The organism is Shigella sp. FJ200513, from assembly GCF_040495915.1.
Taxonomy (GTDB): domain Bacteria; phylum Pseudomonadota; class Gammaproteobacteria; order Enterobacterales; family Enterobacteriaceae; genus ECMA0423.
Genome location: NZ_JBDYCV010000001.1, coordinates 57,672 through 114,673 on the forward strand (window position 1 = coordinate 57,672; position 57,002 = coordinate 114,673).

The window sequence follows — 57,002 nt, forward strand, 5'->3', positions numbered from 1 at the left end:
AAATAAAATATACCATTTATTACTGGCAATTGATTCTGCCACCCCCATATCAACATCAATAAATGCAACCGAGACTGCACCAAATGTCAGTACTGTTGGAAAGTAGGGGATGACTTGTAGCCAGGTCATAAGCATTCCTACAAAACCCCAGCGAGCCCCAAATGCTTCTCCTATCCATCGAAATGCCCCCCCTTTTTGTGGATATGTTGTAGCTAGCTCAGCCGCAACAAAGGCAACAGGTACTAAAAACATAATTGCAGCAAAGGTATAGTAAAAAATGGCACCTAAGCCGTATTCTGCTTCAGAAGGTATAAATCGTAGACTTACTACAGCAGTTATATTCATGATAGCGAGTGTCCCCACTGTCATTTTCTTACTTTTGGGTGCGATATTAGCATTAGACATTTTTATACTCTCGAACATTTTTAAAATAGAAACATATAATTACGATGTAAATATAAAAACTAATATTAACTTTAACACTTATCTTAAAAACACTAACGCAATCTGCTTTACAAAAATAAGTAATACCTAAAGTCGTAACGACACCAATAGTGTTTTCATCGACATGCTTCAAAACCTCTTTAGCATTCATTATCAGGTGATGATCATCAAGTGGAATTTCACACAATTTCACATCACAGTAACGGCAGAATTTATGCCAGCATATTTGCACAGGATCGCAAATCAGGTTCGGTTGATTTACCTTGTACTTCGCGTTTTTTACACCACTGCCATTTTAACGCCAAGCGGCCGAGCATAGCAGCTTCAGATGAACCAATGGTTGAGCAACCTAAGGTGTGTCGCGAATCGGGGAAACTCCACGAATCGGAAAGCATACGCACACAGCGACCTTCAGGTTCCGCCATTTGTGGATATTCATCTTTATAAATCATGTTTTTATCAATAGCTAAATTAAGCAACTCACGGATTTCATCATCAAGCCATGTTTGACAGAAAGTAGCTAAGTTTTGTCGTGAATCCCCATCAAGGATGAGCTCATCACGTATGGCGCTGAATACATTTCGAGATTTCTTCTCATCTACACGCAAATGATATTTATGCAATATAAATGAAAGCTCAAGTGAGCTATGAATATCGACTGCTTCTCTATAACAAGAATTACCTGATTTATTTTTCATAATAAACGCCACTCAATACAATCAGATTAAACATTACAAACACAATCTGGATTTTGCAATTTTAAAACTATCAAATTTAGATATATTTTAATTAATATAAAACCATAAACATATCAAAAAATTACTTTATTATGGTCATGGTAGATGTGTTTCAATGCCAACCTGGTCTATTCCTACATATGTGAGAGCATATTTACAAAAAAATCGTTATTGTGATTTCAACGGTGATGCTGAAGTGGCACACTAAATTTGGCCACCTGAACAGAGGTGATATGCTCACCTCAGAACAACATGACGTGGTGTTATTCTGCTCAGTACTGTTCTGGCAATGAATCCAGCCAGTCCTCTGCATCTTCCTTGTAACACTCGTAGATGCAGTAATTGGTGAAACTGATGTATTTGGTTAGTAACTCTGCTTCGTTGTTCCTGTGCGCTCTTCTGGCCTGCTTACGTAGTTGTTTCGCTTCTGCCCGCTGGCCTTCGAGTATCTCCAGCCTGTCTGCAATATCTTGCTTCATGTTCAGCTCCTCGCGCGCGCATAGTACTTGTCCGAAAATTAATCGCCCGTCCCATCATTAATATCGATTCCCACGCTGTGTAACTGGCTATGAATGTCTCTGCGAATGAGAATTAAACGCCTGATGAACTCCATTTCCTCCGCGCTCTGGTTGCTCGGCCCCGATTTCATGTCGATGATTTTATTGATAGTTCCAAGCGAATATTCAGCCCACAGACGAAGCGTTTGGCGCTTCATGGCCTGTTTGCTCAGTGGCGAATGTTTCAGGTCTAAGACATGTTCTGCGAGGGTCTTAGCGATGCCCTGCATGATGCGTAGTGCCAACATGATGATTTTCTCCGGACTTGTGCTAATATAGTTCCCGAACATTGTTTCGAGACTGCTTATCCTGTTTGTCTTGTCCGATTTGTTCATTGGTCACATTGTTAAGTCAGCCGGGGTAATTCCCGGCTTTCTTTTATCCGATCAGTACCGAATCCCTATCGCATTGAATACGCGTTTCCGTTGCTCAGCTTCAGGATCGGTGGCCATTTCTGGTTCTGGCTCCGGCATAGACGGGGCGGCATCAAAATGCTCAATTTCACGACCGAAATACGAGTTCAGGTCAATACCTGCCGAACTATCCACTCCATCAAAATAGCGACGCTGTTCCTCGGTGAGACAGCTACCCAGACGTTCCTCAACCTGCGCCATAAACTCAACATCCGGTGAGAAGTACTCATCGGGATTCGGAGCACCGCTCTGTTTGTACATCTCCATTTTCTCTGCGTTCGTTTTTAGCCCGGCAATGCGTTTCTCCAGTCCGGCGGCTTTAATAGCGTCAGCAACGATTTGTGGGATCTGCGGTTTAATTGTTTCGATAACTTCATTACTGATTAATTTAAACTGGGCCATACGGATCGCTTTAATCTGTTTATTTAGCAGTGCGCGTTCCCCTTCGTTGGCGGTTTTATCACGCTGTGCTACCAGTTCAGCGCCTTTATTTGCCAGTACCTCAAATGCGTCCATTATCTTTCCCCCCTTTTTTCGATTATTTAAAAGCGCTTATTGACACGCCAAAACGACGACTTAATTCGCAAATGAGTCGCCGCTTTGCAGTGCCTTCCATATCTTCCGGCATTTCAGACTGAAGTTTATCAGCTACTTCATCAACAAGTGGACGAACCGTTTCCACGAACTTGTCCGCAATATAATCAGCAGAACGCATCACTTTCTCATGGAATTCCTCACGGCGTTCCTGGGCGGCTGATTTAGGGGCTGTCGTGCGCTGAAAATAACTGTCTAATGAATGCATGGTATTTACTCCTGTGTTTATAGTGATTGTTCAATTAATTGCGGTTGAAGCCATTGTGTGTGGCCCAGCCGAATAAGTTTGCGGACGTTTTTATGTATCCGGCGGTGCTTTTCTTTCGGCATCAGGCGAATATTCTTGATGCGGTTATCCTGTTTGTTCAAATTAACGTGGTGCACTTCATATAATGTCTCGTCATAAGCGCCGTATGTGTATACATAGCAGGCTTTCTGATAGGTGAGTGTCACTTTGAATTTACCTTCATGTACCGTTACAACCAAATGCCCTTTATTGGTCATGCTGCCTTTGATAACGTCTTTTGTTTCACGGCTAAACAATAAACCCGCTTCAGGGTCATAAATCCATCTGCGTCGCATAATATCGGCACAGCGTTCTAATCTTTCGATATTGGTCATGATGTTTACCTCAAAATGTGATGCGTGATTATTATCGTTCTGTTCTGTACAACCATTCTTTGCATTCGTGCTCCCAGAATAATTGGCGAGTACCGCGTGGGGTAAATGGCAAAGGGACTCCGGTTGATGGTTTTTTTAGCCAGCGCCTCAGCGTTCTGGTCGATACATTCGCCATTGCTGCGAACTGTTCTAATGTTATTGCTTTCATAAATACCTCGATACGAAAAAGAAGCCGCCCACGGAGGAAAGAAGAAGCAAATTTTGAATTTCCGTGAGGCGGTGGATTCCGATTCCCTGAACCCATTACCCATGTGATACTTAATATTATAAACCTTATTTTTTCTGTTGACATTTTTGGCCATATATTGACAGCGGTTTTTGTTAGCAAAAAGTGCTATTTATTAAATCATCAAAGCAATAAAAGATTATTTGCACCCGCAAGGTAATAGCGGGATAATATTAGCGAGGGTTAGCCGCCCTCGACCTCAAAGTGATCTGTTAATAACTACAACGATATGTCTCTATTTCCCGCTTCTCCGGCGGGTTTTTTTTGCCTGCAAATCACCACATCAGAATTAATTAAATTGATACCGTTTAAAACGCTCCCAATCGCAATATAACGGCCTTAACTTCTGGCTATGCATTTTCTCAGGTGTGATCAAATTGATTCGTCAGGCGTGGAATAAGGCAATAAAAACGGGCATTGCGCCCGCTTGTGTTCACTGCATCGAAAATAACTTATCCATAATTCTTTTCTCCTGTTCCCTGCACATCATTTCGGCACGGTCCCGATCTTCCTGTGTCGGATTAAAGTCCGGCGTTCTGTATCTGTTGCCTGAAATATACCGTGCATGATTGCGGCGACCTGAACGCGGCATTATCCAGTATTCGATGTTCTCACGCGTGGCAATGAGTAAACCATCTTCTACAAGCGTATTCAGGGCGTGCCATAGCTGCTTGTAAGTAACGCAACCTTCACCGACAAGATAATCCAGTGCGCACGACAATCCGCTTACTGTTAACTCTTTGGCGGCGAAATTTGGGTGTTCAGAAAGGAAATACTCCTGACCCTGTTTGCTGAATACCCAAAGGATCTGGCGGCGCAATTCTTCAACGTCCTGGCTATAAGCGTGATTGATATGTCTTTCAGCTACGAAAGCGCGGCCTTGTTTCCTGATTAGCCCATTACTAACCATCGTCATGAGTGAGCGGCGGGCGGCGTCAACCTGGACGCGGGTAACATTGCCACCATAAACGAGATCTGCGGCTTGTCGTGCGGTGATTGATTCGTTTTTTGCCAGATAGTCGAGGATCTGCCGTTGTTGTTCTGATATGCGCATGATATGTAACCCCCTGATTTTCACAATAAACTTATCTCTTTTCCGCTTAATGTATGTATCTATTATGCGCTCAATATCGAGGCGGGGCAATGTTGCGATCAGTCCTGATCGCCACCATTCAGGCGAGTGAGAAAAATTTAATGAAATCGCATCGATTTTAAGCGCTCTCAATCGCTCTGTGGCGACGTTAAGTAAGTGTAGCGCTTATGTGTGTTCATCGCGTTCTATGGGCCATTCCTTTCGAATTTGGCGCGGTCATGATAGTTCGCGGTGATCGGCGGCGGGGATAAAGTTTCCTGAGTGATCACTTAAGCCTGCTGTGCGTCGTGTGAGTGTGCTGTCTGCACCTGGCTATACGCTGCTTTGCTGCTGTTTCCTGTCTGGTCTGTATACGCGATAAAAACCATTGGTCTTGCAGTGTGGCGGTGTCGTTGGTTTTTATTGAGCGCGTAGCGCGATAGAAGGTGCGCTCTCAGATGTTTATGTGTCTACCTATGGTGAGCGCTCCGTGCCTTACGTCGTTTCATTGAGCATTGGCCCCAGGAGACGAGCGAAGCGAAGCTCTCCCCACTGCTAAGCTGGTTTTGTTTTTATCCTGCATGCTATTCCGCTTAAGCCAGCTAGTTAATTCGTCAAGGAATGATTTAAAGAGTCCTTTAACATTATGGTCACAATCCGAACAGCTTTATCGTGAGGATTTGACCTAGCCGAGCGGCAATGAGCGTAGTCCTGCTGCACAGAAGTTAAGGTCTGCTCTGGAGGTTATCAGGACGTAAGCACTAGTCTCATGATTCCGCCGAAAAGACGAAAAATCTTGGCGCTGATCTGTATTTATTATTTCTCTGTATTTATTACTTTGGGCCGCAAAAATGCGGCTAGTGAGTGGGCAAATTTGCGGCTAGTGAGTGGGCAAAAATGCCCACCTATTTTTTTTCAGCGTCAAAATCATGACCTTTCTGGATACTTCTTGAACAGTAATCACGCTTTTTCTTGCACTAACCAATTGAATAATAAAAGGTTCTGGCAAATAGGACCGCATTTTTGCGGCTAGTAAACATGGGGTCGCATTTTTGCGGCTTATTTTGCTTGCAGCCAGCGCCACGTCTGGGTTTGAGCTATCACTATCAAACTGGTTGTAACCGCGATGTGATTATTAGTTTATTGAGGTAATGATCTGATTATCTGACATGAAAAAAGGGGCATTTGCCCCCCTTTGCTGACCCGCTGCCTAGTGTACCAGGTAGCTGACTTTTGCTTCTCTTTCGTGCTGCTGTGCCGTCATTGTGGATTTGGCGAAACGTATGCTGGAGCAGAAAGCATCCGGCATCAACATGACCCGATAAGGAGGCATCATGCCAGCTTTAGATTTGATTCGACCGTCGGTAACCGCCATGCGGGTGATTGCCTCCGTTAACGCTGAATTTGCGCGTGAACTAAAATTGCCGCCGCATATTCGTAGCCTCGGGCTGATTTCTGCCGATTCTGACGACGTAACCTACATTGCGGCTGACGAAGCGACCAAACAAGCGATGGTCGAAGTGGTATATGGTCGCTCGCTGTATGCGGGAGCGGCACACGGCCCGTCACCGACTGCCGGTGAAGTGCTGATTATGCTTGGTGGGCCAAACCCGGCGGAAGTGCGTGCCGGTCTGGATGCGATGGTTGCACATATTGAAAATGGCGCAGCTTTCCAGTGGGCCAATGACGCAGAAAACACCGCCTTCCTGGCGCATGTGGTTTCGCGTACCGGTTCTTATCTTTCATCAACCGCCGGGATCACGCTTGGCGATCCGATGGCGTATCTGGTGGCACCGCCGCTGGAAGCGACCTACGGCATTGATGCCGCGTTGAAATCTGCCGACGTACAGCTGGTGACCTACGTCCCGCCACCGTCTGAAACCAACTACTCGGCAGCATTTTTAACCGGTAGCCAGGCCGCGTGTAAAGCAGCCTGTAACGCCTTTACCGATGCAGTGCTGGAAATCGCGCGTAATCCAATCCAGCGTGCGTAACGGAGGTTGCCGATGATCAATGCACTGGGATTGCTGGAAGTGGACGGCATGGTCGCCGCGATAGATGCAGCGGATGCCATGCTCAAAGCAGCTAACGTTCGTCTGCTCAGTCACGAAGTGCTTGACCCTGGTCGCTTAACGCTGGTGGTGGAAGGCGATCTGGCGGCGTGTCGTGCGGCGCTGGACGCAGGTTGTGCTGCCGCGATGCGTACCGGGCGTGTCATCAGCCGTAAGGAGATCGGTCGGCCAGACGATGACACCCAGTGGCTGGTTACTGGCTTTAACCGCCAGCCGAAGCAACCCGTAAAGGAACCCGACGCGCCAGTTATCGTCGCGGAATCTGCTGACGAGTTGTTGGCGCTGTTAACATCAGTATGTCAGGGAATGACGGCAGGAGAAGTGGCCGCCCACTTTGGCTGGCCGCTGGAAAAAGCCAGAAATGCGCTCGAACAGCTCTTTTCTGCCGGGACGTTACGTAAACGCAGTAGTCGTTATCGTCTCAAGCCCCATTAACCTGTCGGAGGTGCCGGGTGTCCTACAACACCCGGCATTAACATCATGAAAAAGACCCGTACAGCCAATTTGCACCATCTTTATCATGAACCCTTACCCGAAAACCTGAAGCTCACGCCGAAGGTCGAAGTGGATAATGTTCATCAACGACAGACAACGGATGTCTATGAACATGCTTTGACGATTACCGCCTAGCAGCAGATTTACGATCAGCTGCATCCGGGCAAGTTTCATGGTGAATTTACGGAAATTCTACTCGATGATATTCAGGTTTTTCGTGAATACACCGGTCTGGCGCTGCGTCAGTCGTGCCTGGTCTGGCCGAACTCGTTCTGGTTTGGCATTCCGGCGACGCGCGGTGAGCAGGGATTTATCGGTTCGCAATGTCTGGGAAGCGCAGAAATAGCGACGCGCCCCGGTGGAACCGAGTTTGAATTAAGTACGCCGGACGATTATACGATCCTGGGCGTAGTGCTGTCTGAAGATGTCATCACCTGTCAGGCTAACTTTTTGCACAATCCGGATCGGGTATTACATATGCTGCGTAGCCAGTCGGCGCTGGAAGTGAAAGAGCAGCATAAAGCCGCGCTGTGGGGCTTTGTCCAACAGGCGCTGGCGACGTTTTGCGAGAACCCGGAAAATCTCCATCAGCCTGCAGTGCGAAAAGTGCTGGGGGATAATTTGCTAATGGCGATGGGGGCGATGCTGGAAGAAGCGCAACCAATGGTGACGGCGGAAAGCATCAGTCATCAGAGTTACCGTCGGTTGCTTTCCCGCGCCCGTGAATATGTGCTGGAAAACATGTCCGAACCGGTGACGGTGCTGGATTTGTGTAATCAACTGCATGTCAGTCGCCGCACGCTACAAAACGCGTTTCACGCTATTTTAGGCATTGGCCCAAACGCGTGGCTGAAACGCATTCGCCTGAACGTCGTACGCCGCGAACTGATAAGCCCGTGGTCGCAAAGCACAACGGTAAAAGACGCCGCCATGCAGTGGGGATTCTGGCATCTGGGGCAATTTGCCACGGATTACCAGCAGCTGTTTGCCGAGAAGCCGTCGTTGACGTTGCATCAGCGGATGCGGGAATGGGGGTGAGGGAGTTACACCCAATCCCTGACCTTAATAAACTCACTTAACGCCGCTTCTGGGCTGCCATCTTTTGGCTGATAATCATACTCCCAGCGTACCAGTGGCGGCATTGACATCAGGATCGACTCGGTGCGCCCGCCAGTTTGCAGGCCAAACAGCGTGCCGCGATCCCAGACCAGATTGAACTCGACATAACGACCGCGACGGTAGAGCTGAAAATTGCGCTCGCGCTCGCCGTAGGCCATCGCTTTACGTCGCTCTACAATTGGTAAATAAGCGTCGGTGTAGCCTTTGCCTACCGCCTGCATAAAGGCAAAACAGTGGTCGAAATCTGGCGTGTTCAGATCATCAAAGAACAGCCCGCCAATGCCGCGCTGTTCGTTGCGATGTTTGAGGTAGAAGTAATCGTCGCACCACTTTTTGTAACGGGGATAAACGTCTTCACCAAATGGCTGGCACAGGTCACGGGCGGTGCGGTGCCAGTGAATGGCGTCTTCTTCAAAACCATAGAAAGGGGTTAAATCGAAGCCGCCGCCAAACCACCAAACGGGCTCTGCACCCGGTTTTTCGGCAATAAAAAAACGCACATTCGCGTGGCTGGTGGGAACATACGGGTTATGCGGATGCACTACCAGTGAAACGCCCATCGCCTCGAAACTGCGCCCGGCAAGTTCCGGGCGATGAGCGGTGGCGGAAGCAGGCATCGCCTCACCGTGGACGTGAGAAAAGTTGACGCCCGCCTGTTCGAAAACACCACCATTACGCAACACCCGACTGCGCCCGCCGCCGCCAGCTTCGCGCTGCCAACTATCTTCGACAAATTCTGCGCCATCGACGGCGGTCAGCTGCTGACAAATCGTATCCTGAAGGTTGAGCAGAAACTGTTTAACCTGGTGTGCGTCGGGTTTCATAACTTATCGCTTTTTCGAATGTGCTTTCTGGTTGTCGAACCAGTGGAAATAACTGATCACGCCTTCAGCAATCGCTGTGGCGATTTTCTGACGAAACGCCGCCGTGCCTAACAGCCGCTCTTCTTCCGGGTTGGTGATAAACGAGGTTTCCACCAGCACCGAAGGAACCGACGGCGATTTCAACACCACAAACGCGGCTTGTTCGGTGTTGCGGCTGTGCAGTTTATGCACCGGCTTAATCTTTTTCAGAATATGCGAGCCAAGCGTCAGGCTGTTTTTAATAGTATCGGTTTGCACCAGATCAAACAGTACTTGCTGCAATAGGTGATCCTTGTCAGTCGCCTTTTTACCGGCAACTTCATCGGCGCGGTTTTCGCGTTCAGACAGGTATTTCGCCATTGCGCTACTTGCCCCACGGTTAGAGAGGGCAAATACCGAAGCACCGGCAGCTTTCGGGTTGGTAAAGCCATCGGCATGAATTGACATAAACAGATCTGCGCCATGTTTATGGGCGATTTCAACGCGATCGTAAAGTGGGATAAACGTATCGCCAGAACGCGTTAAACGCGCATCAATCCCATGATTACGCAAAATGGAACGGACGTTTTTAGCAATCGCCAGCACCACATGTTTTTCTTTCGAACCGTTGCGTCCGATCGCTCCGGTATCAATTCCGCCGTGGCCTGGATCGAGAACAACGACACGTTTGCCGCCAGATTTTTTGGCTTTCGGCTTGCTGTGTCCGTTGCTGGTTTTTAAAGGTTCGTCTTTGGCAATGGCTTGCGACATTCCTGACAACGTCAGGGCAGCTAAACCGGCTTTCAGCACCTGGCGGCGCGAAGTGAGTGTTTTTAGTGGTTTAAAAGTGCTCATACGGCCTGAGTTGTAATAATAAAGTTCCAGATGTTATATCGTATCGCGTAATCCGTTACGACGGTTTGCTGTTGAGAATTGTTTTACTTTTCATTTCAATAGTTGACAACTCCCCATTATGCCACTTTTTCAACCGATTTTCGTCAGATATTGGCTAATTCGACCGTTCACGCCATAATCAGCCTTTTAACCCGCAAAAAGGTAACGAATACCATGGAGATACGCGTATTTCGCCAGGAAGATTTCGAAGAGGTCATCACCCTTTGGGAGCGTTGCGACTTGCTGCGTCCGTGGAACGATCCGGAAATGGACATCGAGCGTAAGATGAACCATGACGTCAGTTTGTTTTTGGTCGCTGAGGTAAACGGTGAAGTGGTCGGAACGGTGATGGGCGGTTATGACGGGCATCGCGGGTCTGCTTATTATCTTGGCGTGCATCCAGAGTTTCGTGGGCGTGGAATTGCCAATGCGTTGCTTAACCGGCTGGAGAAAAAGCTGATTGCTCGCGGCTGCCCGAAAATTCAGATCAACGTGCCGGAAGATAACGACATGGTGCTCGGAATGTATGAACGCCTGGGATATGAACACGCCGACGTGCTGAGTCTGGGTAAGCGTTTGATTGAAGATGAAGAGTACTGAGTTCCATCCTGTCCATTATGATGCGCACGGACGCCTGCGTTTACCCTTGCTCTTCTGGCTTGTGCTATTGCTTCAGGCGCGAACCTGGGTGCTGTTTGTCATTGCCGGTGCGTCGCGTGAGCAGGGTACTGCGCTGCTAAATCTGTTTTATCCCGATCACGATAATTTCTGGCTGGGGCTGATTCCCGGTATTCCGGCGGTGCTGGCGTTTTTGTTGAGCGGTCGGCGGGCTTCGTTTCCTCGCACCTGGCATGTGCTCTATTTTCTGTTGCTGTTGGCGCAGGTGGTTTTACTTTGCTGGCAACCGTGGCTGTGGCTGAACGGTGAATCCGTTAGCGGTATCGGTCTGGCGCTGGTAGTGGCGGATATTGTGGCGTTAATCTGGCTGCTGACCAATCGACGTTTACGCGCTTGTTTTAATGAAGAAAAAGAATAACGGCACTTTTTGGTGAATTTGCACTCCAAGCAACGTTATTGAATAACCAAAGGAAGTGACATGAAATCGCTGCGTTTAATGTTATGCGCTATGCCGTTGATGCTGACCGGCTGTTCCACGATGTCGTCAGTTAACTGGTCTGCCGCTAACCCGTGGAACTGGTTTGGATCGTCCACCAAAGTGAGCGAGCAGGGCGTGGGTGAATTAACGGCGTCCACACCACTGCAAGAACAAGCCATTGCTGATGCGCTTGATGGCGATTATCGCCTGCGCAGCGGAATGAAAACCACGAACGGCAACGTGGTGCGCTTTTTTGAAGTGATGAAAGGCGACAACGTGGCGATGGTGATTAACGGCGATCAAGGCACGATCAGTCGCATTGACGTGCTGGATAGCGATATTCCTGCTGACACCGGTGTTAAAATCGGTACACCGTTTAGCGACCTTTACAGCAAAGCATTTGGCAATTGCCAAAAAGCTGATGGTGATGATAATCGTGCCGTCGAATGTAAAGCCGAAGGCAGTCAACATATTAGCTACCAGTTCAGCGGGGAATGGCGTGGTCCTGAAGGGTTAATGCCTTCGGACGATACCCTGAAAAACTGGAAAGTCAGTAAAATTATCTGGCGGCGTTAATTTGCGTCTGAACAAACCGCCGTCGCGAAAAAACACGTAAAATAGCGCTCAACAATGCCACGGATTGCGTGGCATTCTTATTTTCAGGAGGAACAATGTCTCAGGTTCAGAGTGGCATTTTGCCAGAACATTGCCGCGCGGCGATTTGGATCGAAGCCAACGTGAAAGGGGAAGTTGACGCCCTGCGTGCGGCCAGTAAAACATTTGCCGACAAACTGGCAACTTTTGAAGCGAAATTCCCGGACGCGCATCTTGGTGCGGTGGTTGCCTTTGGTAACAACACCTGGCGCGCTCTGAGCGGCGGCGTTGGGGCAGAAGAGCTGAAAGATTTTCCGGGCTACGGTAAAGGCCTTGCGCCGACGACCCAGTTCGATGTGTTGATCCACATTCTTTCTCTGCGTCACGACGTAAACTTCTCTGTCGCTCAGGCGGCGATGGAAGCCTTTGGTGACTGCATTGAAGTGAAAGAAGAGATCCACGGCTTCCGTTGGGTGGAAGAGCGTGACCTGAGCGGCTTTGTTGACGGTACAGAAAACCCGGCGGGTGAAGAGACGCGCCGCGAAGTGGCGGTTATCAAAGACGGCGTGGATTCCGGCGGCAGCTATGTGTTTGTGCAGCGTTGGGAGCACAACCTGAAGCAGCTCAACCGGATGAGCGTTCACGATCAGGAGATGATGATCGGGCGCACCAAAGAGGCCAACGAAGAGATTGACGGCGACGAACGTCCGGAAACCTCTCACCTCACCCGCGTTGATCTGAAAGAAGATGGCAAAGGGCTGAAGATTGTTCGCCAGAGCCTGCCGTACGGCACCGCCAGTGGCACTCACGGTCTGTACTTCTGCGCCTACTGCGCGCGTCTGCATAACATTGAGCAGCAACTGCTGAGCATGTTTGGCGATACCGATGGCAAACGTGATGCGATGTTGCGTTTCACCAAACCGGTAACCGGCGGCTATTATTTCGCACCGTCGCTGGACAAGTTGATGGCGCTGTAAGCGTTTCTGATTCATTGATTAAAGGCCAGGCAGTAACATTACTGACTGGCCTTTTTATTACTGCTTTAACGCCGCATATACTTGATCAACTACCTTCTGTCAGAACAGGGTATTTTGCGGCGCTGACGCTACAACTAACAGCCAGCAGAGAAAGATAGAGCATTGTCCGTTTCATAATATCAGTCCAGATTGACGTTACGGCAGCCAAAGAGCGTGGTGAAAATAAACCCGCAAACCCATGCCACCAGAATCCCGCCAGCATAAACCGCCATTGCCGGAAGGATGCCTTGTGCGGAAGTCATCAGCGGCAGCGCCACCAGACCAGACGGCCCAAAGGCGCTGTTTAAGCCCATCGGCAGACCCCACCAGGCTATCAATCCGATAAACAAACCGCCCGCCGCGCCGCCTAAACAGGCGGTAACAAACGGCTTCATGCGGGGCAGGGTGACACCGTAAATCAGCGGTTCACCAACGCCCAGCAGGCCGGGAATAATCGCCCCGCGTACCTGACTGCGTAGCGCACTGTGCGGTTGCGCCCGCCAGTAGAGTGCCAGCGCCGCGCCCACCTGGCCCGCGCCTGCCATTGAAAGGATGGGAAATAAGCTGTTGAATCCCTGGCTGTCCATTAACGCGAGGTAAACAGGAATAAAGCCCTGATGCACGCCAAATACCACGGCGATCAGGAACAGCCCGGCTAAAACCGCACAACCGAACGGATTACTGTTCAGGTGCATAAACAGCCATGACATACCTTCGAATAACCAGCCACCCAGCGGCATAATGATCAGGTACGCAAGCGTAGCGGTGATCAGCAGGGTGATTAACGAGGTCAGCAGCATGTCGAGATCGTCCGGCATAAAGCGGCGCACCATGCCTTCAATGCGGGCGCAGGCCCACGCGGCAATCAGCACGCCGATAATATTGCCGCGCGGATCGATGGGCAGACCAAAGAAATCGTGAAAACCGGCGTAGTAACCGGTGGTTGCAGCGGGGTTATAACCGAGCAAAAAGAGTGCGGCAATAATTGCGCCATTGACGCCCGTGCCGCCAAATGCCTGGGCGGCGTTATAGCCCACCAGAATCACTAGGAAGGTGAACAAACCTTTGCTGAACACCTTCATAAAATTCAGCGCGTCGGGTAGCGTGCCCTGAGCATCTGCCGGAACGTGCATCACCGTGGCAATTAACGTCGCTATCCCCAGCAGCAGACCGGCGGCAATAAAACCGGGGATCAGCGGCGTGAAGATGGTGGCGAATTTGGCGAGAAATTGTTGCACGCCGGAGGTTTGTTTGGCTTTTAACTGACGTTTGTTCTGGGCGGCGATTTCTGCGGCATCCTGTACCGGTGCATCGCCCAGCAGCTCGCTCATCGCTTTTGCGGCACGATGCGCTTTACCAGGCCCAAAAACGACCTGCACCTGGTCGCTGGTCAAAATGACGCCCTTCACGCCTTCCAGCGTTTTGATATTGGGATCAACCAGTGAACTGTCATGTACACCCAGACGCAGGCGCGTCATACAGTTACCACAACTGGCGATATTTCCCGGTCCGCCGACACGGGTAAGAATGGTGTTCAGAAGTTCACTGCTGATCTCTTTGGCCATGGGTTATTCCTTGTCTAAAACCTGACGAATAAAGCCGCCGTGTTGATCCAGGCGTTTTTTAGCTTCTGCGGCATCGAGATTTTTCAGCACCATCACAATGGCCGTTTTACAGTTGCGCTCGCAGGCAATTAACGCCGCTTCCGCTTGTTCGGCATTACATCCGGTGGCGTTTTTAACGATATTGACCTGGCGCACATGCAGTTTTTCGTTGGTGGCGACCACATCGACCATCAGGTTGCCGAACACTTTGCCGGATTTAATCATCAGCCCGGTGGAAAGCATATTGAGCACCAGTTTCTGCGCTGTACCTGCTTTCATCCGCGAAGAACCGGTAACAACTTCGGCACCTACAATCGGTGTAATGGCAAACTCAGCGGTGGTTGAAACGGCGCTCCCCGGATTACAGGAAATTCCCACTGTGCGGCAGCCGAGCTGGCGTGCGTATTCCAGTCCGGCAATCACATACGGCGTGCGACCGCTGGCAGCAATGCCAACCACCACATCCTGTGCCGTTAAATTAATATTTTTCAGATCGTTAACACCACCTTCCCGGCTATCTTCAGCTCCTTCCACCGCGTGCTGAATGGCATATTCGCCTCCAGCAATCAAACCAACCACCAGACCCGGTTTCACGCCGTAGGTGGGCGGACATTCGCTGGCATCCAGAATCCCCAGACGACCGGATGTTCCCGCACCGAGATAAATCAGACGACCGCCGCCGCTGACCTGGGCGTGGATAACATCGATCGCCGCGGCGATATCCGGCAGGACGCGATCAACGGCAGGCGGTACGGTTTTATCTTCATCGTTGATAATCCGGCACATTTCCAGCGTCGATACGCGGTCAATTTCAGCCGAGGCGGTGTTCGAGCCTTCAGTAATCATCTTTTCTAGTTGCATCGGTGGTGACCTTACTATTTACGATCAAATAATTGCAGATGTATGGAATCATATATCCCGAATTGACAGACTTAAAGGAATCATTGAGTCTACACTCGCAGAGTGTGAAGAGCGTCATAAGAACTTAAGCGGAATTTTTGCTGCCAGCCCAGGAGAGTGGAAGATGTTGTACCTGACGAAAATACGCAATGCGGAAAGTGAATTTACCGGGAACGAGCAAAAAATTGCTGACTTTCTGCGGGCCAGAGTGAGCGAGCTGAAATCCGTCTCTTCACGGCAGATGGCGAAACAGCTCGGTATCAGCCAGTCGAGCATTGTGAAATTTGCCCAGAAGCTCGGCGCGCAAGGATTTACTGAATTGCGTATGGCGTTAATTGGCGAATACAGTGCCAGCCGGGAGAAAACGAATGCCACGGCGCTGCACCTGCACAGTTCGATTACCAGTGATGATTCGCTGGAAGTGATTGCCCGCAAACTGAATCGCGAAAAAGAGCTGGCGCTGGAGCAAACCTGTGCGTTGTTCGACTACGCGCGGCTGCAAAAAATCATTGAGGTCATCAGTAAAGCACCGTTTATCCAGATAACGGGCCTGGGCGGATCGGCGCTGGTGGGGCGCGATCTGTCGTTCAAACTGATGAAAATTGGCTATCGCGTGGCCTGCGAAGCCGACACGCACGTACAAGCCACCGTTTCCCAGGCGTTGAAAAAAGGCGATGTACAAATCGCTATCTCTTACAGCGGCAGTAAAAAAGAGATTGTCTTGTGCGCAGAAGCGGCACGAAAGCAGGGGGCAACGGTGATTGCCATTACTTCTCTGGCTGACTCTCCGCTGCGGCGGCTGGCGCATTTCACGCTCGATACCGTTTCCGGTGAAACCGAATGGCGTAGCTCGTCGATGTCTACCCGCACGGCGCAAAATTCTGTTACCGATTTACTGTTTGTTGGTCTTGTGCAACATCAATGATGTGGCGTCATTGAAAATGATTCAGCGCAGCAGTGAGCTAACACAACGCCTGAAATGATGCATAAAGCAGCGACTGGATTGAGATTTTCCTGAATTAGTGAGCTGATCCGCAGCAATATTTTGTTTATCCTGTATTTTCAGAGGGAATGGAGTGTAACGCTCTGTATTAACAAGGAGAGCATTAAAATGGGTAAACTCACGGGCAAGACAGCACTGATTACGGGCGCATTGCAGGGAATTGGCGAAGGAATTGCCAGAACTTTTGCACGTCATGGCGCGAACCTAATCTTGCTGGATATCTCCCCTGAGATCGAAAAGCTAGCGGACGAACTGTGTGGTCGTGGTCATCGCTGTACGGCGGTTGTCGCCGATGTGCGTGACCCGGCGTCGGTAGCCGCAGCTATCAAACGCGCGAAGGAAAAAGAAGGGCGCATTGATATCCTGGTGAATAACGCAGGCGTTTGTCGTCTGGGCAGTTTCCTCGATATGAGCGATGAAGATCGCGATTTCCATATTGATATCAATATTAAAGGCGTATGGAACGTCACGAAGGCGGTGCTGCCGGAGATGATTGCGCGCAAAGATGGTCGCATTGTGATGATGTCTTCAGTCACTGGTGATATGGTGGCCGATCCTGGCGAAACGGCGTATGCCTTAACGAAAGCGGCGATTGTTGGCCTGACTAAATCGCTGGCGGTGGAGTACGCGCAATCCGGTATTCGCGTTAACGCCATCTGCCCGGGATACGTCCGCACGCCAATGGCGGAAAGCATTGCCCGCCAGTCGAACCCGGAAGATCCAGAATCGGTGCTGACTGAAATGGCAAAAGCAATCCCGCTGTGTCGCCTCGCCGATCCGCTGGAAGTCGGCGAACTGGCGGCCTTCCTCGCATCGGATGAATCCAGCTATTTAACCGGTACACAGAATGTGATTGATGGCGGCAGCACACTGCCGGAGACGGTTAGCGTCGGTATCTGATTCACCTCTGTTTCCTCCCTGCATGTGTGGGGAGGATTTCGTCTTGAACTAAGTTCACCAGGCTATTTCATTTGTCATTTTGGCCCCGGGCAGTGCTCGAAATCCTCACGTACTATGTGTACGCTCCGGTTTCTCCGCGCTGTCCGTGTCCAAACTGCCTGCAACAATTACGCCTGTTGAACCAAGTTCTTATTCCCTTTTTAACTTCCAAATCACCAAACGGTATATAAAACCGTTACTCCTTTCACGTCCGTTATAAATATGATGGCTATTAGAAAGTCATTAAATTTATAAGGGTGCGCAATGGCCGTTAACTTACTGAAAAAGAACTCACTCGCGCTGGTCGCTTCTCTGCTGCTGGCGGGCCATGTACAGGCAACGGAACTGCTGAACAGTTCTTATGACGTCTCCCGCGAGCTGTTTGCCGCCCTGAATCCGCCGTTTGAACAGCAATGGGCAAAAGATAACGGCGGCGACAAACTGACGATAAAACAATCTCATGCCGGGTCATCAAAACAGGCGCTGGCGATTTTGCAGGGCTTAAAAGCAGACGTTGTCACTTATAACCAGGTGACCGACGTACAAATCCTGCACGACAAAGGCAAGCTGATCCCGGCTGACTGGCAGTCGCGCCTGCCGAATAATAGCTCGCCGTTCTACTCCACCATGGGCTTCCTGGTGCGTAAGGGCAACCCGAAGAATATCCACGACTGGAACGACCTGGTGCGCTCCGACGTGAAGCTGATTTTCCCGAACCCGAAAACGTCGGGTAACGCGCGTTATACCTATCTGGCGGCATGGGGCGCAGCGGATAAAGCTGACGGTGGCGATAAAGCCAAAACCGAACAGTTTATGACCCAGTTCCTGAAAAACGTTGAAGTGTTCGATACCGGCGGTCGTGGCGCAACCACCACTTTTGCCGAGCGTGGCTTGGGCGATGTGCTGATTAGCTTTGAATCGGAAGTGAACAACATCCGTAAACAGTATGAAGCACAGGGCTTTGAAGTGGTGATCCCGAAAACCAATATTCTGGCGGAATTCCCGGTGGCGTGGGTCGATAAAAATGTGCAGGCCAACGGTACGGAAAAAGCCGCAAAAGCCTACCTGAACTGGCTCTACAGCCCACAGGCGCAGACCATCATCACCGACTATTACTACCGTGTGAATAACCCGGAAGTCATGGACAAACTGAAAGATAAATTCCCGCAGACCGAACTGTTCCGCGTGGAAGACAAATTTGGCTCATGGCCGGAAGTGATGAAAACCCACTTCACCAGCGGCGGCGAGTTAGACAAGCTGTTAGCGGCGGGGCGTAAGTAATGTTTGCAGTTTCTTCAAGACGCGTGCTGCCGGGCTTTACTTTAAGCCTTGGCACCAGTCTGCTGTTTGTGTGCCTGATATTGCTGCTGCCGCTCTCTGCGCTGGTGATGCAGCTTTCTGAGATGAGCTGGGCGCAGTACTGGGAGGTGATCACCAACCCGCAGGTGGTCGCGGCCTACAAAGTGACGCTGCTGTCGGCGTTTGTGGCATCGATTTTTAACGGCGTTTTCGGTCTGCTGATGGCGTGGATTTTAACACGTTATCGCTTTCCGGGCCGCACGCTGCTTGATGCGCTGATGGATTTACCCTTTGCGCTGCCAACGGCAGTCGCCGGTTTAACGCTGGCCTCGCTCTTTTCCGTAAACGGTTTTTACGGTGAATGGCTGGCGAAGTTTGATATCAAAGTCACCTATACCTGGCTTGGTATTGCGGTGGCGATGGCCTTTACCAGCATTCCGTTTGTGGTGCGTACCGTGCAGCCGGTGCTGGAAGAGTTAGGCCCGGAATATGAAGAAGCGGCGGAAACGCTTGGTGCAACGCGCTGGCAGAGTTTCTGCAAAGTGGTGCTGCCGGAGCTTTCTCCGGCGCTGGTGGCGGGCGTGGCGCTGTCGTTTACCCGTAGTCTTGGTGAATTTGGCGCGGTGATTTTTATCGCCGGAAATATCGCGTGGAAGACGGAAGTGACGTCGCTGATGATTTTTGTGCGCTTACAGGAGTTTGATTACCCGGCAGCGAGCGCGATTGCTTCGGTGATCCTCGCGGCATCTCTGCTGCTGCTGTTCTCAATTAACACTCTGCAAAGTCGCTTTGGTCGGCGTGTGGTAGGTCATTAATGGCGGAAGTTACCCAATTGAAGCGTTATGACGCGCGCCCGATTAACTGGGGCAAATGGTTTCTGATTGGCATCGGGATGCTGGTTTCGGCGTTCATCCTGCTGGTGCCGATGATTTACATCTTCGTGCAGGCATTCAGCAAGGGGCTGATGCCGGTTTTACAGAATCTGGCCGATCCGGACATGCTGCACGCCATCTGGCTGACGGTGATGATCGCGCTGATTGCCGTACCGGTAAACCTGGTGTTCGGCATTCTGCTGGCCTGGCTGGTGACGCGCTTTAACTTCCCGGGACGCCAGTTACTGCTGACGCTACTGGACATTCCGTTTGCTGTATCGCCGGTGGTTGCCGGTCTGGTGTATCTGCTGTTCTACGGCTCCAACGGCCCGCTCGGCGGCTGGCTGGATGAACATAATCTGCAAATTATGTTCTCCTGGCCCGGAATGGTGCTGGTCACCATCTTTGTGACGTGTCCGTTTGTGGTGCGCGAGCTGGTGCCGGTGATGTTAAGCCAGGGCAGCCAGGAAGACGAAGCGGCGATTTTGCTTGGCGCGTCCGGCTGGCAGATGTTCCGTCGCGTCACATTGCCGAATATTCGCTGGGCGCTGCTTTACGGCGTGGTGCTGACCAACGCCCGCGCGATTGGCGAGTTTGGTGCAGTGTCGGTGGTTTCCGGCTCGATTCGCGGCGAAACACTTTCGCTGCCGTTACAGATTGAATTGTTGGAGCAGGACTACAACACCGTCGGCTCCTTTACCGCCGCCGCGCTGTTGACGTTGATGGCGATTATCACCCTGTTTTTAAAGAGTATGTTGCAGTGGCGCCTGGAGAATCAGGAAAAACGCGCGCAGCAGGAGGAGCATCATGAGCATTGAGATTGCCAATATCAAGAAGTCTTTTGGTCGCACCCAGGTGCTGAACGATATCTCACTGGATATTCCTTCTGGTCAGATGGTCGCGTTGCTGGGGCCGTCCGGTTCCGGGAAAACCACGCTGCTGCGGATTATCGCCGGGCTGGAGCATCAAACCAGCGGGCATATTCGCTTCCACGGCACCGACGTGAGTCGCCTGCACGCGCGCGATCGTAAAGTCGGTTTCGTGTTCCAGCATTACGCGCTGTTCCGCCATATGACGGTATTCGACAATATCACTTTTGGCCTGACGGTGCTGCCGCGTCGCGAGCGCCCGAATGCCGCAGCCATCAAAGCGAAAGTGACAAAATTGCTGGAAATGGTCCAGCTTGCGCATCTGGCGGATCGTTATCCGGCGCAGCTTTCCGGCGGCCAGAAACAGCGTGTGGCGCTGGCGCGCGCGCTGGCTGTAGAACCGCAAATTCTGCTGCTTGATGAACCGTTCGGCGCGCTGGATGCGCAGGTGCGTAAAGAGCTGCGTCGCTGGCTGCGTCAACTGCATGAAGAGCTGAAATTCACCAGCGTGTTTGTGACCCACGACCAGGAAGAGGCGACCGAAGTAGCCGATCGTGTAGTGGTGATGAGTCAGGGGAATATTGAACAGGCTGATGCGCCGAATCAGGTATGGCGCGAACCAGCGACCCGTTTTGTACTCGAATTTATGGGCGAAGTGAACCGCCTGCAGGGAACCATTCGCGGCGGGCAGTTCCATGTTGGCGCGCATCGCTGGCCGCTGGGCTACACACCTGCGTATCAGGGGCCGGTGGATCTCTTCCTGCGCCCGTGGGAAGTGGATATCAGCCGCCGTACCAGTCTCGATTCGCCGCTGCCGGTACAGGTACTGGAAGCCAGCCCGAAAGGTCACTACACCCAATTAGTGGTGCAGCCGCTGGGGTGGTACAACGAACCGCTGACGGTCGTGATGCATGGCGACGATGCCCCGCAGCATGGCGAGCGTTTATTCGTTGGTCTGCAACATGCGCGGCTGTATAACGGCGACGAGCGTATTGAAACCCGCGATGAGGAACTTGCTCTCGCACAAAGCGCCTGATAGGTTGAGTGAATGTTAAACGCCCGGAGGCGCTTCCCGCGATCCGGGCTTTTTAATGGCAAGGTTTGTAACCTGTAGGCCTGATAAGACGCGCAAGCGTCGCATCAGGCAACACCACGTATGGATAGAGATTGTGAGTACATTAGAACAAACAATAGGCAATACGCCTCTGGTGAAGTTGCAGCGAATGGGGCCGGATAACGGCAGTGAAGTGTGGTTAAAACTGGAAGGCAATAACCCGGCAGGTTCGGTGAAAGATCGTGCGGCACTTTCGATGATCGTCGAGGCGGAAAAGCGCGGGGAAATTAAACCGGGTGATGTCTTAATCGAAGCCACCAGTGGTAACACCGGCATTGCGCTGGCAATGATTGCCGCGCTGAAAGGCTATCGCATGAAATTGCTGATGCCCGACAACATGAGCCAGGAACGCCGTGCGGCGATGCGTGCTTATGGTGCGGAACTGATTCTTGTCACCAAAGAGCAGGGCATGGAAGGTGCGCGCGATCTGGCGCTGGAGATGGCGAATCGTGGCGAAGGAAAGCTGCTCGATCAGTTCAATAATCCCGATAACCCTTATGCGCATTACACCACCACCGGGCCGGAAATCTGGCAGCAAACCGGCGGGCGCATCACTCATTTTGTCTCCAGCATGGGGACGACCGGCACTATCACCGGCGTTTCATGCTTTATGCGCGAACAATCCAAACCGGTGACCATTGTTGGCCTGCAACCGGAAGAAGGCAGCAGTATTCCGGGCATTCGCCGCTGGCCTGCGGAATATCTGCCGGGGATTTTCAACGCTGCGCTGGTGGATGAGGTGCTGGATATTCATCAGCGCGATGCGGAAAACACCATGCGCGAACTGGCGGTGCGGGAAGGAATATTCTGTGGCGTCAGCTCAGGCGGCGCGGTTGCTGGAGCACTGCGGGTGGCAAAAGCTAACCCTGGTGCGGTGGTGGTAGCGATCATCTGCGATCGTGGCGATCGCTACCTCTCCACCGGAGTGTTTGGGGAAGAGCATTTTAGTCAGGGGGCAGGGATTTAAGGATTAATAGCATTGGAGACTGATGACAAACGCAAAACTGCCTGATGCGCTCCGCTTATCAGGCCTACAATGTTTCTGCAATATATTGAATTAGCAATATTTTTATGCCGGATCAGGCGTTTACGCCGCATCCGGCATAAACAAAGTGCACTTTGTCAATAATCTGATTTGTCGGCAGTTGTTGCTGCCGACAAATGCAGTTTTTAATTTTCGTGTGGAAAAGCAGTAAGGTCATCAATCATTTTTTGAAGTATTGGTGAGTCCTGACCGTCACCCCATTGAAGAATTTTTGCGGTAAGCTGATGACGCGCTAGTGCATTGAGTCCCATCTTTTTAAGTTTATGGGAGATTTTACCCATGACTTTGATCTGACCGAATGCAGTCGCGTAGGTAATCATATTGCTCTGGATAGAGCTCATTTCATCGGCTAGTAATTGCGCACGCACATCCTCTTCAAGAATACTGTCCATAGCGATGTATTTCATACCCCACATAGTTTCAATTAACATTTGAGGGAAATCAGCACAGTCCAGAACGGAGGCTATTTTCAAGTTCGTTTAGAGCATCAGCACCTTCATCGCTACCAAAAGGAGATTCTTCATCCCAGCAACACATATAAAGTGGATCAGTAAAATGGCACTGGAAGTTTGGGTGTGACGTTTTAAGATGTAACCCAATCTCTTCATCATCAAAATAGTAGAGATCCATGAAGTTAAAGTCTGGAGTTTCTTGATATCCTTTTTTCATTTTTGCGGCAATCAATTTACTGGCTTCTTTCAGACACTGTTCTTCATTATCGAATTCTTTTGTATGGAATTTACCAATACTACCTACCTTGCCATAGTTGACAGCTAAACTATCCCCTTCGTAATCTATCCACCAAAATTTATTCGATTTTTCATCGTGATAAATAAAGCATTTTTTCATGTTACCTCCTGTAAATGCCTTACCAAAGCGGATTAATTTCCTTCCGCAGGCACCGTTTTATCCGTCTGCGCAATTAACGCATGTAAAAAAGGCTGTGCGTTCTCATCGCTCTTACCGGGGATCTTCACGATATACGGCTTCCCGGTAATCGATGACGACGAAGCTACCTTATCAATAAACTGCTCGGCAGTGTCAATGCGGTTACGGGTATTGCCGAGCTTCAGACGCAGGTGGGAAACCGCTTCATCGCAGGTATGTTCATCACCGTTGCGCACAAATATCAAATCCTTTTTCTGTGCTAATCCCTCCAGCATGGCGTTGATGCGGGCTTCTTCATGAACAGTTAACTTCGCGTAAGCGGGGAGTGTCATTAGCAGCGTAATGGCCAGACAAATGATTTTCTTCACTGAATTACCTTATCTTTGTTTTGTAATAGCCGATTTGACTGCCAGAATCAGGTAAAGTTTCGGTTGGAATACGATGAGGATCATCGGCAAGGAGAAAAAATTAAATGAGTAGTTTGTTGTTGTTTAACGATAAGAGTAGGGCGCTGCAGGCGGATATCGTCGCCGTGCAGTCGCAGGTAGTGTACGGAAGCGTAGGCAACAGCATTGCGGTGCCTGCTATAAAACAGAACGGCTTGAATGTCTTTGCCGTGCCGACGGTATTGCTGAGCAATACGCCGCATTATGACACTTTCTACGGTGGTGCGATTCCGGACGAATGGTTTAGCGGCTATTTGCGTGCGCTTCAGGAGCGTGATGCGCTGCGCCAACTTCGTGCTGTAACCACGGGCTATATGGGAACGGCATCGCAAATCAAAATCCTTGCCGAGTGGCTGACTGCGCTACGCAAAGACCATCCTGACCTATTGATCATGGTCGATCCGGTGATTGGCGATATTGATAGCGGAATTTATGTCAAACCTGACCTTCCCGAGGCGTATCGACAATATTTACTGCCGCTGGCGCAGGGAATTACCCCCAATATCTTTGAGCTGGAAATCCTGACCGGTAAAAATTGCCGCGATCTCGACAGTGCCATTGCTGCCGCAAAAAGTCTGCTTTCAGACACATTAAAATGGGTGGTGATTACCAGCGCCTCCGGTAATGAAGAAAATCAGGAGATGCAGGTGGTGGTGGTCAGTGCCGACAGCGTGAATGTCATTTCCCATTCACGGGTAAAAACCGACCTGAAAGGGACTGGCGACCTGTTTTGTGCTCAGCTTATCAGTGGTTTGCTGAAAGGGAAGGCGTTAAACGATGCGGTGCACCGTGCGGGGTTGCGCGTACTGGAAGTGATGCGCTACACCCAGCAGCATGAGAGCGATGAATTGATTTTGCCGCCGCTGGCGGAAGCATAAAAAATGGCGCCGATGGGCGCCATTTTTCACTGCGGCAAGAATTACTTCTTGATGCGGATAACCGGGGTTTCACCCACGGTTACGCTACCGGACAGTTTGATCAGTTCTTTGATTTCGTCCATGTTGGAGATAACAACCGGAGTCAGGGTAGACTTGGCTTTCTCTTCCAGCAGCGGCAGATCAAATTCAATGACAGTATCGCCAACTTTCACGCGCTGACCTTCTTCAGCAATACGCTTGAAGCCTTCGCCTTTCAGTTCAACGGTGTCGATACCGAAGTGGACGAACAGTTCAACGCCGCTATCAGATTCGATAGAGAACGCGTGATTGGTTTCAAAGATTTTACCAATGGTACCGTCTACAGGCGCGACCATTTTGTTACCCGTTGGTTTGATAGCAATACCATCACCAACGATTTTTTCCGCAAAAACGACATCCGGCACGTCTTCGATATTGACGATCTCGCCAGAGAGCGGAGCAATGATCTCAATAGTTCCGGTATCCTTTTTGTCGTCGGAAACCAGAGATTTCAGTTTATCGAACAAACCCATGATCTTCTCCTAAGCAGTAAATTGGGCCGCATCTCGTGGATTAGCAGATTGTTTTTTCTTCAATGAACTTGTTAACCAGCGTCATTAACTCGTCCGTTGTCGGTTGAGCAAGAGCCTGCTCTGCTAACACCTTCGCATCTTCGAAGTTCGTGTTACGGATAATCTTCTTAATGCGCGGGATAGAAATGGCGCTCATAGAGAATTCGTCCAGACCCATCCCCAGCAACAGAAGTGTAGCACGTTCATCGCCAGCAAGCTCACCACACATGCCAGTCCATTTGCCTTCAGCATGAGAAGCATCAATAACTTGCTTGATCAAGTTCAGCACGGACGGTGACATTGGCTGGTAAAGGTGTGAAATCATATCATTACCACGGTCAACTGCCAGAGTGTACTGCGTTAAATCATTGGTGCCGATACTAAAGAAATCAACTTCTTTGGCTAAATGACGTGCAATTGTTGCGGCAGCCGGTGTTTCCACCATTACGCCGATTTCAATTGACTCGTCAAACGCTTTACCTTCGTCGCGCAGTTCCTGTTTGTAGATTTCGATCTCTTTGCGCAGTGCACGCACTTCTTCAACAGAGATGATCATCGGGAACATAATGCGCAATTTACCGAAAGCCGAGGCACGCAGGATAGCGCGGAGCTGATCGCGCAGGATCTCTTTACGATCCATCGCGATACGGATAGCGCGCCAGCCGAGGAACGGGTTCTCTTCTTTCGGGAAGTTCATGTATGGCAGCTCTTTGTCGCCGCCGATGTCCATGGTACGAACGATAACCGCCTGCGAGCCACACGCTTCAGCCACTGCTTTGTAAGCAGCAAACTGTTCTTCTTCAGTGGGCAGCGCGTCGCGGTCCATGAACAGGAACTCAGTACGATACAGACCAACGCCTTCAGCGCCGTTACGCTCTGCACCTTCAACGTCACGAACCGTACCAATGTTAGCGCATACTTCTACCTGGTGACCGTCCAGCGTAATAGCTGGCAGATCTTTCAGTTTAGCAAGCTCTGCTTTTTCAGAAGCCACTTGCTCCTGAACAGCGCGCATTTTATCAATAACTTCGTTGGTTGGATTGACGTAAACCTGATTATTTACGGCATCCAGAATCAGATAGTCGTCATTTTTCACCTGAGAGGTGACGCTACCGGTACCCACGATAGCAGGCAGTTCCAGAGAACGCGCCATGATAGAGGTGTGGGAAGTACGGCCACCCGCGTCGGTGATGAAACCCAGCACCTTCTTCAGGTTCAGCTGTGCGGTTTCGGACGGCGTCAGGTCAGCGGCAACCAGAATGACTTCATCCTGAATGGCGCTCAGGTCGATAATCTTCAGGCCCAGGATGTTGCGCAGCAGGCGCTTACCGATATCACGTACGTCAGCCGCACGTTCTTTCAGGTATTCATCATCCAGCTCTTCCAGGGCAGAAGCCTGACCTTCGATAACTTCATGAGCAGCTGCGTCAGCTGTCATGTGTTTATCTTTAATCAGGGCTATGATTTCCTGCTCCAGCTCCTCATCTTCGAGCAGCATAATATGCCCTTCAAAGATGGCTTCTTTTTCTTCACCGAACGTTTCACCAGCTTTCGTTTTGATCGTTTCCAGCTGGGCTGATGCCTTGGCACGACCGCTCAGAAAACGTTCAACTTCCTGATCAACCTGGTCGGCAGAAATTTTTTTCCGGTCAATGACAATTTCGTCTTCTTTCAGAAGCAGAGCTTTACCGAAAGCGATACCCGGGGATGCTAAAATGCCTGAAATCATAACCCTACCTTACTTGTGACTGATTTTTAAAAGAACCCGGGAAATTACTCGAGTTCCGCCATCAGTTTAACCAGATGTTCAACCGCTTTCTGCTCGTCTTCGCCTTCTGCGGAGATAGTCACAACGGTACCTTGAGTCAGGCCCAGAGTCTGCAGTTTAAACAGGCTTTTCGCGCTGGCGCTTTTGCCGTTGGAAGTCACAGTAATTTCAGAAGTGAAGCCCTTAGCTTCTTTTACAAACTGGGCAGCAGGGCGGGTGTGCAGACCGTTCGGAGCGGTAATGGTAACTTCTTGCTGGAACATTGTATTTCCCCAACTTATAGGTTTAGTGTTGTGGAACTAAAGTCTAGCCTGGCGGTTCGACTTTAGCCTGTATTGTTAGCGCCAGTTTTTAACAGACGCGACGCACGAAGAGCGCAATACAGTCCATTGCTGGCGGGTGTTGACCGCTGACGTTTCGTACGTCATTAAACATTATGCCGCTAAAGGAAGAATTGAACCAAATCATAAAATCGATTCAGCTTTGGCTTTTCCTGTAACGATTAATTTCGCGCATCAAAATAATTAGTCTGGTTAAATACCAGTTCCGACAGGCTGAATCAATGCCAGGAGGGGCGAAAGTTTGAAGCAGGCCACAAAAAAGCACCTAAAAAGGTGCTTTTTTACGCATTTTTAACAAGCTGGCATTACTGTTGCAATTCTTTCTCAGTGAAGAGATCGGCAAACAATGCGGTGCTTAAATAACGCTCACCCGATGATGGTAGAATAACCACAATATTCTTGTTGGTAAAGCTTTCATCTTCTTGTAGTTTCAACGCTGCGGCAACAGCTGCTCCAGAAGAGATACCTGCAAGAATACCTTCTTCTTCCATTAGACGACGGGCGGTAGAAATGGCTTCTTCATTGGTGATGCCAATGACTTTATCGACCAGCTTGAGATCGAGGTTAGCCGGGATAAAACCAGCGCCAATACCCTGAATTTTATGCGGGCCAGGTTTAATCTCTTCACCTGCCAGCACCTGGGCGATAACTGGAGAATCGGTTGGCTCAACGGCGACAGAGATAAGATCGGTCTTGCCTTTGGTGCCTTTAATGTAGCGGCTGACGCCAGTCAGCGTACCGCCAGTCCCAACGCCAGCAATAAATACATCAACCTGACCGTCGGTATCTTCCCAGATCTCCGGACCGGTGGTTTTTTCGTGAATTTCAGGGTTTGCCGGATTGCTGAATTGTTGCAGCAGCAGGTATTTCTCTGGATTGCTGGCGACAATTTCTTCTGCTTTTTGGATTGCGCCTTTCATGCCTTTAGCACCTTCCGTCAGCACCAGGTTTGCACCTAACGCTTTCAGCAGCTTGCGGCGTTCAATACTCATGGTTTCTGGCATGGTCAGGGTGAGTTTGTAACCGCGAGCGGCAGCTACATAGGCCAGTGCAATCCCGGTATTACCGCTGGTCGGTTCAACCAGTTCAACGCCTGGTTTCAGCACGCCGCGCTTTTCGGCATCCCAAATCATGTTGGCACCGATACGGCACTTAACGCTGAAGCTGGGGTTACGAGATTCCACCTTCGCCAGAATGCGTCCGTTACCGATGCGATTCAGGCGAACCAGCGGCGTGTGACCGATAGTCAGCGAGTTATCTTCAAAAATCTTACTCATGGCCTGTCCTTAACTGTATGAAATTGGGATACAACAGGTAGCATACCCGCTCAGAGAATATGCGGAAGTAAGGATTTAGCATATCTATATACAGAAGGGAAATAATGACATGCAAGATGGAATAAGGGGCGGCATAAGCCACCCCTGTTTCACACAAACGGTTTACAAAATAACCGGTAGATTGTTACCGCCACATCGCGTGTTTATCGCGATAGCAATCGACCCACATCGCCGTCGCGCCACAAACGGCAACGGGCATGATGAACAGATTAAGCAGCGGGATCATCGTAAACAGGCTGGTTAAAGCACCAAACTGCATATTGGTGATTTTGCGTGTGCGCAGGGCGGTGCGCATCTCTTTAAACGGCACTTTGTGGTTATCGAAGGGGTAATCGCAATACTGGATGGCTAACATCCAGGCGCTAAACAGGAACCACAGTACCGGCGCGACGGTTTGCCCAATACCAGGGATGAAGTAAAGAATTAGTAATACAATTGCGCGCGGCAGATACCAGACAAATTTTTGCCATTCGCGTTTCATGATTCGCGGCACATCTTTCATGATACCGAAAATCCCGGTATCTGGCGGTGTAGCGCCAGTCAATCGTGCTTCCAGTTGTTCAGCCAATAAACCGTTAAACGGAGCGGCAATCCAGTTAGCAATCGTGGAGAAGAAATAGCCAAACACTAACAGCACAGAGATGACAGCCAGAGGCCACAACAGATAACTCAGCCATTGTAGCCAGTCCGGAACGTAACTCATGAAAGTCGGGATCCAGACATCGAGCTGTGTAAAGAGCCACCAGAATGCGCCCCCCATCAACAAAATATTGACCAGCAGCGGTAAAATAACGAAACGCCGAATCCCAGGTTGCGAGACGAGCTTCCAGCCTTGCGCAAAATAGTAAAAACCGCTGCGTGGGGCAGATGTGAATGATGAAACCATAATCAGGATGAGCTCCTTTTGACCAATCCCAGGAAAATTCTGCGTATTTTACCGGGTAATTGCGCAATGGACAGTTAGGATATGTTCGAAAAAACAGCAAAAAGCACGATTTCATCTATCTTTGTGCTGTGAAAGTTAATAGTGCACTTGCACTTGAGGTAATCGGCAAATACTCTTAGTGAGTAAATGTTTGCCGTGGTGGCAAGGTGTTAGAACAACAGAGAATATAATGATGCAGGATTTGCGTCTGATATTAATCATTGTTGGCGCGATCGCCATAATCGCTTTACTGGTACATGGTTTCTGGACCAGCCGTAAAGAACGATCTTCTATGTTCCGCGATCGGCCATTAAAACGAATGAAGTCAAAACGTGACGACGATTCTTATGACGAGGATGTCGAAGATGATGAGGGCGTTGGTGAGGTTCGTGTTCACCGCGTGAATCATGCCCCGGCTAACGCTCAGGAGCATGAGGCTGCTCGTCCGTCGCCGCAACACCAGTACCTACCGCCTTATGCGTCTGCGCAGCCGCGTCAACCGGTCCAGCAGCCGCCTGAAGCGCAGGTACCGCCGCAACATGCTCCGCGTCCAGCGCAGCCGGTGCAGCAGCCTGCCTATCAGCCGCAGCCTGAACAGCCGTTGCAGCAGCCAGTTTCGCCACAGGTCGCGCCAGCGCCGCAGCCTGTGCATTCAGCACCGCAACCGGCACAACAGGCTTTCCAGCCTGCAGAACCCGTAGCGGCACCACAGCCTGAGCCTGTAGCGGAACCGGCTCCAGTTATGGATAAACCGAAGCGCAAAGAAGCGGTGATTATCATGAACGTCGCGGCGCATCACGGTAGCGAGCTAAACGGTGAACTGCTTCTTAACAGCATTCAACAAGCGGGCTTCATTTTTGGCGATATGAATATTTACCATCGTCATCTTAGCCCGGATGGCAGCGGCCCGGCGTTATTCAGCCTGGCGAATATGGTGAAACCGGGAACCTTTGATCCTGAAATGAAGGATTTCACTACTCCGGGTGTCACTATCTTTATGCAGGTACCGTCTTACGGTGACGAGCTGCAGAACTTCAAGCTGATGCTGCAATCTGCGCAGCATATTGCCGATGAAGTGGGCGGTGTCGTGCTTGACGATCAGCGCCGTATGATGACTCCGCAGAAATTGCGCGAGTACCAGGACATCATCCGCGAAGTCAAAGACGCCAACGCCTGATACACTTAAGGCAAATTAACTCCTCTTCGAACCCCCGCTTGTCGGGGGTTTTTAGCATTGATGGTGCGATATGGAATCAATCGAACAACAACTGACAGAACTGCGAACGACGCTTTGCCATCATGAATATCTTTATCATGTGATGGATGCGCCGGAAATTCCCGACGCTGAATACGACAGGCTGATGCGCGAACTGCGCGAGCTGGAAACCAAACATCCAGAACTGATTACGCCTGATTCGCCTACCCAACGTGTAGGTGCTGCGCCGCTGGCAGCTTTCAGCCAGATACGCCATGAAGTACCAATGCTGTCACTGGATAACGTTTTTGATGAAGAAAGCTTTCTTGCTTTCAACAAACGTGTGCAGGACCGTCTGAAAAACAACGAGAAAGTCACCTGGTGCTGTGAGCTGAAGCTGGATGGCCTTGCCGTCAGTATTCTGTATGAAAATGGCGTTTTAGTCAGTGCCGCGACCCGTGGCGATGGCACCACCGGGGAAGATATCACGTCTAATGTGCGTACTATTCGCGCCATTCCGCTGAAGCTGCACGGAGAGAATATCCCGGCGCGTCTGGAAGTGCGTGGTGAAGTGTTCCTGCCGCAGGCGGGGTTCGAAAAGATTAACGAAGATGCGCGACGCACGGGCGGGAAAGTTTTTGCTAACCCACGTAATGCGGCAGCTGGTTCACTGCGTCAGCTTGATCCGCGTATTACAGCGAAGCGACCGCTCACTTTTTTCTGCTATGGCGTTGGTGTTCTGGAAGGTGGCGAGCTGCCGGATACTCATCTTGGCCGTTTACTGCAATTTAAAAAGTGGGGGGTGCCGGTCAGCGATCGGGTAACGCTTTGTGAATCGGCGGAAGAAGTGCTGGCGTTCTATCACAAAGTGGAAGAAGACCGCCCGACGCTGGGCTTTGATATCGACGGCGTGGTGATTAAGGTCAACTCACTGGAACAGCAGGAGCAGCTTGGCTTTGTCGCGCGTGCCCCGCGCTGGGCGGTTGCGTTTAAATTCCCGGCGCAGGAGCAGATGACCTTTGTGCGTGACGTCGAGTTTCAGGTTGGGCGTACTGGCGCGATTACGCCTGTTGCGCGTCTGGAACCTGTCCATGTTGCTGGCGTGCTGGTGAGTAACGCAACCTTACACAATGCGGATGAAATCGAACGTCTTGGTTTACGCATTGGCGATAAAGTGGTGATTCGCCGCGCTGGCGACGTGATCCCGCAGGTGGTTAACGTCGTGCTTTCTGAACGCCCGGAAGATACCCGTGAGGTTGTATTCCCGACGCATTGTCCGGTATGTGGTTCTGACGTTGAGCGTGTGGAAGGTGAAGCGGTTGCCCGCTGTACCGGTGGCCTGATTTGCGGTGCGCAGCGTAAAGAGTCGCTGAAACACTTTGTTTCCCGCCGTGCGATGGATGTTGACGGAATGGGCGACAAAATCATCGATCAGCTGGTTGAAAAAGAATATGTCCATACTCCGGCAGATCTGTTCAAACTCACCGCAGGCAAACTGACCGGACTGGAGCGTATGGGGCCAAAATTGGCACAAAACGTGGTTAACGCGCTGGAAAAAGCGAAAGAAACCACCTTTGCTCGCTTCCTCTATGCACTTGGCATCCGTGAAGTCGGCGAGGCCACCGCAGCAGGTCTGGCGGCATATTTCGGCACGCTGGAAGCGCTGGAAGCCGCTTCGATTGAAGAGCTGCAAAAGGTGCCTGATGTTGGCATTGTCGTTGCATCCCACGTTCACAACTTCTTTGCCGAAGAAAGCAACCGCAATGTCATCAGCGAGCTGTTGGCGGAAGGTGTTCACTGGCCTGCGCCGATCGTTATCAACGCGGAAGAGATTGACAGCCCGTTTGCTGGTAAAACCGTGGTGCTTACGGGCAGCTTAAGCCAGATGTCGCGTGATGACGCTAAAGCTCGACTGGTCGAACTGGGCGCGAAAGTCGCGGGCAGCGTGTCGAAGAAAACCGATCTGGTGATAGCGGGTGAAGCTGCAGGATCTAAACTGGCGAAGGCGCAGGAACTGGGCATTGAAGTCATCGACGAAGCGGAAATGCTGCGTTTGCTGGGTAGCTGAGATGGAAAAAGAGCAGCTGATTGAAATAGCCAATACGATAATGCCGTTTGGCAAATACAAAGGGCGTCGCTTAATTGACCTGCCGGAGGAGTATCTGCTGTGGTTTGCCCGCAAAGATGAGTTCCCGGCAGGGAAGCTCGGTGAGCTAATGCAAATCACGCTGCTGATTAAAACCGAGGGGCTGACGCAACTGGTCCAGCCCCTGAAGCGTCCGCTTTAAGCTTTATCGGCGCTGCTTTCCTGCTGCGCCTGTAACTGTTCGGTCTGGCGTTTGTATCGACGCGCCAGCACCGCACAGACCATCAATTGGATCTGATGGAAAATCATCAGGGGCAGCACCATCATACCGATCACCGATGTGGGGAACAGAATGTTTGCCATCGGGATGCCATTTGCCAGACTCTTTTTCGAACCACAAAAGACGATAGTAATTTCATCTGCCTTATTGAAGCTCAGTCGGCGTGCCATAAAGACGTTAACTACAATCACGATAGCCAGAAGAACGCAGCTGACCACCACGATAAACAGCAATGATCCCCAGCCAACTTTATGCCAGATACCATTAACGACGGCTTCGCTGAACGCTGTATAAACCACCAACAGAATGGACGTCTGGTCAGTTTTCGCAATCCATTTTTTATTGCGCGACACCCAGTCACCAATCCACGGCCGGGAAAGATGCCCCAACACAAACGGCAGCAGCAGTTGCAGCATAATTTTACCGACCTGCTCAAGGCTGCCCCTTGCACCGTGAACATTCATCACCAGACCAACCAGCAATGGTGAAAGGAAAATCCCCAGCAGGCTGGATGCTGACGCAGAACAAACCGCCGCCGCGACGTTACCGCCCGCCATTGACGTGAAGGCGATTGCAGACTGCACGGTAGCCGGGAGAATGCACAAGTAGAGAAAACCGGAGTAGAGCATCGGGTCGACATTTACCGGTTTCCACCAGGCAAACAGTACACCCAGAATCGGAAACAGCACGAAGGTGCTGCACATTACCCACAAATGCAGTCGCCAGTGACCACCGCCAGCAATAATCGCCTCACGCGACAACTTCGCGCCGTGCATAAAGAACAGCAGGGCAATAGCTGCGGTGGTCAGATTTTCAAAGAAGGGGACGAAATCGCCTCTGGCCGGAAAGAAAGAGGCCAGCAACACCACCGTGATCAGGGTTAAGGTGAAAGGATCGAGGATACGAAAAAGTTTCATAAAGACTCCAGATGATCGATGGTTCTATTGTGCTTCTTCCAGTTTGAGAAATAAAATTGATTTATTGCATCCATTCATGAAGAAAACAGATGAATTATTCTTTAAAACAATTAAAGGTTTTCGTCACAGTAGCGCAGGAGAAAAGTTTTAGTCGTGCAGGAGAGCGTATCGGCTTGAGCCAGTCGGCAGTAAGTCACAGTGTGAAGGAGCTGGAAAATCATACTGGTGTTCGCCTGCTGGACAGAACCACGCGTGAAGTGGTGCTTACAGATGCAGGGCAGCAGTTGGCTTTGCGTCTTGAGCGACTGCTGGATGAACTTAACAGCACGTTGCGCGATACCGGGCGTATGGGGCAACAACTGAGCGGAAAAGTTCGGGTCGCTGCCAGCCAGACCATTTCCGCGCATCTTATTCCGCAATGCATTGCTGAAAGCCATCGCCGCTATCCAGATATTCAGTTTGTCCTGCATGATCGTCCGCAGCAGTGGGTGATGGAAAGTATTCGCCAGGGAGATGTCGACTTTGGCATCGTCATCGATCCAGGCCCAGTGGGCGATCTGCAATGTGAAGCGATTCTTTCCGAGCCTTTCTTTCTGCTTTGCCATCGCGATAGCGCTTTGGCCGTGGAAGATTATGTACCCTGGCAGGCATTACAGGGAGCGAAATTGGTGTTGCAGGATTACGCGTCAGGCAGCCGACCGCTGATTGACGCAGCGCTGGCGCGCAATGGTATTCAGGCGAATATTGTGCAGGAGATTGGACATCCGGCGACGCTGTTCCCGATGGTAGCCGCAGGCATCGGCATCAGTATTCTTCCTGCACTGGCGCTACCATTGCCTGAAGGTAGCCCACTGGTGGTTAAGCGCATTACGCCGGTGGTTGAACGCCAGTTGATGCTGGTGCGCAGGAAGAACCGTTCACTTTCCACCGCCGCTGAAGCGTTATGGGACGTGGTACGAGACCAGGGCAATGCGCTAATGGCTGGTCGGGAAGGGGATCCGTTGTATCAGATATAGATATCGATATGAGTCGTTTTTTCAACAGGATTTAGAAGGGATACATTCAGAGACAAACGCTGCTCTTTCTCCTGCGCCTTTTCTGCCTGCTGTTTCTGCAACTGCGCCAGTTGTGTTTCCAGTAGGGTGATTTGCTGTTGAATCAATTCGGCCTGTTTTTGCTTGTCTTCAGCACTGCCGCTAGTGTCTACAATCTCTTTAATTTGTTGAGTGAGTTTGATGATTTGCTGACTTATCCGCGCGATTTGTGAAGCAACATCGCTACCTTGTGATGCCCTGTTACTACTCTGTGTTTGTATGGAAGGAATTGAAGTTGAAGAGATAGTGGCCATTGTTCAGTCCTCGTCACTGTACGAGGTAATATCGGTAGAAGAACAAGGAACTTGAGAAGAAAAATCAATCTTACAAATCGCAGATAGCAAAAAAGCGCCTTTAGGGCGCTTTTTTGCATTGGTGGGTCGTGCAGGATGACTCGCTTCGCTCGCCCTTCGGGCCGTCGCCGCGAGCGGCTCCGTTGTTTCGCTGCGCTCAACTCAAACCTGCTGCAGGTTCGAATCTTTGAGTATCGCAGATAGCAAAAAAGCGCCTTTAGGGCGCTTTTTTACATTGGTGGGTCGTGCAGGATTCGAACCTGCGACCAATTGATTAAAAGTCAACTGCTCTACCAACTGAGCTAACGACCCGAAGTGGTGGGTGATGACGGGATCGAACCGCCGACCCCCTCCTTGTAAGGGAGGTGCTCTCCCAGCTGAGCTAATCACCCACTTCTCAATTTCTTGCTACACGGCGGAGACTACATAAAGTAGTTGGTGGGTGATGACGGGATCGAACCGCCGACCCCCTCCTTGTAAGGGAGGTGCTCTCCCAGCTGAGCTAATCACCCCCGCTGTGTGGAGTCGCATTATAGGGAGAGTTCAAAATGAGTCAACGCATTTTCTAAAGAAATTGTTCGTTCGTCGTAAATTTAAGCAAGATGATCGCAAAACAGACCGTGTTGCGCAATTTGTCAACGAAAACAATAATGCGTAAGGTAGAAACCCGAACTACATTGAGGAATCAGGCGGGAGTGATAGAATATCGCCCACTCAATTTTTCCAGGATTTGCCGGTTGTCGGCATCTTTCTAAACGTAAGGCCATTTCATGAAAATCAAAACTCGCTTCGCGCCAAGCCCAACAGGCTATCTGCACGTTGGCGGCGCGCGTACTGCTCTTTACTCCTGGCTTTTTGCACGTAACCACGGCGGTGAGTTCGTGCTGCGTATTGAAGACACCGATCTTGAGCGTTCCACGCCGGAAGCTATCGAAGCCATTATGGATGGCATGAACTGGCTGAGCCTGGAGTGGGATGAAGGTCCGTACTACCAGACCAAACGTTTTGATCGCTACAACGCGGTGATCGATCAGATGCTGGAAGAGGGCACTGCTTATAAATGCTATTGCTCTAAAGAGCGCCTGGAAGCGCTGCGCGAAGAGCAAATGGCGAAAGGTGAGAAGCCGCGTTATGACGGTCGCTGCCGCCACAGCCATGAGCATCATGCTGATGATGAACCGTGTGTTGTACGTTTTGCTAACCCGCAGGAAGGTTCTGTTGTTTTTGACGATCAGATCCGTGGTCCGATCGAGTTCAGCAACCAGGAACTGGACGATCTTATTATCCGCCGTACCGATGGTTCCCCAACCTATAACTTCTGTGTGGTTGTCGATGACTGGGATATGGAAATCACCCACGTTATCCGTGGCGAAGACCATATCAACAACACGCCGCGCCAGATCAACATTCTTAAGGCCCTGAAAGCGCCGGTGCCGGTTTACGCGCACGTTTCTATGATCAATGGCGATGACGGTAAAAAACTGTCCAAACGTCACGGGGCAGTCAGCGTAATGCAGTATCGTGATGACGGTTATTTGCCAGAAGCACTGCTGAACTATCTGGTGCGTCTGGGCTGGTCCCACGGCGATCAGGAAATCTTCACTCGTGAAGAGATGATCAAATACTTCACTTTGAATGCCGTCAGCAAATCTGCCAGTGCGTTCAACACCGACAAGCTGCTGTGGCTGAACCATCACTACATTAACGCGCTGCCGCCGGAGTATGTTGCTACTCACTTACAGTGGCACATTGAGCAGGAAAATATCGATACCCGTAACGGCCCGCAGCTGGCTGATCTGGTGAAACTGCTGGGCGAACGCTGCAAGACGCTGAAAGAGATGGCACAGAGCTGCCGTTATTTCTACGAAGATTTTGCTGAGTTCGATGCCGATGCGGCGAAAAAACATCTGCGTCCGGTAGCGCGTCAGCCGCTGGAAGTGGTTCGTGACAAACTGGCCGCGATTACTGACTGGACCGCTGAAAACGTTCATCACGCTATTCAGGCGACGGCGGATGAGCTGGAAGTGGGTATGGGTAAAGTTGGTATGCCGCTGCGTGTCGCCGTAACCGGTGCGGGGCAGTCTCCAGCACTGGATGTTACCGTTCACGCAATTGGTAAGACCCGCAGTATCGAGCGTATCAACAAAGCGCTGGATTTTATTGCTGAACGCGAAAATCAGCAGTAATTAGCGTGTAAAAAGATAAACGGCAGGAGATAATATCCTGCCGTTTTTTATTTATGCTGATTCGTCAATATCGAGACGGGCGAGGAAATTGCGAATTCCTTCACGTGACAAAAATTGCGCGACTTTTTCCTGCTCAATGTCTGTCATATTATCTATCGCGTTGATGATTTGTCGATACGCCGGGGCGCGTGCTCCAGGAGCGTATTCAGCAATTCTCTCTTCAGCTTCCATCAACATTGGTGTGTTATGGAAGGCTGGCGTGTTCTGAATAAACTCGCAAACTTGCGTATCGACCAGAATAAGTCTGGCACGACCGCCTTTCACGCCGGGAAATTTTTCCGTTTTCCAGCCTTTTTCTCTGGTCCAACGGTTAACAGTTTGTTTAGCCACACCGAGGCATTCAGCCAGTTCTTCGGTGGTCATTTTATTGCGTAATCTTTTCATATTATTTGCTATCGCGAATCCCTAAGCGTTGTAACAATCCGATAATCCCTTCCCGCAGAAGCAAGGATGTAAACTGTTTTTGTTCAACTGGCGTCATCTCTTTCGCCAGTGTCACCAGCAATACTTCAAGCGGCGCATCACCAGAAAGGGCAGGCGCTTCTCCCTGACCTTCTGGACGTTCAGCATTGCGAATATATTCACGAACCTGTTCATTGACGTGAACCAGTCGGGCTTTGCCACCCTGGACGCCAGGTTTTGGTGACGTTGTCCAGCCTTCCTTGCGTACCCATTTATTAATGGTCTGGCGGCTATAGCCGGTCAGTCTGGCAAGTTCATCTGGTGTCATCCTCTCCTTGAACATAACAATTCCCTGAATGTATGTGGGTCTATTAGTAGTTCATTTTATAACACCACTTTACAGGAAACCGTGACATGAATAACTACTGAATGCGAGCGGTTTTCCAAAATTGTTCATTTGCCTGATTTTTCAGCGATTGAAACTACACGTTGCAATTTGCCGTTGACACATTCGGGCGGAATTCATATGATGCCGCCCGTCAACTCGACAAGCTTTACGTGACGGGGCTATAGCTCAGCTGGGAGAGCGCTTGCATGGCATGCAAGAGGTCAGCGGTTCGATCCCGCTTAGCTCCACCAAATTTTGCACCCAGCAAATTTGGTACGTAAACGCATCGTGGGGCTATAGCTCAGCTGGGAGAGCGCTTGCATGGCATGCAAGAGGTCAGCGGTTCGATCCCGCTTAGCTCCACCAAATTTCCAACCCTCGCTGCAAAGCGGGGGTTTTTTGTCTCTGCTTTTTGCCGCTTTTGTAATACAGTCTACGTCCGGGTTAGCGCCGCCTGGTGAAAGCATCATTGGATGAAAAATCGGCAACAGGCTGGCCCCTGTTTGCTTCGCGATGCGAATAAACTTATTATTTGTGTGCCTGAAAACCCCGATCAGTGAGAGTAGTGTACTCATGTTTGTGGAGCATAACCTGATAAAAAATATCAAGATATTCACACTAGCGTTTACGCTCACCGTGGTACTTATTCAGCTATCCCGTTTTATTTCGCCACTTGCCATTATCCATTCCAGTTATATCTTTCTGGCGTGGATGCCACTGTGCGTAATGCTGTCAATCTTGTTTATCTTTGGCTGGCGCGGTGTCGTTCCCGTTTTATGCGGGATGTTTTGCACCAATCTGTGGAACTTTCATCTCTCTTTTTTACAGACTGCGGTCATGCTCGGCAGCCAGACGTTTGTCGTGTTGTGTGCCTGCGCAATATTACGCTGGCAGCTGGGGACGCGTTGGCGTTATGGATTGACCAGCCGATATGTCTGGCAACGTCTGTTCTGGCTTGGTTTGGTGACGCCGATCGGCATCAAATGCAGCATGTATCTTGTGGGGAGCTTCTTTGATTTCCCGCTAAAGATATCCACCTTTTTCGGCGATGCGGATGCCATTTTCACGGTCGTTGATTTACTAAGCCTTTTCACCGCAGTGCTGATTTACAACATGCTTTTCTACTATCTCACTCGCATTTACCTTAAGCTGGCTGGCAGCGTTAAGCGTGCTGCTACTTCTGTTGTGCACACCTTATGAAAACGACTTTATTGCCGGTTACCTGGTACCCGTTTTCTTCATCATCTTTACCCTCGGGGTCGGTAATCTTCGCTATCCGTTTTTAAATCTCACCTGGGCTGTTTCAACGCTTTGCCTTCTGAATTACAATCAGAACTTTTTGCAAGGGGTGGAAACCGAATATTCGCTGGCATTTATTCTCGCGGTGCTGATTTCCTTTAGCGTTTGCCTGCTCTATATGGTGCGCATTTATCATCGCAGTGAATGGCTTAATCGCCGCTGGCATTTGCAGGCGCTAACAGATCCGTTAACGCTCCTACCCAACTTTCGTGCGTTGGAACAAGCGCCGGAGCAAGAGGCGGGCAAGAGTTTTTGCTGCCTGCGCATTGATAATCTTGAGTTTATGAGTCGTCATTACGGCTTAATGATGCGCGTTCACTGTATCCGCTCAATTTGCCGTACGCTGCTGCCGTTGATGCAGGAAAACGAAAAGTTGTATCAATTGCCGGGTAGTGAACTGCTGTTAGTGCTGAGCGGGCCGGAAACGGAAGGGCGACTCCAGCATATGGTTAACATCCTGAATAGTCGGCAAATTCACTGGAACAATACCGGGCTGGATATGGGCTATGGTGCTGCCTGGGGGCGTTTTGATGGAAATCAGGAAACCCTGCAACCCTTGTTGGGGCAGTTAAGCTGGCTGGCGGAGCAATCCTGCGCACATCATCATGTGCTGGCGCTGGATAGCAGAGAGGAGATGGTTTCCGGGCAGACCACTAAACAGGTGCTATTGCTGAATACCATTCGCACGGCGTTAGATCAGGGTGATTTGCTGCTCTACGCCCAGCCAATTCGCAACAAAGAGGGTGAAGGTTATGATGAGATCCTCGCGCGACTGAAATATGACGGCGGCATTATGACCCCGGATAAGTTTCTGCCCCTTATTGCTCAGTTTAACCTTAGCGCGCGTTTTGATTTGCAAGTGCTGGAATCCTTGTTGAAGTGGCTGGCAACACACCCTTGCGACAAAAAAGGACCGCGCTTTTCAGTCAATTTAATGCCGCTCACGCTGCTGCAAAAGAATATTGCCGGGCGGATTATTCGTCTGTTTAAGCGTTATCACATCTCCCCGCAGGCGGTCATTCTTGAGATCACCGAGGAGCAGGCGTTTTCTAACGCAGAAAGCAGCATGTACAACATCGAGCAGCTGCATAAGTTTGGTTTCCGGATTGCGATTGATGACTTTGGCACCGGATATGCCAACTACGAACGGTTAAAGCGTTTGCAGGCTGATATCATCAAAATTGATGGCGTCTTTGTGAAAGATATTGTCACGAATACGCTGGATGCGATGATTGTGAGATCAATTACCGATCTGGCGAAAGCGAAGTCATTGAGTGTGGTCGCGGAGTTTGTCGAGACGCAACAGCAGCAGGCGCTATTGCATAAGCTCGGGGTGCAATATCTGCAAGGGTATTTGATTGGTCGCCCGCAGCCATTAGCTGATTAACAGGCGTAAAAAAGCCGGGGAATGATCCCCGGCTTTTTTATGTATGGTTTTACAGCACCAGTGCTGCGATTGACGCAGACAGCACACTCACCAGGGTAGAGCCGTAAACCAGTTTCAGACCGAAGCGAGAAACCACGTTACCTTGCTCTTCATTCAGGCCTTTAACTGCACCTGCGATAATCCCGATTGAAGAGAAGTTAGCGAAGGAAACTAGGAACACAGAGATGATGCCTTCAGCACGCGGAGAGAGCGTGGAAGCAATTTTCTGCAGATCCATCATCGCAACGAACTCGTTGGAAACCAGTTTGGTCGCCATGATACTGCCCACTTGCAGTGCTTCACTGGAAGGAACACCCATCACCCATGCAATCGGATAGAAGATGTAGCCCAGGATGCCCTGGAAGGAGATGCTGTAGCCAAACCAGCCAGTAACGGTGGCAAACAGTGCGTTCAGCGCGGCGATCAGGGCGATAAAGCCGATCAGCATCGCGGCAACGATAATGGCAACTTTGAAACCTGCCAGAATGTATTCACCCAGCATTTCGAAGAAGCTCTGACCTTCGTGCAGGTTGGACATCTGGATGTTTTCTTCACTGGCATCAACACGGTAAGGATTGATCAGCGACAGCACGATAAAGGTGCTGAACATGTTCAGTACCAGCGCAGCAACGACGTATTTCGGTTCCAGCATGGTCATGTATGCACCAACGATGGACATCGACACGGTGGACATTGCCGTGGCAGCCATGGTGTACATACGATTACGGGAGATTTTGCCGAGGATATCTTTATAGGCAATAAAGTTTTCTGACTGACCCAGAATCAGGGAGCTGACGGCGTTAAAGGATTCCAGTTTGCCCATACCGTTGACTTTGGAGAGCAGGAAACCAATTGCGCGGATAATCACCGGCAACACGCGAATGTGCTGGAGAATACCGATCAGTGCAGAGATAAAGACGATTGGGCACAGCACTTTCAGGAAGAAGAATGCCAGGCCTTGATCATTCATGCTACCAAAGACGAAGTTAGTCCCTTCGTTGGCAAATCCGAGCAGTTTTTCGAACATTTCGGAGAAGCCTTTCACGAAGCCTAAACCAACGTCGGAGTTCAGGAAGAACCACGCCAGTAACACTTCGATAACAAGCAGTTGAATAACATAACGGATACGAATTTTTTTGCGGTCGCTGCTTACCAGCAGTGCGAGAATCACAACAACGGCAAGTGCCAGTACAAAATGAAGGACGCGGTCCATATTTGCTCCAAATATGAGGCAGGTTAAATTTCCGTGCACATTCTATGTAACATGGTTAAGGAAAACGAGATCTGACACACACTATAATGACGTCCTGTGACAGGCTTCAAAAATAGTGATCTGTCATACATTTCTGCTATGTTGTGTATGGAAGCTGAAAGTTATGTAAATGTGCTAACATTAAACATAACCATAACATTCAAGTCATCAATCTTTTCGTAATCATAATCTTGGTCTATCAGAGAAATCACCACAATCCATTTAAATGAATTTGATAATCATTCTCGTTTAGCATAGCATGAAACATAGCAAAGGCTATGTTTTAGAGGCACAAGATGACGAACTATCGCGTTGAGAGTAGCAGCGGACGGGCGGCGCGTAAGATGAGGCTCGCATTAATGGGACCTGCGTTCATTGCGGCGATTGGTTATATCGATCCCGGTAACTTTGCGACCAATATTCAGGCGGGTGCTAGCTTCGGCTATCAGCTACTGTGGGTTGTCGTTTGGGCCAACCTGATGGCGATGCTGATTCAGATCCTCTCTGCCAAACTAGGGATTGCCACCGGTAAAAATCTGGCGGAGCAGATTCGTGATCACTATCCGCGTCCCGTAGTGTGGTTCTATTGGGTTCAGGCAGAAATTATTGCGATGGCAACCGACCTGGCGGAATTTATTGGTGCGGCGATCGGTTTTAAACTCATTCTTGGTGTTTCGTTGTTGCAGGGCGCGGTGCTGACGGGGATCGCGACTTTCCTGATTTTAATGCTGCAACGTCGCGGGCAAAAACCGCTGGAGAAAGTGATTGGCGGGTTACTGTTGTTTGTTGCCGCGGCTTACATTGTCGAGTTGATTTTCTCCCAGCCTAACCTGGCGCAGCTGGGTAAAGGAATGGTGATCCCGAGTTTACCTACTTCGGAGGCGGTCTTCCTGGCAGCAGGCGTGTTAGGGGCGACGATTATGCCGCATGTGATTTATTTGCACTCTTCGCTCACTCAGCATTTACATGGCGGTTCGCGTCAACAACGTTATTCCGCCACCAAATGGGATGTGGCTATCGCCATGACGATTGCCGGTTTTGTCAATCTGGTGATGATGGCTACAGCTGCGGCGGCGTTCCACTTTTCTGGTCATACTGGTGTTGCCGATCTTGATGAGGCTTATCTGACGCTGCAACCGCTGTTAAGCCATGCTGCGGCAACGGTCTTTGGGTTAAGTCTGGTTGCTGCCGGACTGTCCTCAACGGTGGTGGGGACACTGGCGGGGCAGGTGGTGATGCAGGGATTCATTCGCTTCCATATCCCGCTGTGGGTGCGTCGTACAGTCACCATGTTGCCGTCATTTATTGTCATTCTGATGGGATTAGATCCGACACGGATTCTGGTTATGAGTCAGGTGCTGTTAAGTTTTGGTATCGCCCTGGCGCTGGTTCCACTGCTGATTTTCACCAGTGACAGCAAGTTGATGGGCGATCTGGTGAACAGCAAACGCGTAAAACAGACAGGCTGGGTGATTGTAGTGCTGGTCGTGGCGCTGAATATCTGGTTGTTGGTGGGGACGGCGCTGGGATTGTAGTTGAATGAGCGTCGCATCTGGCACTATTGGCGGATGCGGCGTAAACGCCTTATCCGCCCTACGCGTTAAAGAGCCGGTTTGTAGGCCTGATAAGACGCGCTAGCGTCGCATCAGGCATTGTGCTCCATTGGAGGACGCGTTTAATGGCGGTGCCCATGTCCGCGGCCTTTTCCGCGATGATCGTCACGATCGCGCCAGCCTTCACGATAGCCACGCTCATATGCTTTACGCTTATCCCAGCCACGATGATAGCCATTATCATGACGCCACCAGCGGTTTTTGCGCCATTCATAATTGCGATGCCAGTAATCACGATCTCGCCAGTGACCACCGTCCCAGTAATTACCGTAATGATCGCGATCGCCAATTTGTAATTTGATCGATGGCAGTAGGGTGATTTCACCTGCATTTGCTGCAAGCGGGGTAAATGCCATCAGGGCGGCCGCCAGAAACAGTGACCTGAACATTGTTATTCTCCTTCACGATCGAAGCCGTCAGCGGCCTGTTAACGCAATATTACGGGGAGGTAAAGCCCCGTATCATCGCCATAACTCTTAAATCATAAAGGAGAGCATTTTTTGCTAAACATTATCGTGGGGTGGCTGTTGCTTCGGACGATTGACCATCATCATCGGCTTACCTGCTAATAACAGCCATGCCGGAAGCATGACGATACAGAGCAGCGGTAGCAATGTGGTATTGGGTACAACGACTGCCGCCATAAAAAGACTTAACCAGCCATCGCGTGTTACCACCAGCACGATGCCGAGAATAGCGCAGGAAACGGTTATTGCCGCTGGAACGGCGGGAACGTGCTCATGCAGCATCAACCCTAATGCCACGCCGACAAACACTGCCGGGAAGATTCGCCCACCGCGAAAGCCACTGGCGGCAGCAACGACCAGGGCGGCAAGTTTAATTACCGCCAGCAAAAAGTAATCGCTGGTGCTGAAAGCCTGATTTGCCACCATCTGCTGCATCTCATCCAGCCCTTTAAACAGCGAAACTGGTCCACCAATAACCCCCAGAATTCCGAGAATAAATCCGCCAATACCCAGCACGAGCACCGGATTTTTCATTTGATTCATCATCGCGTGCAACCGTGGTAAGCACCATACGGCGACCATCCCTGCTGCGATGGCAATCGCCGCGACAATTGCACCGCTGAGAATATCGGTCATTTCCATCTGTCCGTAATGCGCAATGGGCAGTGAAAAATGGGGATGGAAAAATAATCCGGTAGTAAGTGCACCAGCTGCTGCCGCCATTAACGGCGCAAAAAGACGATCCCATAGCGGAACTTCACTACTGCCATTTAAGGTTTGCGAAAATATCAACGCCGCCGCAACAGGTGTACCAAACAGCGCGCCGATGGTTCCGGCAGAGGCTAAAATAGTCCACTCCATTCGGTTGACGCGCGGTAACAGACGAGCGCCAATGGCGACGGCAAGGGCGATATTGACGGTCATGATCGGATGTTCCGGCCCCAGGCTGACGCCGCCAGCAAGACCGAGAATTAATGCTACGATAAGTCTAGGTAGCGCAGAGGGCGGAACCGGTGCGCCGATCAGCGGTTCACAGGCGGGGTCTGGTCCGGCATGACCCTGGCTGAAACGGATAACCAACCCCACCGCAATACCCGTTAGCGTTAATACACCGATGATCCAGAGGGGTGAATCCTGGGCTATCCCCAGAGTTCCCGGCAGTCGTTGCCAGAGCAAATTCTGTAATACCGAGGCGATTTTCATCACCACAATCAGAATAAGACTGGACGCAATCCCAATTGCCACGGCGGGGAGCGATAATAACAACATGGTTCTGGCTCGCGGATGGAGCATGTTCTATTCCTTATGCGGGGTCAGATACTTAGTTTGCCCAGCTTGCAAAAAGGCATCGCTGCAATTGGTGCTGAAACGATAAAGTAATTGTGTGACCCAGATCGATATTTACAGGGAGCCTGCCTTTCCGGCGTTGTTGTTATGCCCCCAGGTATTTACAGTGTGAGAAAGAATTATTTTGACTTTAGCGGAGCAGTTGAAGAATGACAAAGTATGCATTAGTCGGTGATGTGGGCGGCACCAACGCACGTCTTGCTCTGTGTGATATTGCCAGTGGTGAAATCTCGCAGGCTAAGACCTATTCAGGGCTTGATTACCCCAGCCTCGAAGCGGTCATTCGCGTTTATCTTGAAGAACATAAGGTCGAGGTGAAAGACGGCTGTATTGCCATCGCTTGCCCAATTACCGGTGACTGGGTGGCAATGACCAACCATACCTGGGCGTTCTCAATTGCCGAAATGAAAAAGAATCTCGGTTTTAGCCATCTGGAAATTATTAACGATTTTACCGCTGTATCGATGGCGATCCCGATGCTGAAAAAAGAGCATCTGATTCAGTTTGGTGGCGCAGAACCGGTCGAAGGTAAGCCTATTGCGGTTTACGGTGCCGGAACGGGGCTTGGGGTTGCGCATCTGGTCCATGTCGATAAGCGTTGGGTAAGCTTGCCGGGCGAAGGCGGTCACGTTGATTTTGCGCCGAATAGTGAAGAAGAGGCCATTATCCTCGAAATATTGCGTGCGGAAATTGGTCATGTTTCGGCGGAGCGCGTGCTTTCTGGCCCTGGGCTGGTGAATTTGTATCGCGCAATTGTGAAAGCTGACAACCGCCTGCCAGAAAATCTCAAGCCAAAAGATATTACCGAACGCGCGCTGGCTGACAGCTGCACCGATTGCCGCCGCGCATTGTCGCTGTTTTGCGTCATTATGGGCCGTTTTGGCGGCAATCTGGCGCTCAATCTCGGGACATTTGGCGGCGTGTTTATTGCGGGCGGTATCGTGCCGCGCTTCCTTGAGTTCTTCAAAGCCTCCGGTTTCCGTGCCGCATTTGAAGATAAAGGGCGCTTTAAAGAATATGTCCATGATATTCCGGTGTATCTCATCGTCCATGACTATCCGGGTCTTCTCGGTTCCGGTGCACATTTACGCCAGACCTTAGGTCACATTCTGTAAATCCTTCCTGTTATATCGGGAGGTAACTCTCCCGATAATCTTTTAAATCATACAGTTAATTCAATTTTTCTTTGTGTCCCCTCACAAGGCCGACCTGCGTCACACTTCCGTACAGCGGGATTAATTCTCCAGTAAATGCATTATTTGTCTGGTAACGGCGATTTGTTTTGCACGTTCATAATTTCACTAGTCAACTATCACTGAACGAGGAATTAACGATGAGTAAGAAACTGATTGCCTTATGTGCCTGCCCAATGGGCCTGGCTCACACTTTTATGGCCGCTCAGGTGCTGGAAGAAGCGGCGGTAGAAGCCGGTTATGAAGTGAAAATTGAAACCCAGGGCGCGGACGGCATCCAGAATCGCCTGACGGCGCAGGATATCGCCGAAGCGACCATCATCATCCATTCCGTGGCAGTTACCCCGGAAGATAACGAACGTTTCGAATCACGCGACGTTTATGAAATCACTTTGCAGGACGCAATTAAAAACGCTGCGGGCATCATCAAAGAAATCGAAGAGATGATTGCCTCTGAACAACAGTAATATTCGACAGGGATAATTGTTATGGCCATTAAAAAACGCAGTGCAACCGTTGTGCCTGGCGCATCCGGTGCGGCAGCGGCAGTTAAGAATCCGCAGGCCTCTAAAAGCAGCTTCTGGGGTGAACTCCCGCAGCATGTGATGTCAGGGATTTCACGCATGGTGCCGACCTTAATTATGGGCGGTGTGATCCTCGCTTTCAGCCAGCTGATTGCTTATAGCTGGCTTAAAATTCCTGCTGAGATCGGCATCATGGATGCTCTTAATAGCGGGAAATTCTCCGGTTTCGACCTCTCCTTACTTAAATTTGCCTGGCTGTCGCAGTCCTTCGGCGGCGTGTTGTTTGGTTTTGCCATTCCGATGTTTGCTGCATTTGTGGCGAACTCTATCGGTGGCAAACTGGCGTTCCCGGCTGGTTTTATCGGCGGGTTGATGTCTACCCAGCCGACGCAACTGCTGAACTTCGATCCCAGCACTATGCAATGGGCGACCTCTTCGCCGGTGCCGTCCACCTTCATTGGTGCGCTGATTATTTCTATCGTTGCCGGTTACCTTGTGAAATGGATGAACCAGAAAATCCAGTTACCGGATTTCCTGTTAGCGTTCAAAACCACATTTTTGCTACCGATTCTTTCCGCCATTTTTGTCATGCTGGCGATGTACTACGTCATCACTCCCTTTGGTGGCTGGATCAACGGCGGTATCCGTACTGTGCTGACTGCCGCAGGTGAGAAGGGCGCGCTGATGTACGCAATGGGGATCGCCGCGGCGACAGCAATCGACCTTGGTGGCCCGATCAACAAAGCCGCAGGTTTCGTTGCCTTCAGCTTTACCACTGACCACGTATTACCGGTCACCGCTCGTTCTATCGCTATCGTTATTCCGCCGATTGGTCTGGGTCTGGCGACCATTATTGACCGTCGTTTAACCGGCAAACGCCTGTTCAACGCTCAACTTTATCCGCAGGGTAAGACCGCGATGTTCCTGGCCTTTATGGGGATTAGTGAGGGTGCGATTCCGTTTGCGCTGGAAAGCCCCATCACCGCTATTCCGTCATATATGGTCGGCGCGATTGTCGGCTCAACCGCAGCTGTCTGGCTGGGCGCAGTGCAATGGTTCCCGGAATCCGCTATCTGGGCATGGCCGCTGGTCACTAACTTGGGCGTTTATATGGCGGGGATCGCGCTGGGGGCAATCATTACTGCGCTGATGGTGGTGTTCCTGCGTCTGATGATGTTCCGCAAAGGCAAATTGTTAATCGATAGCCTGTAAGAAGGAAAATCCAGATGACATTACTCGCTTCGCTGCGCAACTGGCTTAAGGTGCAACAACTGGATGCGGTGCTTCTCTCCTCACGGCAGAACAAACAGCCGCATCTGGGGATCTCCACCGGATCAGGCTATGTGGTTATTAGCCGTGAAAGTGCGCACATTCTGGTAGATTCGCGCTATTTCGTTGAGGTGGAAGCCCGTGCGCAAGGCTACCAGCTGCATTTGCTTGACGCAACGAACACGCTTACCACTATCGTCAATCAAATCATTGCCGATGAGCAGTTGCAAACGCTCGGTTTTGAAGGCCAGCAGGTGAGTTGGGAAACCGCGCACCGCTGGAAGTCTGAACTCAATGCGAAACTGGTTAGCGCCACGCCGGATGTGCTGCGGCAAATCAAAACGCCAGAGGAGGTGGAGATAATCCGCCTCGCCTGTGGGATTGCCGATCGCGGAGCGGAGCATATTCGCCGCTTTATTCAGGCGGGGATGAGCGAGCGCGAGATAGCCGCTGAACTGGAGTGGTTTATGCGCCAGCAGGGCGCAGAAAAAGCCTCTTTTGACACCATTGTCGCCAGCGGCTGGCGCGGGGCGCTGCCGCACGGCAAAGCCAGCGACAAGATTGTTGCAGCGGGCGAGTTTGTCACTCTCGATTTTGGTGCGCTGTATCAGGGCTACTGCTGATATGACGCGCACCTTGCTGGTGAATGGCGAAGGGGTGAGCGCCGAATCTCACCCGCTGTTTGACGTCTATCAGATTGTCCTGCAGGCACAGCTCGCGGCAATCTCTGCAATTCGCCCCGGCGTGCGCTGCCAGCAGATTGACGACGCCGCGCGCCGGGTCATTACCGAGGCTGGATTTGGCGACTATTTCGGTCATAACACTGGTCACGCTATCGGCATTGAAGTCCATGAAGATCCGCGTTTTTCACCGCGGGACACCACGACGCTACAGCCAGGCATGTTGCTGACCGTGGAGCCGGGGATTTATTTGCTAGGGCAAGGGGGCGTGCGCATCGAAGATGTTGTGCTGGTTACCCCGCAAGGCGCAGAAGTGCTCTACGCCATGCCGAAAACAGTGTTGCTCACGGGAGAGGCATAATGGATTTATCGCTATTAAAAGCGTTGAGCGAGGCAGATGCGATCGCCTCCTCGGAACAGGAAGTGCGGCAGATCCTGCTGGAAGAAGCGGCTCGCCTGCAAAAAGAAGTGCGATTTGATGGTCTGGGATCGGTGCTGATCCGCCTCAATGAATCGACAGGTCCGAAGGTGATGATCTGCGCCCATATGGACGAAGTGGGATTTATGGTGCGCAGCATCTCCCGCGAAGGCGCTATTGACGTGCTGCCGGTTGGCAACGTGCGCATGGCTGCCCGCCAGCTGCAGCCGGTGCGCATCACCACCCGTGAAGAGTGCAAAATTCCAGGCCTGCTTGACGGCGACCGGCAGGGGAATGACGTTAGCGCCATGCGCGTGGACATTGGCGCGCGCACCTATGACGAAGTGATGCAGGCGGGAATTCGTCCAGGCGATCGCGTCACCTTCGATACCACTTTTCAGGTCCTCCCTCACCAGCGGGTGATGGGCAAAGCCTTTGATGATCGCCTCAGTTGCTATCTGCTGGTGACGTTACTACGTGAGCTGCACGACGCCGAACTGCCTGCGGAAGTGTGGCTGGTGGCAAGTTCCAGCGAAGAGGTGGGATTACGCGGCGGGCAAACTGCTACCCGCGCGGTGTCGCCGGACGTCGCCATTGTGCTTGATACCGCCTGCTGGGCGAAAAACTTTGATTATGGCGCGGCTAACCATCGTCAGATTGGTAACGGGCCGATGCTGGTGTTAAGCGATAAATCGCTGATTGCGCCGCCAAAACTTACCGCGTGGATTGAAACCGTGGCGGCAGAAATTGGCGTTCCGTTGCAGGCGGATATGTTCAGTAACGGCGGCACGGACGGTGGAGCGGTGCACTTAACCGGTACTGGCGTACCCACATTGGTAATGGGGCCTGCCACCCGCCACGGACATTGCGCGGCATCGATTGCCGATTGCCGCGACATTTTGCAGATGGAGCAACTTTTATCTGCCCTTATTCAACGTCTTACGCGTGAGACGGTTGTTCAACTGACGGATTTCAGATGATCTCCTGATTAACCCGGAGCGGTTATGTTAACGATTCAATTTCTCTGTCCTTTGCCTAACGGTCTACATGCTCGTCCGGCGTGGGAACTTAAAGAACAGTGCAGCCAGTGGCAAAGCGAAATCACCTTTATCAACCATCGCCAGAACGCAAAGGCTGATGCTAAAAGCTCGCTGGCGTTGATTGGAACTGGCACCTTATTTAATGACAGTTGCAGCCTGAACATTAGCGGCAGCGATGAAGAGCAGGCGCGGCGCGTGCTGGAAGAGTACATCCTGGTGCGCTTTATCGACAGCGACAGCGTTCAGCCGACGCAGGCAGAACTGACGGCGCATCCGCTGCCGCGTTCATTAAGCCGCCTTAACCCGGATTTACTGTACGGCAATGTGCTGGCAAGCGGCGTCGGCGTGGGTACGCTGACCCTGTTACAAAGCGACAGCCTCGACAGTTATCGGGCAATCCCCGCCAGTGCGCAAGATTCCACCCGGCTGGAGCACAGCCTGGCAACGCTTGCCGAGCAACTGAATCAGCAATTGCGTGAGCGTGACGGCGAAAGCAAAACTATCCTCAGCGCTCATTTGTCGCTGATTCAGGATGATGAATTTGCAGGCAATATCCGTCGCCTGATGACAGAACAGCATCAGGGACTGGGGGCGGCGATCATCAGCAATATGGAGCAGGTTTGCGCCAAACTATCTGCTTCTGCCAGCGATTATCTGCGCGAGCGGGTCAGCGACATTCGCGATATCAGCGAACAGTTGCTGCATATCACCTGGCCGGAACTGAAGCCGCGCAACAATCTGGTGCTGGAAAAACCGACCATTCTGGTGGCTGAAGATTTAACCCCAAGCCAGTTTTTGAGCCTTGATTTGAAAAATCTTGCGGGTATGATTCTGGAGAAAACCGGGCGCACCTCGCATACACTGATTCTGGCCCGTGCCTCGGCGATCCCGGTACTGAGTGGCTTGCCGCTGGATGCGATTGCCCGTTATGCCGGGCAACCTGCAGTGCTTGACGCCCAGTGCGGCGTGCTGGCGATTAACCCGAATGACGCGGTGAGCGGTTATTATCAGGTCGCGCAGACGCTGGCGGATAAACGCCAAAAACAACAGGCGCAGGCTGCCGCGCAGCTGGCCTATTCCCGTGATAACAAGCGTATTGATATTGCGGCGAATATCGGCACCGCTCTGGAAGCGCCAGGCGCGTTTGCCAACGGCGCGGAAGGTGTCGGGCTGTTCCGTACCGAAATGCTCTATATGGATCGCGACAGCGCGCCGGACGAGCAGGAGCAATTTGAAGCCTACCAGCAGGTGCTACTGGCGGCGGGCGACAAGCCGATTATCTTCCGCACGATGGACATCGGCGGCGATAAAAGCATTCCTTATCTGAATATTCCCCAGGAAGAGAACCCGTTCCTCGGCTATCGCGCGGTACGTATTTACCCGGAATTTGCTGGCCTGTTCCGCACTCAACTGCGGGCCATTTTGCGCGCCGCCAGTTTCGGCAACGCCCAGTTGATGATCCCGATGGTTCACAGCCTCGATCAGATCTTATGGGTGAAAGGCGAGATCCAAAAAGCGATCGTTGAGCTTAAGCGCGATGGCCTGCGTCATGCAGAGACGATTACGCTTGGGATCATGGTGGAAGTGCCGTCGGTGTGCTACATCATCGACCACTTCTGCGATGAGGTCGATTTCTTCAGTATCGGCTCCAACGATATGACCCAGTATCTGTATGCGGTCGATCGTAATAACCCGCGCGTATCGCCGCTATATAACCCGATTACGCCATCGTTCCTGCGCATGTTGCAGCAAATAGTTACCACTGCGCATCAGCGGGGCAAATGGGTAGGCATTTGCGGTGAACTGGGCGGTGAAAGCCGTTATCTGCCGCTACTGCTTGGGCTGGGCCTGGATGAGCTGAGTATGAGTAGCCCGCGTATTCCGGCGGTGAAAAGCCAGCTTCGTCAACTGGATAGCGAGGCGTGTCGGGAACTGGCGCGTCAGGCATGTGAATGCCGCAGTGCGCAGGAAATTGAAGCGTTACTCACCGCCTTTACGCCGGAAGAAGACGTTCGCCCACTGCTGGCGCTGGAGAATATCTTTGTTGATCAGGATTTTAGCAATAAAGAGCAGGCGATCCAGTTCCTGTGCGGCAACCTCGGCGTTAACGGGCGCACTGAACATCCGTTTGAGCTGGAAGAAGATGTCTGGCAGCGGGAAGAGATTGTTACCACCGGCGTTGGTTTTGGCGTAGCGATCCCGCACACCAAATCTCAGTGGATCCGTCATTCCAGTATCAGCATTGCCCGGCTGGCGAAACCGGTTGACTGGCAGTCAGAAATGGGCGAAGTCGAACTGGTGATCATGCTGACGCTGGGTGCTAACGAAGGGATGAATCATGTGAAAGTCTTCTCGCAGCTGGCGCGTAAACTGGTGAATAAAAACTTCCGCCAGTCGTTGTTTGCCGCGCAAGATGCACAAAGTATCCTGACGCTGCTGGAAACAGAATTAACCTTCTGACGTTAGCCCTGAAAACGGGCGCTGTACTCTCCCGGCGTCAGACTAAACTGACGCCGGAAAACGCGACAAAAATAGTCGCTATCCGGAAAACCGCAACGCTGTGCCACTTCATGAATTGACAGATGATATTTCTGCAAAATCATCCTCGCCTTCGCCATTCGCACCCAACGCACATACTCGATAAAACGCATCGTTCCATGCTGAGCAAACAGTTTTGACAGATGATTGGGCGTGATATTAAAAAACTGCGCCACGCTCTCGCGGGTGAGCGGCTGGGCATAATTATCCTAAACCCAGTTACAAATGCTGTGATAGAGAAAATCGCCGCGCGGTTGTGAATTACCCGGCGGCATATTCACCACGTTGCGGCAAAGATGCAGCAAACTTAACACCAGTGGCTGAATGATATTCTGCTCCAGCGGCGAACGGCTAAGATGGGTGAGGGCGGTAAGCATCGCTTCACCTTCACCGCGTTGCAGGCTGGGAAGCTGGGTCTGGCGAGCAGGATGCAACAACGACGTGGTGCGGCTATCGTAAAACGATAACCCAAGCCAGGTCGGTGCGAACACCAGGCTTAACAGCATCACCGGTTTGTTGTTGATCGGTAAATTAGCCGCGCGTGCCGGAATAAACAGCATTTCTCCTTCCACCATTCGCTGCTGCTTTGCTTCCAGCAGGTTGCCGTATTCGCCGCGCAGCACGATATCCAGACGGGGAAAATCAATACATAAACTGCCCACCGGTAACGAGGCAGGCTGGCTGGCAAACCAGACGCGCCCCAGTAGTTGCGGGTTAAGCACTAGGCCGCTGAACAGATCGGCGAAAAATTGTTGATCGGCGGGCAAGCCTGGTGCTTTCATGAAAGTTCCCGATTAAAGATGCATTAACTGGCGAAATTCTTTCACTTTGCTGCGGCTGACCGGCACTTCAAAATCCAGATCTTTCAGTCGCAGAATGTAGGTGTTATTAAACCACGGTTCGATTTCGCGTATTTTGTTCAGATTGACACAAAATGAGCGATGGCAGCGGAAAAAATGCGACGGCGGCAGTTTGCTGCAAAATTCGGTAATGTTCATCGGCATTACGTAGGATTCACGCCGCGTATAGACAAAGGTCATTTTCTCGTGCGCTTCGGCGTAATAGATATCGTTAATTGGCGTGACGATTATTCGCTCATCTTTCACCAGATTAATGGTGTCATTCTCACGCGTTACCGTCGCGGCAGGCGTACTGCTGGTCTGCTGTTGTTGCCAGGCCGCTTCCAGTTTTTGCAGCATCCCGGTAATACGTGACTCCTGATACGGTTTGAGAATGTAGTCAAACGCCTCCAGTTCAAACGCTTCTACCGCATGTTCTTTCCACGCGGTGATGAACACAATAAACGGTTTATGGGCGAACTGGCTGATGTTTTGCGCCAGCAACACGCCATCCAGCGACGGAATATTGATATCCAGAAAAATGGCGTCGACGCGGTTATGCTGCAAAAACTTCAACACGTCCAGACCGTCGTCAAAGGTGCCGACAATCTCCATCTGGCTGTGCTCTTTAATTAGCCAGCTCAGTTCCTGTTGTGCCAGGAATTCGTCTTCAACAATGATGACTTTCACAATATCACTCCGGCTCAAAGCAATAACGTAGCCTGTGAGGCGACTGGGGTGCGTTGGTTAGGAATGTAAAACGCAATTTCCGTCCCCGGCTCCAGGCGGCGGATATGCAGCCCCTCGCCATACAATAACTTCACGCGATGATGGACATTCAGCAGGCCAATTTTATTGCCCGGCATTTCATTCGCTTCGACCCGCTCAATCACCTTTGGAACGATGCCGTGCCCGGTATCTCGCACCGCAATGCGTACCCGATTTCCGCACTCTGCAACGCTGATGGTGACAACGCCTTTACCTTTGCAAGGCTGAATACCGTGGACAATGGCGTTCTCCACCAACGGCTGGATCAGCAGGCTGGGAATGCAGCAATTCACCTCTTCATCAATATCATAGATAACCGTCAGCTTGTCGCCAAAGCGGGCCTGCTCAATGGCAATATAGTCTTTAATTTGATACAGCTCTTTTTTGATATCGATTTGCTCATCGTCTTTTAATTCAATGTTATAGCGCAGATAACGCGACAGATTAAAGATCAACTGGCGAGCGGTATCCGGATTCAGACGGATTGACGATGAAATAGCGTTCAGAGCGTTAAACAGAAAATGGGGATTAATTTTGCTTTGCAGGGCGCGAATCTCTGCCTTATTTGCCATTTCACGTAGCTGCTCGGCGCGTGAAACCTCCAGTTGCGTGGAGATGATTTGCGACAGACCGACCGCCATTTCCTGTAATGACGAGGTGATCTGATGCGCGTGGCAGTAGTAAATTTTCAGCGTTCCGGTCACGACCCCTTTCTCCCACAATGGGATCACCAGCATGGAATGAATCTCTGGTGTGCGGTGGGCTTCATCATTGTTTTTAATGATGATTTTTCCGTAATTCATCGCCTGACGGGTAGTCGGGCTAATGAAGTCATCGCCATTCTGATAGTTATGTTCACCCACGCCAACATAGGCCAGCACATGATCGGTATTAGTAATCGCCACCGCATCGGCGTGAATGTCATCGCGGATAATTTCGCAGACCTTGCGTAATGACTCGCTATTGACATGGCGAAACAGCGGTAGCGTTTTGTTGGCGATATCCAGCGCCAGCGCTGTGCTTTGGGGATTTTCAGGTTTATCCAGCCTGATATACAACCCGCCAGAATGCTGGTGATAAAGCAGGGGATCGCCGTCACGCCGCCGATATCAATTAAATACCGGTGAATACCCGCAATCACGCCGGTAATGATGCCTACCCACGGGCCAAACAGAATCCCGCCGGACATCACCGCGATAATACGTACGTTCACCAGCGAGCCTTCTACGGGAACGCCGGACCAGGTGCTGAACAGGGCGAACAGCGAGAAAATGGCGGTAACGGCGAGCAATTCTTTTGGGGAGTGCGCCGACTTGTGCAACAGTTCGCGAAACAGGCGGATACGGATGAGAAAGAACAGGCAGATAAGCATTAACGCTGCCCGATCGAAGACCGCCAGCAGCATGTTGAATATTTCGTGCACGGGTGACTCTGAATAAGGATTAAACCTCTATGATAGGTAACCTGAAGGCTGATGACCAGCAGGCCGTTTTTAAGGAAAAACCATAAATTTAAAAGGGGATTGAAAGATAAATGGTGTATTAGCAATGTATCTCTTGATAATGCACTTCTGGCTGGTAAATTTATTGAAATTATAATGTTAATAAAATTGGTGGTGATTTTCTTGTTAGCGTAGAAAAATTTCCTGTTTTTGAAGTGGAGTTCCTCATTTAAATCCATTGATAAAAATGTTCTAAAACGCTGGACAGACAGAAATTAATCAGGCTATTTTCAAAACAGCCACCATTGTGGCAGCGT

General features: G+C 50.9%; 52 protein-coding genes, 5 tRNA genes, 1 other RNA gene and 9 pseudogenes (1 of these 67 only partly in view). 33 read left to right on the forward strand and 34 right to left on the reverse strand.

What is annotated here, in order from left to right; genetic code table 11:
* From gadC to ABZJ92_RS00280, 8 genes and pseudogenes are all read right to left on the reverse strand, one after another.
* Positions 1-405, reverse strand: the beginning of a protein-coding gene (gadC, locus tag ABZJ92_RS00245) for a putative glutamine/gamma-aminobutyrate antiporter GadC (RefSeq protein ID WP_000063570.1). 1,056 nt of this gene lie to the left of the window's left edge; the window shows 405 of its 1,461 coding nt (coding positions 1-405); the start codon lies at positions 403-405; the stop codon falls past the left edge of the window.
* A gap of 94 nt (positions 406-499) precedes the next feature.
* Positions 500-1,142, reverse strand: a pseudogene (locus ABZJ92_RS00250) (pyridoxal-dependent decarboxylase); the annotation flags it as partial.
* Between the two features lie 311 nt (positions 1,143-1,453).
* A complete protein-coding gene (locus ABZJ92_RS00255) occupies positions 1,454-1,660 on the reverse strand; it encodes a hypothetical protein (RefSeq protein WP_000806589.1) in 207 nt (68 codons plus the stop codon).
* 38 nt (positions 1,661-1,698) lie between these two features.
* Positions 1,699-1,986: a hypothetical protein gene (locus ABZJ92_RS00260; protein ID WP_001373377.1), complete on the reverse strand. Its 288-nt coding sequence runs from the start codon at positions 1,984-1,986 to the stop codon at positions 1,699-1,701.
* 138 nt (positions 1,987-2,124) lie between these two features.
* Complete coding sequence (locus ABZJ92_RS00265) at positions 2,125-2,667, reverse strand: hypothetical protein (RefSeq protein WP_000338539.1); 543 nt, start codon at positions 2,665-2,667, stop codon at positions 2,125-2,127.
* A gap of 22 nt (positions 2,668-2,689) precedes the next feature.
* Complete coding sequence (locus ABZJ92_RS00270) at positions 2,690-2,953, reverse strand: hypothetical protein (RefSeq protein WP_000555795.1); 264 nt, start codon at positions 2,951-2,953, stop codon at positions 2,690-2,692.
* Positions 2,954-2,970: 17 nt separating this feature from the next.
* Positions 2,971-3,366: an HNH endonuclease gene (locus ABZJ92_RS00275; protein WP_000181723.1), complete on the reverse strand. Its 396-nt coding sequence runs from the start codon at positions 3,364-3,366 to the stop codon at positions 2,971-2,973.
* A 719-nt stretch (positions 3,367-4,085) separates the two neighbouring features.
* A complete protein-coding gene (locus ABZJ92_RS00280; RefSeq protein WP_011069462.1) occupies positions 4,086-4,877 on the reverse strand; it encodes a hypothetical protein in 792 nt (263 codons plus the stop codon).
* A 1,103-nt stretch (positions 4,878-5,980) separates the two neighbouring features.
* Between ABZJ92_RS00280 and ABZJ92_RS00285 the strand changes: the two are divergent.
* The 4 genes and pseudogenes from ABZJ92_RS00285 to eutR form a co-directional block, all read left to right on the forward strand.
* A pseudogene (locus ABZJ92_RS00285) lies at positions 5,981-6,049 on the forward strand (hypothetical protein); the annotation flags it as partial.
* 9 nt (positions 6,050-6,058) lie between these two features.
* Complete coding sequence (gene eutL, locus ABZJ92_RS00290) at positions 6,059-6,718, forward strand: ethanolamine utilization microcompartment protein EutL (protein ID WP_001111038.1); 660 nt, start codon at positions 6,059-6,061, stop codon at positions 6,716-6,718.
* Positions 6,719-6,730: 12 nt separating this feature from the next.
* Positions 6,731-7,231 (forward strand): ethanolamine utilization microcompartment protein EutK, encoded by a 501-nt coding sequence (gene eutK / locus ABZJ92_RS00295; protein WP_005047162.1) that lies wholly within the window; start codon positions 6,731-6,733, stop codon positions 7,229-7,231.
* 45 nt (positions 7,232-7,276) lie between these two features.
* Positions 7,277-8,329: pseudogene (gene eutR / locus ABZJ92_RS00300) on the forward strand (HTH-type transcriptional regulator EutR).
* A 5-nt stretch (positions 8,330-8,334) separates the two neighbouring features.
* On the opposite strand, the gene hemF reads toward eutR, so the two are convergent.
* A complete protein-coding gene (gene hemF, locus ABZJ92_RS00305; RefSeq protein ID WP_000801376.1) occupies positions 8,335-9,234 on the reverse strand; it encodes an oxygen-dependent coproporphyrinogen oxidase in 900 nt (299 codons plus the stop codon).
* 3 nt (positions 9,235-9,237) lie between these two features.
* Positions 9,238-10,107 (reverse strand): N-acetylmuramoyl-L-alanine amidase AmiA, encoded by an 870-nt coding sequence (gene amiA, locus ABZJ92_RS00310; protein ID WP_000102891.1) that lies wholly within the window; start codon positions 10,105-10,107, stop codon positions 9,238-9,240.
* 213 nt (positions 10,108-10,320) lie between these two features.
* Here amiA and ABZJ92_RS00315 point away from each other — a divergent pair, with 213 nt between their 5' ends.
* From ABZJ92_RS00315 to yfeX, 4 genes are all read left to right on the forward strand, one after another.
* Positions 10,321-10,746: a GNAT family acetyltransferase gene (locus tag ABZJ92_RS00315; RefSeq protein ID WP_000406000.1), complete on the forward strand. Its 426-nt coding sequence runs from the start codon at positions 10,321-10,323 to the stop codon at positions 10,744-10,746.
* Complete coding sequence (locus ABZJ92_RS00320; RefSeq protein WP_001399260.1) at positions 10,733-11,182, forward strand: DUF2919 domain-containing protein; 450 nt, start codon at positions 10,733-10,735, stop codon at positions 11,180-11,182. Before ABZJ92_RS00315 ends, ABZJ92_RS00320 begins: the two co-directional genes overlap by 14 nt.
* A 60-nt stretch (positions 11,183-11,242) precedes the next feature.
* Positions 11,243-11,818, forward strand: coding sequence for an RpoE-regulated lipoprotein (locus ABZJ92_RS00325; protein WP_000838955.1), 576 nt, complete (start codon positions 11,243-11,245; stop codon positions 11,816-11,818).
* A gap of 95 nt (positions 11,819-11,913) precedes the next feature.
* Positions 11,914-12,813 carry a porphyrinogen peroxidase gene (gene yfeX, locus ABZJ92_RS00330; RefSeq protein WP_005047153.1) on the forward strand — a complete coding sequence of 300 codons (900 nt, stop codon included), beginning with the start codon at positions 11,914-11,916 and terminating at the stop codon, positions 12,811-12,813.
* An 88-nt stretch (positions 12,814-12,901) separates the two neighbouring features.
* Here yfeX and ABZJ92_RS00335 read toward each other — a convergent pair.
* From ABZJ92_RS00335 to murQ, 3 genes and pseudogenes are all read right to left on the reverse strand, one after another.
* A pseudogene (locus ABZJ92_RS00335) lies at positions 12,902-12,988 on the reverse strand (hypothetical protein); the annotation flags it as partial.
* Between the two features lie 4 nt (positions 12,989-12,992).
* Positions 12,993-14,417 carry a PTS N-acetylmuramic acid transporter subunit IIBC gene (murP, locus tag ABZJ92_RS00340; RefSeq protein WP_001040468.1) on the reverse strand — a complete coding sequence of 475 codons (1,425 nt, stop codon included), beginning with the start codon at positions 14,415-14,417 and terminating at the stop codon, positions 12,993-12,995.
* 3 nt (positions 14,418-14,420) lie between these two features.
* Positions 14,421-15,317, reverse strand: coding sequence for an N-acetylmuramic acid 6-phosphate etherase (gene murQ, locus ABZJ92_RS00345; protein WP_001175651.1), 897 nt, complete (start codon positions 15,315-15,317; stop codon positions 14,421-14,423).
* Positions 15,318-15,480: 163 nt separating this feature from the next.
* Between murQ and murR the strand changes: the two are divergent.
* From murR to cysM, 7 genes and pseudogenes are all read left to right on the forward strand, one after another.
* Positions 15,481-16,339, forward strand: a pseudogene (murR, locus tag ABZJ92_RS00350) (HTH-type transcriptional regulator MurR).
* A gap of 128 nt (positions 16,340-16,467) precedes the next feature.
* Positions 16,468-17,259, forward strand: coding sequence for an SDR family oxidoreductase UcpA (ucpA, locus tag ABZJ92_RS00355; RefSeq protein WP_000517441.1), 792 nt, complete (start codon positions 16,468-16,470; stop codon positions 17,257-17,259).
* A gap of 303 nt (positions 17,260-17,562) precedes the next feature.
* Positions 17,563-18,579, forward strand: a complete 1,017-nt coding sequence (gene cysP / locus ABZJ92_RS00360) for a thiosulfate/sulfate ABC transporter substrate-binding protein CysP (RefSeq protein WP_000290222.1) — start codon at positions 17,563-17,565, stop codon at positions 18,577-18,579.
* Complete coding sequence (gene cysT / locus ABZJ92_RS00365) at positions 18,579-19,412, forward strand: sulfate/thiosulfate ABC transporter permease CysT (RefSeq protein WP_000458420.1); 834 nt, start codon at positions 18,579-18,581, stop codon at positions 19,410-19,412. The genes cysP and cysT overlap by 1 nt, the downstream gene beginning before the upstream one ends.
* Positions 19,412-20,287 (forward strand): sulfate/thiosulfate ABC transporter permease CysW, encoded by an 876-nt coding sequence (gene cysW, locus ABZJ92_RS00370; protein WP_000852686.1) that lies wholly within the window; start codon positions 19,412-19,414, stop codon positions 20,285-20,287. Before cysT ends, cysW begins: the two co-directional genes overlap by 1 nt.
* Positions 20,277-21,374 carry a sulfate/thiosulfate ABC transporter ATP-binding protein CysA gene (gene cysA, locus ABZJ92_RS00375; protein ID WP_000021053.1) on the forward strand — a complete coding sequence of 366 codons (1,098 nt, stop codon included), beginning with the start codon at positions 20,277-20,279 and terminating at the stop codon, positions 21,372-21,374. The genes cysW and cysA overlap by 11 nt, the downstream gene beginning before the upstream one ends.
* Positions 21,375-21,507: 133 nt before the next feature.
* Positions 21,508-22,419, forward strand: a complete 912-nt coding sequence (gene cysM, locus ABZJ92_RS00380; protein ID WP_005063508.1) for a cysteine synthase B — start codon at positions 21,508-21,510, stop codon at positions 22,417-22,419.
* A gap of 203 nt (positions 22,420-22,622) precedes the next feature.
* Here cysM and ABZJ92_RS00385 read toward each other — a convergent pair.
* A pseudogene (locus tag ABZJ92_RS00385) lies at positions 22,623-23,346 on the reverse strand (WGR domain-containing protein).
* 32 nt (positions 23,347-23,378) lie between these two features.
* The gene (locus ABZJ92_RS00390) at positions 23,379-23,753 is read right to left on the reverse strand and encodes a YfeK family protein (RefSeq protein WP_000719924.1); all 375 of its coding nucleotides are present in this window, start codon (positions 23,751-23,753) and stop codon (positions 23,379-23,381) included.
* A gap of 104 nt (positions 23,754-23,857) precedes the next feature.
* Here ABZJ92_RS00390 and pdxK point away from each other — a divergent pair, with 104 nt between their 5' ends.
* Entirely contained in the window at positions 23,858-24,709 is an 852-nt protein-coding gene (gene pdxK, locus ABZJ92_RS00395) for a pyridoxine/pyridoxal/pyridoxamine kinase (RefSeq protein ID WP_000096660.1), read from the forward strand.
* 41 nt (positions 24,710-24,750) lie between these two features.
* On the opposite strand, the gene crr is transcribed toward pdxK, so the two are convergent.
* The 5 genes from crr to cysZ form a co-directional block, all read right to left on the reverse strand.
* Entirely contained in the window at positions 24,751-25,260 is a 510-nt protein-coding gene (crr, locus tag ABZJ92_RS00400; protein WP_000522247.1) for a PTS glucose transporter subunit IIA, read from the reverse strand.
* A gap of 40 nt (positions 25,261-25,300) precedes the next feature.
* Positions 25,301-27,028 carry a phosphoenolpyruvate-protein phosphotransferase PtsI gene (gene ptsI, locus ABZJ92_RS00405; RefSeq protein ID WP_000623136.1) on the reverse strand — a complete coding sequence of 576 codons (1,728 nt, stop codon included), beginning with the start codon at positions 27,026-27,028 and terminating at the stop codon, positions 25,301-25,303.
* Between the two features lie 44 nt (positions 27,029-27,072).
* Complete coding sequence (ptsH, locus tag ABZJ92_RS00410) at positions 27,073-27,330, reverse strand: phosphocarrier protein Hpr (protein ID WP_000487600.1); 258 nt, start codon at positions 27,328-27,330, stop codon at positions 27,073-27,075.
* A gap of 383 nt (positions 27,331-27,713) precedes the next feature.
* Positions 27,714-28,685: a cysteine synthase A gene (gene cysK, locus ABZJ92_RS00415; protein ID WP_000034406.1), complete on the reverse strand. Its 972-nt coding sequence runs from the start codon at positions 28,683-28,685 to the stop codon at positions 27,714-27,716.
* A 184-nt stretch (positions 28,686-28,869) separates the two neighbouring features.
* On the reverse strand, positions 28,870-29,631 hold the full coding sequence (gene cysZ, locus ABZJ92_RS00420; RefSeq protein WP_000254830.1) for a sulfate transporter CysZ: 762 nt from the start codon (positions 29,629-29,631) through the stop codon (positions 28,870-28,872).
* Positions 29,632-29,860: 229 nt separating this feature from the next.
* On the opposite strand from cysZ, the gene zipA reads away from it, so the two are divergent.
* The 3 genes from zipA to ABZJ92_RS00435 all read left to right on the forward strand — a co-directional run bounded on the left by zipA (position 29,861) and on the right by ABZJ92_RS00435 (position 33,153).
* Positions 29,861-30,847 (forward strand): cell division protein ZipA, encoded by a 987-nt coding sequence (gene zipA, locus ABZJ92_RS00425; RefSeq protein WP_005047119.1) that lies wholly within the window; start codon positions 29,861-29,863, stop codon positions 30,845-30,847.
* A 70-nt stretch (positions 30,848-30,917) separates the two neighbouring features.
* The gene (gene ligA / locus ABZJ92_RS00430; protein ID WP_000443652.1) at positions 30,918-32,933 is read left to right on the forward strand and encodes an NAD-dependent DNA ligase LigA; all 2,016 of its coding nucleotides are present in this window, start codon (positions 30,918-30,920) and stop codon (positions 32,931-32,933) included.
* A 1-nt stretch (position 32,934) separates the two neighbouring features.
* Positions 32,935-33,153: a DUF3820 family protein gene (locus ABZJ92_RS00435; RefSeq protein ID WP_000410201.1), complete on the forward strand. Its 219-nt coding sequence runs from the start codon at positions 32,935-32,937 to the stop codon at positions 33,151-33,153.
* Here the strand turns inward: ABZJ92_RS00435 and ABZJ92_RS00440 are convergent.
* On the reverse strand, positions 33,150-34,148 hold the full coding sequence (locus ABZJ92_RS00440; RefSeq protein ID WP_000765614.1) for a bile acid:sodium symporter family protein: 999 nt from the start codon (positions 34,146-34,148) through the stop codon (positions 33,150-33,152). The genes ABZJ92_RS00435 and ABZJ92_RS00440 overlap by 4 nt on opposite strands.
* 89 nt (positions 34,149-34,237) lie before the next feature.
* Between ABZJ92_RS00440 and ABZJ92_RS00445 the strand changes: the two genes are divergently transcribed.
* Positions 34,238-35,164 carry a LysR family transcriptional regulator gene (locus ABZJ92_RS00445; RefSeq protein ID WP_001109794.1) on the forward strand — a complete coding sequence of 309 codons (927 nt, stop codon included), beginning with the start codon at positions 34,238-34,240 and terminating at the stop codon, positions 35,162-35,164.
* Here the strand turns inward: ABZJ92_RS00445 and ABZJ92_RS00450 are convergent.
* The 5 genes from ABZJ92_RS00450 to ABZJ92_RS00470 all read right to left on the reverse strand — a co-directional run bounded on the left by ABZJ92_RS00450 (position 35,155) and on the right by ABZJ92_RS00470 (position 36,047).
* On the reverse strand, positions 35,155-35,496 hold the full coding sequence (locus tag ABZJ92_RS00450) for a FlxA-like family protein (RefSeq protein ID WP_000201413.1): 342 nt from the start codon (positions 35,494-35,496) through the stop codon (positions 35,155-35,157). The genes ABZJ92_RS00445 and ABZJ92_RS00450 overlap by 10 nt on opposite strands.
* Before the next feature lie 119 nt (positions 35,497-35,615).
* A non-coding RNA gene (locus ABZJ92_RS00455) (RtT sRNA) lies at positions 35,616-35,741 on the reverse strand.
* A 30-nt stretch (positions 35,742-35,771) separates the two neighbouring features.
* Positions 35,772-35,847 (reverse strand) — tRNA-Lys (locus ABZJ92_RS00460).
* 4 nt (positions 35,848-35,851) lie between these two features.
* A tRNA-Val gene (locus ABZJ92_RS00465) sits at positions 35,852-35,927 on the reverse strand.
* 44 nt (positions 35,928-35,971) lie between these two features.
* Positions 35,972-36,047, reverse strand: a tRNA-Val gene (locus tag ABZJ92_RS00470).
* Positions 36,048-36,305: 258 nt separating this feature from the next.
* Between ABZJ92_RS00470 and gltX the strand changes: the two genes are divergently transcribed.
* Positions 36,306-37,721, forward strand: a complete 1,416-nt coding sequence (gene gltX, locus ABZJ92_RS00475; protein ID WP_000695655.1) for a glutamate--tRNA ligase — start codon at positions 36,306-36,308, stop codon at positions 37,719-37,721.
* A gap of 51 nt (positions 37,722-37,772) precedes the next feature.
* On the opposite strand, the gene ABZJ92_RS00480 is transcribed toward gltX, so the two are convergent.
* Positions 37,773-38,165 carry a MerR family transcriptional regulator gene (locus tag ABZJ92_RS00480; RefSeq protein ID WP_000826512.1) on the reverse strand — a complete coding sequence of 131 codons (393 nt, stop codon included), beginning with the start codon at positions 38,163-38,165 and terminating at the stop codon, positions 37,773-37,775.
* 1 nt (position 38,166) lies between these two features.
* Positions 38,167-38,526 carry a YfeC-like transcriptional regulator gene (locus ABZJ92_RS00485; RefSeq protein WP_000472021.1) on the reverse strand — a complete coding sequence of 120 codons (360 nt, stop codon included), beginning with the start codon at positions 38,524-38,526 and terminating at the stop codon, positions 38,167-38,169.
* A 220-nt stretch (positions 38,527-38,746) separates the two neighbouring features.
* Here ABZJ92_RS00485 and ABZJ92_RS00490 point away from each other — a divergent pair.
* From ABZJ92_RS00490 to ABZJ92_RS00500, 3 genes and pseudogenes are all read left to right on the forward strand, one after another.
* A tRNA-Ala gene (locus ABZJ92_RS00490) sits at positions 38,747-38,822 on the forward strand.
* 39 nt (positions 38,823-38,861) lie between these two features.
* Positions 38,862-38,937 (forward strand) — tRNA-Ala (locus tag ABZJ92_RS00495).
* A 207-nt stretch (positions 38,938-39,144) separates the two neighbouring features.
* Positions 39,145-41,257 (forward strand): annotated as a pseudogene (locus ABZJ92_RS00500) (bifunctional diguanylate cyclase/phosphodiesterase).
* Between the two features lie 49 nt (positions 41,258-41,306).
* Here the strand turns inward: ABZJ92_RS00500 and nupC are convergent.
* On the reverse strand, positions 41,307-42,509 hold the full coding sequence (nupC, locus tag ABZJ92_RS00505) for a nucleoside permease NupC (RefSeq protein ID WP_005085424.1): 1,203 nt from the start codon (positions 42,507-42,509) through the stop codon (positions 41,307-41,309).
* 298 nt (positions 42,510-42,807) lie between these two features.
* On the opposite strand from nupC, the gene ABZJ92_RS22430 reads away from it, so the two are divergent.
* Together ABZJ92_RS22430 and ABZJ92_RS00510 are read left to right on the forward strand one after the other, a co-directional pair.
* Entirely contained in the window at positions 42,808-42,864 is a 57-nt protein-coding gene (locus tag ABZJ92_RS22430; RefSeq protein WP_418134935.1) for a hypothetical protein, read from the forward strand.
* Entirely contained in the window at positions 42,845-44,083 is a 1,239-nt protein-coding gene (locus ABZJ92_RS00510) for an Nramp family divalent metal transporter (protein WP_000186375.1), read from the forward strand. Before ABZJ92_RS22430 ends, ABZJ92_RS00510 begins: the two co-directional genes overlap by 20 nt.
* 140 nt (positions 44,084-44,223) lie before the next feature.
* Here the strand turns inward: ABZJ92_RS00510 and ypeC are convergent, their stop codons facing one another.
* Both ypeC and ABZJ92_RS00520 read right to left on the reverse strand, forming a co-directional pair.
* Positions 44,224-44,550: a DUF2502 domain-containing protein YpeC gene (ypeC, locus tag ABZJ92_RS00515; RefSeq protein WP_000490072.1), complete on the reverse strand. Its 327-nt coding sequence runs from the start codon at positions 44,548-44,550 to the stop codon at positions 44,224-44,226.
* A 114-nt stretch (positions 44,551-44,664) separates the two neighbouring features.
* Positions 44,665-45,921: an ion channel protein gene (locus ABZJ92_RS00520; RefSeq protein ID WP_000903159.1), complete on the reverse strand. Its 1,257-nt coding sequence runs from the start codon at positions 45,919-45,921 to the stop codon at positions 44,665-44,667.
* Positions 45,922-46,124: 203 nt separating this feature from the next.
* On the opposite strand from ABZJ92_RS00520, the gene glk reads away from it, so the two are divergent.
* The 7 genes from glk (at position 46,125) to ptsP (ending at position 53,559) form a co-directional block, all read left to right on the forward strand.
* A complete protein-coding gene (glk, locus tag ABZJ92_RS00525; RefSeq protein WP_000170347.1) occupies positions 46,125-47,090 on the forward strand; it encodes a glucokinase in 966 nt (321 codons plus the stop codon).
* Positions 47,091-47,308: 218 nt separating this feature from the next.
* The gene (locus ABZJ92_RS00530; RefSeq protein ID WP_005047083.1) at positions 47,309-47,635 is read left to right on the forward strand and encodes a PTS fructose transporter subunit IIB; all 327 of its coding nucleotides are present in this window, start codon (positions 47,309-47,311) and stop codon (positions 47,633-47,635) included.
* A gap of 21 nt (positions 47,636-47,656) precedes the next feature.
* Positions 47,657-48,904, forward strand: coding sequence for a PTS fructose transporter subunit IIC (locus ABZJ92_RS00535; protein WP_000985333.1), 1,248 nt, complete (start codon positions 47,657-47,659; stop codon positions 48,902-48,904).
* Between the two features lie 14 nt (positions 48,905-48,918).
* Entirely contained in the window at positions 48,919-49,584 is a 666-nt protein-coding gene (gene ypdF / locus ABZJ92_RS00540) for an aminopeptidase (protein WP_005047078.1), read from the forward strand.
* Positions 49,559-50,002, forward strand: coding sequence for a M24 family metallopeptidase (locus tag ABZJ92_RS00550; RefSeq protein WP_234426314.1), 444 nt, complete (start codon positions 49,559-49,561; stop codon positions 50,000-50,002). The genes ypdF and ABZJ92_RS00550 overlap by 26 nt, the downstream gene beginning before the upstream one ends.
* On the forward strand, positions 50,002-51,039 hold the full coding sequence (ypdE, locus tag ABZJ92_RS00555) for an aminopeptidase (protein WP_000366006.1): 1,038 nt from the start codon (positions 50,002-50,004) through the stop codon (positions 51,037-51,039). Before ABZJ92_RS00550 ends, ypdE begins: the two co-directional genes overlap by 1 nt.
* Before the next feature lie 24 nt (positions 51,040-51,063).
* Positions 51,064-53,559 (forward strand): phosphoenolpyruvate--protein phosphotransferase, encoded by a 2,496-nt coding sequence (ptsP, locus tag ABZJ92_RS00560; RefSeq protein ID WP_000955858.1) that lies wholly within the window; start codon positions 51,064-51,066, stop codon positions 53,557-53,559.
* Between the two features lie 2 nt (positions 53,560-53,561).
* On the opposite strand, the pseudogene ABZJ92_RS00565 reads toward ptsP, so the two are convergent.
* The 3 genes and pseudogenes from ABZJ92_RS00565 to ABZJ92_RS00575 all read right to left on the reverse strand — a co-directional run bounded on the left by ABZJ92_RS00565 (position 53,562) and on the right by ABZJ92_RS00575 (position 56,667).
* Positions 53,562-54,419: pseudogene (locus ABZJ92_RS00565) on the reverse strand (AraC family transcriptional regulator).
* A gap of 12 nt (positions 54,420-54,431) precedes the next feature.
* Entirely contained in the window at positions 54,432-55,166 is a 735-nt protein-coding gene (gene ypdB, locus ABZJ92_RS00570) for a two-component system response regulator YpdB (protein ID WP_001295458.1), read from the reverse strand.
* A 14-nt stretch (positions 55,167-55,180) separates the two neighbouring features.
* Positions 55,181-56,667 (reverse strand): annotated as a pseudogene (locus tag ABZJ92_RS00575) (LytS/YhcK type 5TM receptor domain-containing protein).
* Between the last annotated feature and the right edge of the window lie 335 nt (positions 56,668-57,002).

Coding starts and splice junctions, on each gene's coding strand:
- ucpA (WP_000517441.1), top strand. CDS start 16,468: ATGGGTAAACTCACGGGCAAGACAGCACTGATTACGGGCGCATTGCAG.
- ABZJ92_RS00480 (WP_000826512.1), bottom strand. CDS start 38,165: ATGAAAAGATTACGCAATAAAATGACCACCGAAGAACTGGCTGAATGC.
- crr (WP_000522247.1), bottom strand. CDS start 25,260: ATGGGTTTGTTCGATAAACTGAAATCTCTGGTTTCCGACGACAAAAAG.
- hemF (WP_000801376.1), bottom strand. CDS start 9,234: ATGAAACCCGACGCACACCAGGTTAAACAGTTTCTGCTCAACCTTCAG.
- ABZJ92_RS00255 (WP_000806589.1), bottom strand. CDS start 1,660: ATGAAGCAAGATATTGCAGACAGGCTGGAGATACTCGAAGGCCAGCGG.
- ypeC (WP_000490072.1), bottom strand. CDS start 44,550: ATGTTCAGGTCACTGTTTCTGGCGGCCGCCCTGATGGCATTTACCCCG.
- ABZJ92_RS00510 (WP_000186375.1), top strand. CDS start 42,845: ATGACGAACTATCGCGTTGAGAGTAGCAGCGGACGGGCGGCGCGTAAG.
- ABZJ92_RS00445 (WP_001109794.1), top strand. CDS start 34,238: ATGAATTATTCTTTAAAACAATTAAAGGTTTTCGTCACAGTAGCGCAG.
- yfeX (WP_005047153.1), top strand. CDS start 11,914: ATGTCTCAGGTTCAGAGTGGCATTTTGCCAGAACATTGCCGCGCGGCG.
- nupC (WP_005085424.1), bottom strand. CDS start 42,509: ATGGACCGCGTCCTTCATTTTGTACTGGCACTTGCCGTTGTTGTGATT.
- ptsH (WP_000487600.1), bottom strand. CDS start 27,330: ATGTTCCAGCAAGAAGTTACCATTACCGCTCCGAACGGTCTGCACACC.
- ABZJ92_RS00270 (WP_000555795.1), bottom strand. CDS start 2,953: ATGCATTCATTAGACAGTTATTTTCAGCGCACGACAGCCCCTAAATCA.
- amiA (WP_000102891.1), bottom strand. CDS start 10,107: ATGAGCACTTTTAAACCACTAAAAACACTCACTTCGCGCCGCCAGGTG.
- cysZ (WP_000254830.1), bottom strand. CDS start 29,631: ATGGTTTCATCATTCACATCTGCCCCACGCAGCGGTTTTTACTATTTT.
- gltX (WP_000695655.1), top strand. CDS start 36,306: ATGAAAATCAAAACTCGCTTCGCGCCAAGCCCAACAGGCTATCTGCAC.
- ABZJ92_RS00520 (WP_000903159.1), bottom strand. CDS start 45,921: ATGCTCCATCCGCGAGCCAGAACCATGTTGTTATTATCGCTCCCCGCC.
- ABZJ92_RS00440 (WP_000765614.1), bottom strand. CDS start 34,148: ATGAAACTTTTTCGTATCCTCGATCCTTTCACCTTAACCCTGATCACG.
- ABZJ92_RS00315 (WP_000406000.1), top strand. CDS start 10,321: ATGGAGATACGCGTATTTCGCCAGGAAGATTTCGAAGAGGTCATCACC.
- ypdE (WP_000366006.1), top strand. CDS start 50,002: ATGGATTTATCGCTATTAAAAGCGTTGAGCGAGGCAGATGCGATCGCC.
- ABZJ92_RS00275 (WP_000181723.1), bottom strand. CDS start 3,366: ATGACCAATATCGAAAGATTAGAACGCTGTGCCGATATTATGCGACGC.
- ABZJ92_RS00320 (WP_001399260.1), top strand. CDS start 10,733: ATGAAGAGTACTGAGTTCCATCCTGTCCATTATGATGCGCACGGACGC.
- murQ (WP_001175651.1), bottom strand. CDS start 15,317: ATGCAACTAGAAAAGATGATTACTGAAGGCTCGAACACCGCCTCGGCT.
- ABZJ92_RS00535 (WP_000985333.1), top strand. CDS start 47,657: ATGGCCATTAAAAAACGCAGTGCAACCGTTGTGCCTGGCGCATCCGGT.
- eutL (WP_001111038.1), top strand. CDS start 6,059: ATGCCAGCTTTAGATTTGATTCGACCGTCGGTAACCGCCATGCGGGTG.
- cysW (WP_000852686.1), top strand. CDS start 19,412: ATGGCGGAAGTTACCCAATTGAAGCGTTATGACGCGCGCCCGATTAAC.
- ABZJ92_RS00530 (WP_005047083.1), top strand. CDS start 47,309: ATGAGTAAGAAACTGATTGCCTTATGTGCCTGCCCAATGGGCCTGGCT.
- zipA (WP_005047119.1), top strand. CDS start 29,861: ATGATGCAGGATTTGCGTCTGATATTAATCATTGTTGGCGCGATCGCC.
- cysT (WP_000458420.1), top strand. CDS start 18,579: ATGTTTGCAGTTTCTTCAAGACGCGTGCTGCCGGGCTTTACTTTAAGC.
- ABZJ92_RS00485 (WP_000472021.1), bottom strand. CDS start 38,526: ATGTTCAAGGAGAGGATGACACCAGATGAACTTGCCAGACTGACCGGC.
- ABZJ92_RS00450 (WP_000201413.1), bottom strand. CDS start 35,496: ATGGCCACTATCTCTTCAACTTCAATTCCTTCCATACAAACACAGAGT.
- ABZJ92_RS00325 (WP_000838955.1), top strand. CDS start 11,243: ATGAAATCGCTGCGTTTAATGTTATGCGCTATGCCGTTGATGCTGACC.
- ABZJ92_RS00435 (WP_000410201.1), top strand. CDS start 32,935: ATGGAAAAAGAGCAGCTGATTGAAATAGCCAATACGATAATGCCGTTT.
- ptsI (WP_000623136.1), bottom strand. CDS start 27,028: ATGATTTCAGGCATTTTAGCATCCCCGGGTATCGCTTTCGGTAAAGCT.
- eutK (WP_005047162.1), top strand. CDS start 6,731: ATGATCAATGCACTGGGATTGCTGGAAGTGGACGGCATGGTCGCCGCG.
- pdxK (WP_000096660.1), top strand. CDS start 23,858: ATGAGTAGTTTGTTGTTGTTTAACGATAAGAGTAGGGCGCTGCAGGCG.
- ABZJ92_RS00265 (WP_000338539.1), bottom strand. CDS start 2,667: ATGGACGCATTTGAGGTACTGGCAAATAAAGGCGCTGAACTGGTAGCA.
- cysP (WP_000290222.1), top strand. CDS start 17,563: ATGGCCGTTAACTTACTGAAAAAGAACTCACTCGCGCTGGTCGCTTCT.
- cysK (WP_000034406.1), bottom strand. CDS start 28,685: ATGAGTAAGATTTTTGAAGATAACTCGCTGACTATCGGTCACACGCCG.
- glk (WP_000170347.1), top strand. CDS start 46,125: ATGACAAAGTATGCATTAGTCGGTGATGTGGGCGGCACCAACGCACGT.
- cysA (WP_000021053.1), top strand. CDS start 20,277: ATGAGCATTGAGATTGCCAATATCAAGAAGTCTTTTGGTCGCACCCAG.
- ypdF (WP_005047078.1), top strand. CDS start 48,919: ATGACATTACTCGCTTCGCTGCGCAACTGGCTTAAGGTGCAACAACTG.
- murP (WP_001040468.1), bottom strand. CDS start 14,417: ATGGCCAAAGAGATCAGCAGTGAACTTCTGAACACCATTCTTACCCGT.
- ligA (WP_000443652.1), top strand. CDS start 30,918: ATGGAATCAATCGAACAACAACTGACAGAACTGCGAACGACGCTTTGC.
- ptsP (WP_000955858.1), top strand. CDS start 51,064: ATGTTAACGATTCAATTTCTCTGTCCTTTGCCTAACGGTCTACATGCT.
- ABZJ92_RS00260 (WP_001373377.1), bottom strand. CDS start 1,986: ATGTTGGCACTACGCATCATGCAGGGCATCGCTAAGACCCTCGCAGAA.